General features: G+C 73.1%; 57 protein-coding genes and 1 tRNA gene (2 of these 58 only partly in view). 23 read left to right on the top strand and 35 right to left on the bottom strand.

The window, feature by feature from the left end; genetic code table 11:
• The 3 genes in view from O7622_RS04685 to O7622_RS04675 are tightly spaced (at most 5 nt apart) and all read left to right on the top strand, a layout consistent with a single transcriptional unit that may run on beyond the window.
• Positions 1-1,445, top strand: the 3' portion of a protein-coding gene (locus O7622_RS04685) for a class E sortase (RefSeq protein ID WP_282312016.1). The gene continues 259 nt to the left of window position 1, outside the view; only the last 1,445 of its 1,704 coding nucleotides appear in the window; its start codon lies beyond the left edge, outside the window; it ends in the stop codon at positions 1,443-1,445.
• A 3-nt stretch (positions 1,446-1,448) separates the two neighbouring features.
• The gene (locus O7622_RS04680; RefSeq protein ID WP_282312015.1) at positions 1,449-1,721 is read left to right on the top strand and encodes a hypothetical protein; all 273 of its coding nucleotides are present in this window, start codon (positions 1,449-1,451) and stop codon (positions 1,719-1,721) included.
• 5 nt (positions 1,722-1,726) lie between these two features.
• The gene (locus tag O7622_RS04675) at positions 1,727-2,377 is read left to right on the top strand and encodes an aminodeoxychorismate/anthranilate synthase component II (RefSeq protein ID WP_282312014.1); all 651 of its coding nucleotides are present in this window, start codon (positions 1,727-1,729) and stop codon (positions 2,375-2,377) included.
• Positions 2,378-2,418: 41 nt separating this feature from the next.
• Here the strand turns inward: O7622_RS04675 and pknB are convergent, their stop codons facing one another.
• The 7 genes from pknB to O7622_RS04640 form a co-directional block, all read right to left on the bottom strand.
• Positions 2,419-4,257 (bottom strand): Stk1 family PASTA domain-containing Ser/Thr kinase, encoded by a 1,839-nt coding sequence (pknB, locus tag O7622_RS04670; RefSeq protein ID WP_282312013.1) that lies wholly within the window; start codon positions 4,255-4,257, stop codon positions 2,419-2,421.
• Positions 4,254-5,639 (bottom strand): serine/threonine protein kinase, encoded by a 1,386-nt coding sequence (locus O7622_RS04665; protein ID WP_282312012.1) that lies wholly within the window; start codon positions 5,637-5,639, stop codon positions 4,254-4,256. Before O7622_RS04665 ends, pknB begins: the two co-directional genes overlap by 4 nt.
• A 1-nt stretch (position 5,640) precedes the next feature.
• Positions 5,641-7,149, bottom strand: coding sequence for a penicillin-binding transpeptidase domain-containing protein (locus O7622_RS04660; protein WP_282312011.1), 1,509 nt, complete (start codon positions 7,147-7,149; stop codon positions 5,641-5,643).
• Complete coding sequence (locus O7622_RS04655; protein WP_282314038.1) at positions 7,146-8,525, bottom strand: FtsW/RodA/SpoVE family cell cycle protein; 1,380 nt, start codon at positions 8,523-8,525, stop codon at positions 7,146-7,148. Before O7622_RS04655 ends, O7622_RS04660 begins: the two co-directional genes overlap by 4 nt.
• A gap of 139 nt (positions 8,526-8,664) precedes the next feature.
• Entirely contained in the window at positions 8,665-10,107 is a 1,443-nt protein-coding gene (locus O7622_RS04650; RefSeq protein WP_282312010.1) for a protein phosphatase 2C domain-containing protein, read from the bottom strand.
• Positions 10,104-10,589, bottom strand: a complete 486-nt coding sequence (locus tag O7622_RS04645) for an FHA domain-containing protein (protein ID WP_013283305.1) — start codon at positions 10,587-10,589, stop codon at positions 10,104-10,106. The genes O7622_RS04650 and O7622_RS04645 overlap by 4 nt, the downstream gene beginning before the upstream one ends.
• A gap of 6 nt (positions 10,590-10,595) precedes the next feature.
• Positions 10,596-11,384 (bottom strand): DUF3662 and FHA domain-containing protein, encoded by a 789-nt coding sequence (locus O7622_RS04640; RefSeq protein ID WP_026267912.1) that lies wholly within the window; start codon positions 11,382-11,384, stop codon positions 10,596-10,598.
• Between the two features lie 209 nt (positions 11,385-11,593).
• On the opposite strand from O7622_RS04640, the gene O7622_RS04635 reads away from it, so the two are divergent.
• The 4 genes from O7622_RS04635 (at position 11,594) to O7622_RS04620 (ending at position 14,352) form a co-directional block, all read left to right on the top strand.
• Positions 11,594-11,679, top strand: a tRNA-Leu gene (locus O7622_RS04635).
• A gap of 71 nt (positions 11,680-11,750) precedes the next feature.
• The gene (locus tag O7622_RS04630; protein WP_282312009.1) at positions 11,751-12,860 is read left to right on the top strand and encodes an NAD-dependent epimerase/dehydratase family protein; all 1,110 of its coding nucleotides are present in this window, start codon (positions 11,751-11,753) and stop codon (positions 12,858-12,860) included.
• A complete protein-coding gene (locus O7622_RS04625; RefSeq protein WP_282312008.1) occupies positions 12,857-13,663 on the top strand; it encodes a WecB/TagA/CpsF family glycosyltransferase in 807 nt (268 codons plus the stop codon). The genes O7622_RS04630 and O7622_RS04625 overlap by 4 nt, the downstream gene beginning before the upstream one ends.
• 86 nt (positions 13,664-13,749) lie before the next feature.
• Positions 13,750-14,352 (top strand): hypothetical protein, encoded by a 603-nt coding sequence (locus O7622_RS04620; protein ID WP_282312007.1) that lies wholly within the window; start codon positions 13,750-13,752, stop codon positions 14,350-14,352.
• Here the strand turns inward: O7622_RS04620 and O7622_RS04615 are convergent.
• From O7622_RS04615 to O7622_RS04605, 3 genes are all read right to left on the bottom strand, one after another.
• On the bottom strand, positions 14,320-14,718 hold the full coding sequence (locus O7622_RS04615) for a hypothetical protein (RefSeq protein WP_282312006.1): 399 nt from the start codon (positions 14,716-14,718) through the stop codon (positions 14,320-14,322). The two genes, O7622_RS04620 and O7622_RS04615, sit on opposite strands and share 33 nt — an antisense overlap.
• A gap of 149 nt (positions 14,719-14,867) precedes the next feature.
• Positions 14,868-15,089 (bottom strand): DUF397 domain-containing protein, encoded by a 222-nt coding sequence (locus O7622_RS04610; RefSeq protein ID WP_013283299.1) that lies wholly within the window; start codon positions 15,087-15,089, stop codon positions 14,868-14,870.
• Positions 15,059-15,940 (bottom strand): helix-turn-helix transcriptional regulator, encoded by an 882-nt coding sequence (locus tag O7622_RS04605; RefSeq protein ID WP_282312005.1) that lies wholly within the window; start codon positions 15,938-15,940, stop codon positions 15,059-15,061. The genes O7622_RS04610 and O7622_RS04605 overlap by 31 nt, the downstream gene beginning before the upstream one ends.
• Before the next feature lie 708 nt (positions 15,941-16,648).
• Here O7622_RS04605 and O7622_RS04600 point away from each other — a divergent pair.
• Positions 16,649-16,936, top strand: coding sequence for a hypothetical protein (locus O7622_RS04600; RefSeq protein WP_018785581.1), 288 nt, complete (start codon positions 16,649-16,651; stop codon positions 16,934-16,936).
• A 98-nt stretch (positions 16,937-17,034) separates the two neighbouring features.
• Complete coding sequence (locus O7622_RS04595) at positions 17,035-17,487, top strand: hypothetical protein (RefSeq protein WP_282314037.1); 453 nt, start codon at positions 17,035-17,037, stop codon at positions 17,485-17,487.
• A 34-nt stretch (positions 17,488-17,521) separates the two neighbouring features.
• Here O7622_RS04595 and O7622_RS04590 read toward each other — a convergent pair whose 3' ends face one another.
• Positions 17,522-18,343, bottom strand: a complete 822-nt coding sequence (locus O7622_RS04590; RefSeq protein WP_282312004.1) for a PASTA domain-containing protein — start codon at positions 18,341-18,343, stop codon at positions 17,522-17,524.
• Positions 18,344-18,440: 97 nt separating this feature from the next.
• Complete coding sequence (locus O7622_RS04585) at positions 18,441-19,112, bottom strand: PASTA domain-containing protein (RefSeq protein ID WP_282312003.1); 672 nt, start codon at positions 19,110-19,112, stop codon at positions 18,441-18,443.
• A gap of 104 nt (positions 19,113-19,216) precedes the next feature.
• On the opposite strand from O7622_RS04585, the gene O7622_RS04580 reads away from it, so the two are divergent.
• Positions 19,217-20,536, top strand: a complete 1,320-nt coding sequence (locus tag O7622_RS04580; protein ID WP_282312002.1) for a hypothetical protein — start codon at positions 19,217-19,219, stop codon at positions 20,534-20,536.
• Positions 20,537-20,660: 124 nt separating this feature from the next.
• On the opposite strand, the gene O7622_RS04575 is transcribed toward O7622_RS04580, so the two are convergent.
• Together O7622_RS04575 and O7622_RS04570 are read right to left on the bottom strand one after the other, a co-directional pair.
• Positions 20,661-22,139 (bottom strand): glutamate--cysteine ligase, encoded by a 1,479-nt coding sequence (locus O7622_RS04575; RefSeq protein ID WP_282312001.1) that lies wholly within the window; start codon positions 22,137-22,139, stop codon positions 20,661-20,663.
• Between the two features lie 258 nt (positions 22,140-22,397).
• Positions 22,398-22,979, bottom strand: coding sequence for a YceI family protein (locus O7622_RS04570; RefSeq protein WP_282312000.1), 582 nt, complete (start codon positions 22,977-22,979; stop codon positions 22,398-22,400).
• A 99-nt stretch (positions 22,980-23,078) separates the two neighbouring features.
• On the opposite strand from O7622_RS04570, the gene O7622_RS04565 reads away from it, so the two are divergent.
• Positions 23,079-23,570: a MarR family transcriptional regulator gene (locus O7622_RS04565; RefSeq protein ID WP_282311999.1), complete on the top strand. Its 492-nt coding sequence runs from the start codon at positions 23,079-23,081 to the stop codon at positions 23,568-23,570.
• 281 nt (positions 23,571-23,851) lie between these two features.
• On the opposite strand, the gene O7622_RS04560 is transcribed toward O7622_RS04565, so the two are convergent.
• The 8 genes from O7622_RS04560 to O7622_RS04525 form a co-directional block, all read right to left on the bottom strand.
• Positions 23,852-26,383: a helix-turn-helix domain-containing protein gene (locus tag O7622_RS04560; protein WP_282311998.1), complete on the bottom strand. Its 2,532-nt coding sequence runs from the start codon at positions 26,381-26,383 to the stop codon at positions 23,852-23,854.
• 100 nt (positions 26,384-26,483) lie between these two features.
• A complete protein-coding gene (locus tag O7622_RS04555) occupies positions 26,484-27,632 on the bottom strand; it encodes an acyl-CoA dehydrogenase family protein (protein ID WP_282311997.1) in 1,149 nt (382 codons plus the stop codon).
• 66 nt (positions 27,633-27,698) lie between these two features.
• Complete coding sequence (locus O7622_RS04550; RefSeq protein ID WP_282311996.1) at positions 27,699-29,231, bottom strand: acyl-CoA carboxylase subunit beta; 1,533 nt, start codon at positions 29,229-29,231, stop codon at positions 27,699-27,701.
• A 190-nt stretch (positions 29,232-29,421) separates the two neighbouring features.
• Complete coding sequence (locus O7622_RS04545) at positions 29,422-30,342, bottom strand: hydroxymethylglutaryl-CoA lyase (RefSeq protein WP_282311995.1); 921 nt, start codon at positions 30,340-30,342, stop codon at positions 29,422-29,424.
• A gap of 41 nt (positions 30,343-30,383) precedes the next feature.
• A complete protein-coding gene (locus tag O7622_RS04540) occupies positions 30,384-31,721 on the bottom strand; it encodes a biotin carboxylase N-terminal domain-containing protein (RefSeq protein ID WP_282314036.1) in 1,338 nt (445 codons plus the stop codon).
• Positions 31,722-31,798: 77 nt separating this feature from the next.
• Positions 31,799-32,413 (bottom strand): TetR/AcrR family transcriptional regulator, encoded by a 615-nt coding sequence (locus O7622_RS04535; protein WP_282311994.1) that lies wholly within the window; start codon positions 32,411-32,413, stop codon positions 31,799-31,801.
• A 71-nt stretch (positions 32,414-32,484) separates the two neighbouring features.
• Positions 32,485-35,328, bottom strand: coding sequence for a hypothetical protein (locus tag O7622_RS04530; protein ID WP_282311993.1), 2,844 nt, complete (start codon positions 35,326-35,328; stop codon positions 32,485-32,487).
• A complete protein-coding gene (locus O7622_RS04525) occupies positions 35,321-37,114 on the bottom strand; it encodes an HSP90 family protein (protein ID WP_282311992.1) in 1,794 nt (597 codons plus the stop codon). The genes O7622_RS04530 and O7622_RS04525 overlap by 8 nt, the downstream gene beginning before the upstream one ends.
• Positions 37,115-37,232: 118 nt before the next feature.
• On the opposite strand from O7622_RS04525, the gene O7622_RS04520 reads away from it, so the two are divergent.
• Positions 37,233-38,504, top strand: a complete 1,272-nt coding sequence (locus tag O7622_RS04520) for an MFS transporter (protein ID WP_282311991.1) — start codon at positions 37,233-37,235, stop codon at positions 38,502-38,504.
• On the opposite strand, the gene O7622_RS04515 is transcribed toward O7622_RS04520, so the two are convergent.
• Positions 38,505-39,650 carry an FAD-dependent monooxygenase gene (locus O7622_RS04515; protein ID WP_282311990.1) on the bottom strand — a complete coding sequence of 382 codons (1,146 nt, stop codon included), beginning with the start codon at positions 39,648-39,650 and terminating at the stop codon, positions 38,505-38,507.
• A 98-nt stretch (positions 39,651-39,748) separates the two neighbouring features.
• On the opposite strand from O7622_RS04515, the gene O7622_RS04510 reads away from it, so the two are divergent.
• The 3 genes from O7622_RS04510 to O7622_RS04500 are packed head-to-tail and all read left to right on the top strand — an operon-like array spanning position 39,749 to position 42,079.
• Positions 39,749-40,342, top strand: coding sequence for a TetR family transcriptional regulator (locus O7622_RS04510; RefSeq protein ID WP_282311989.1), 594 nt, complete (start codon positions 39,749-39,751; stop codon positions 40,340-40,342).
• 16 nt (positions 40,343-40,358) lie between these two features.
• Entirely contained in the window at positions 40,359-40,889 is a 531-nt protein-coding gene (locus O7622_RS04505) for a SigE family RNA polymerase sigma factor (RefSeq protein WP_282311988.1), read from the top strand.
• The gene (locus tag O7622_RS04500; RefSeq protein ID WP_282311987.1) at positions 40,886-42,079 is read left to right on the top strand and encodes a hypothetical protein; all 1,194 of its coding nucleotides are present in this window, start codon (positions 40,886-40,888) and stop codon (positions 42,077-42,079) included. The genes O7622_RS04505 and O7622_RS04500 overlap by 4 nt, the downstream gene beginning before the upstream one ends.
• Before the next feature lie 13 nt (positions 42,080-42,092).
• Here the strand turns inward: O7622_RS04500 and O7622_RS04495 are convergent, their stop codons facing one another.
• Together O7622_RS04495 and O7622_RS04490 are read right to left on the bottom strand one after the other, a co-directional pair.
• Positions 42,093-42,995 carry a sulfurtransferase gene (locus tag O7622_RS04495; RefSeq protein WP_282311986.1) on the bottom strand — a complete coding sequence of 301 codons (903 nt, stop codon included), beginning with the start codon at positions 42,993-42,995 and terminating at the stop codon, positions 42,093-42,095.
• Between the two features lie 150 nt (positions 42,996-43,145).
• Positions 43,146-43,916 (bottom strand): SGNH/GDSL hydrolase family protein, encoded by a 771-nt coding sequence (locus tag O7622_RS04490; RefSeq protein WP_282311985.1) that lies wholly within the window; start codon positions 43,914-43,916, stop codon positions 43,146-43,148.
• A 254-nt stretch (positions 43,917-44,170) separates the two neighbouring features.
• Here O7622_RS04490 and O7622_RS04485 point away from each other — a divergent pair, with 254 nt between their 5' ends.
• Complete coding sequence (locus O7622_RS04485) at positions 44,171-45,652, top strand: hypothetical protein (RefSeq protein WP_282311984.1); 1,482 nt, start codon at positions 44,171-44,173, stop codon at positions 45,650-45,652.
• 19 nt (positions 45,653-45,671) lie between these two features.
• A complete protein-coding gene (locus O7622_RS04480; protein WP_282311983.1) occupies positions 45,672-47,072 on the top strand; it encodes a PQQ-like beta-propeller repeat protein in 1,401 nt (466 codons plus the stop codon).
• 14 nt (positions 47,073-47,086) lie between these two features.
• Here O7622_RS04480 and O7622_RS04475 read toward each other — a convergent pair whose 3' ends face one another.
• The 3 genes from O7622_RS04475 to O7622_RS04465 are packed head-to-tail and all read right to left on the bottom strand — an operon-like array spanning position 47,087 to position 48,497.
• A complete protein-coding gene (locus O7622_RS04475; protein ID WP_282311982.1) occupies positions 47,087-47,602 on the bottom strand; it encodes a putative immunity protein in 516 nt (171 codons plus the stop codon).
• Positions 47,599-48,156, bottom strand: a complete 558-nt coding sequence (locus O7622_RS04470) for a putative immunity protein (protein ID WP_282311981.1) — start codon at positions 48,154-48,156, stop codon at positions 47,599-47,601. The genes O7622_RS04475 and O7622_RS04470 overlap by 4 nt, the downstream gene beginning before the upstream one ends.
• Positions 48,153-48,497 (bottom strand): hypothetical protein, encoded by a 345-nt coding sequence (locus tag O7622_RS04465; protein WP_282311980.1) that lies wholly within the window; start codon positions 48,495-48,497, stop codon positions 48,153-48,155. The genes O7622_RS04470 and O7622_RS04465 overlap by 4 nt, the downstream gene beginning before the upstream one ends.
• Positions 48,498-48,583: 86 nt before the next feature.
• Here O7622_RS04465 and O7622_RS04460 point away from each other — a divergent pair, with 86 nt between their 5' ends.
• Positions 48,584-49,387: a helix-turn-helix transcriptional regulator gene (locus tag O7622_RS04460; protein ID WP_282311979.1), complete on the top strand. Its 804-nt coding sequence runs from the start codon at positions 48,584-48,586 to the stop codon at positions 49,385-49,387.
• Positions 49,378-49,569: a DUF397 domain-containing protein gene (locus O7622_RS04455; protein WP_282311978.1), complete on the top strand. Its 192-nt coding sequence runs from the start codon at positions 49,378-49,380 to the stop codon at positions 49,567-49,569. The genes O7622_RS04460 and O7622_RS04455 overlap by 10 nt, the downstream gene beginning before the upstream one ends.
• Here the strand turns inward: O7622_RS04455 and O7622_RS04450 are convergent.
• Genes O7622_RS04450 through O7622_RS04440 form a run of 3 tightly spaced genes read right to left on the bottom strand, consistent with a single transcriptional unit; the run spans position 49,544 to position 50,477 of the window.
• Positions 49,544-49,747, bottom strand: coding sequence for a hypothetical protein (locus O7622_RS04450; RefSeq protein WP_282311977.1), 204 nt, complete (start codon positions 49,745-49,747; stop codon positions 49,544-49,546). The two genes, O7622_RS04455 and O7622_RS04450, sit on opposite strands and share 26 nt — an antisense overlap.
• On the bottom strand, positions 49,744-50,103 hold the full coding sequence (locus O7622_RS04445) for a class I SAM-dependent methyltransferase (protein WP_282311976.1): 360 nt from the start codon (positions 50,101-50,103) through the stop codon (positions 49,744-49,746). The genes O7622_RS04450 and O7622_RS04445 overlap by 4 nt, the downstream gene beginning before the upstream one ends.
• Positions 50,100-50,477 (bottom strand): VOC family protein, encoded by a 378-nt coding sequence (locus O7622_RS04440; protein WP_282311975.1) that lies wholly within the window; start codon positions 50,475-50,477, stop codon positions 50,100-50,102. The genes O7622_RS04445 and O7622_RS04440 overlap by 4 nt, the downstream gene beginning before the upstream one ends.
• A gap of 94 nt (positions 50,478-50,571) precedes the next feature.
• On the opposite strand from O7622_RS04440, the gene O7622_RS04435 reads away from it, so the two are divergent.
• The 4 genes from O7622_RS04435 (at position 50,572) to O7622_RS04420 (ending at position 53,972) form a co-directional block, all read left to right on the top strand.
• Positions 50,572-52,341 (top strand): proline--tRNA ligase, encoded by a 1,770-nt coding sequence (locus O7622_RS04435; RefSeq protein ID WP_282311974.1) that lies wholly within the window; start codon positions 50,572-50,574, stop codon positions 52,339-52,341.
• A 54-nt stretch (positions 52,342-52,395) separates the two neighbouring features.
• Positions 52,396-52,815 (top strand): CBS domain-containing protein, encoded by a 420-nt coding sequence (locus O7622_RS04430; protein WP_282311973.1) that lies wholly within the window; start codon positions 52,396-52,398, stop codon positions 52,813-52,815.
• 78 nt (positions 52,816-52,893) lie between these two features.
• Positions 52,894-53,319, top strand: a complete 426-nt coding sequence (locus tag O7622_RS04425; protein WP_013283255.1) for a SufE family protein — start codon at positions 52,894-52,896, stop codon at positions 53,317-53,319.
• A gap of 20 nt (positions 53,320-53,339) precedes the next feature.
• A complete protein-coding gene (locus O7622_RS04420; protein ID WP_282311972.1) occupies positions 53,340-53,972 on the top strand; it encodes a DsbA family oxidoreductase in 633 nt (210 codons plus the stop codon).
• A 36-nt stretch (positions 53,973-54,008) separates the two neighbouring features.
• Here O7622_RS04420 and O7622_RS04415 read toward each other — a convergent pair whose 3' ends face one another.
• From O7622_RS04415 to O7622_RS04400, 4 genes are all read right to left on the bottom strand, one after another.
• Entirely contained in the window at positions 54,009-54,557 is a 549-nt protein-coding gene (locus tag O7622_RS04415; RefSeq protein WP_282314035.1) for a YbaK/EbsC family protein, read from the bottom strand.
• Positions 54,558-54,616: 59 nt separating this feature from the next.
• Positions 54,617-54,814: a hypothetical protein gene (locus O7622_RS04410; RefSeq protein WP_013283252.1), complete on the bottom strand. Its 198-nt coding sequence runs from the start codon at positions 54,812-54,814 to the stop codon at positions 54,617-54,619.
• A 36-nt stretch (positions 54,815-54,850) separates the two neighbouring features.
• Positions 54,851-55,630 carry an NAD(P)H-binding protein gene (locus O7622_RS04405; protein ID WP_282311971.1) on the bottom strand — a complete coding sequence of 260 codons (780 nt, stop codon included), beginning with the start codon at positions 55,628-55,630 and terminating at the stop codon, positions 54,851-54,853.
• Between the two features lie 245 nt (positions 55,631-55,875).
• A protein-coding gene (locus O7622_RS04400) for an MFS transporter (protein WP_282311970.1) crosses the window boundary here: on the bottom strand, positions 55,876-55,901 show its 3' portion. 1,351 nt of this gene lie beyond the right edge of the window; the window shows 26 of its 1,377 coding nt (coding positions 1,352-1,377); the start codon falls outside the window, past its right edge; the stop codon is at positions 55,876-55,878.

The following is a 55,901-nucleotide window of genomic DNA, read 5'->3' as shown; positions in this document are numbered from 1 at the left end:
GCAGTCAGGCGCACCAGCCGTCGAGCGCCTCCCGCGCCGAGGCCGACTCCCGGTTCCGCCCTCCGGCGAGCGAGCTTCCCCCGAGGGGTACGCCCCACCCGGCCGGCCCGGCACATCACGGCCCCGCGCACCACGGCCCTACGCAGAACGGCCCCGCGCCCGCGCCCCACGGGCCGGCGCAGAACGGCCCTGCGCCCCACGGAGCGGCGCCCCGGGGTGGTTCCGCCCCCGGGATGCGCCCGGCCGCGCCCGGCGACGTCGCACACCGGCCGGGCGAGCGCCTCTCGCGACCGGAGGGGTACGGAACGGCGGGGCAGCAGAACGCCGTCCGCCACTCCACAGGTGGGGCGATCCCGCCCGAGCGTGGTGGACGTGGTGGACAGCCACCGCAGAACGGCACCCGCCCGTGGGAGGCCGGCGGACGCCCGCCGGAGGACGGTCGCCGCCCGGCGGGGAGTGGTGAACGGTCGCCCGGCGTACCCCCGCTCGGTGGGCCGACCGGCGCGGACCGGAACCCTCCGGCCGACCCCGGGGCGACGACTGTGCTGCCCGCCGTCACCCGCCCACCCGCGAACCCCCACCTGGACGCCACCGGGCTGATGGGCGCGGTGCCCCCGCCACCCGACGACGGGGACGGCGGTGGCGGTGGCGCGGAGCCGCCCGCCGAGCCGCCCCGCCCCCGGCGCGGCGAGCGGGTGGTGCAACTGCGGCCCGAGCAGACCGGCGACGGGTACCGCAGCGTCTACTCCGAGCTGACCCGCCCGACAGTCGGCTCCCGGCTGCGCACCCTCGTGCGGGGCACCGGCGAGCTGCTGATCACCTTCGGGCTGGTGGTGCTTCTCTTCGCCGGGTACGAGATCTGGGGCAAGGCGGTCATCGTCGAGGCCCACCAGAACGACCTGAACAGCCAGCTCGCCCAGGAGTGGGGCGCCACCGCGGACCCGACCGTCGGCCCGACCGCCGGGCCCACTGTGAAGCCGAAGCCGCCGGCCAAGGGGAAGCCGGTCGCCGGCCTGTACATCCCCAGGTTCGACAAGCACTGGGTCGTGGTCGAGGGGGTCAGCCCGGAGGACATCCGGTACGCCCCGGGCCGCTACCCGGACAGCGCCATGCCCGGCGAGGTGGGCAACTTCTCCGTCGCCGGCCACCGCATCCGCTCCACGTTCTGGCGGCTGGACGAGTTGAAGACCGGCGACGCGATAGTGGTCGAAACCAAGACGGAGTGGCTCGTCTACCGGGTCTACCAGCAGCGGATCGTCAAGCCGTCCCAGGTGGAGGTGGTCGCGCCGGTACCTGGTAAACCGGGTCAGAAGCCCACCGAGAAGTTGTTGACGCTCACCACCTGCAACCCGAAGTTCGACAACTACCAGCGGTTGATCATCCACGCCCGGCTGGACCACACGCAGGCCAAGTCGGCGGGCCGCCCGGCCGAGTTGGAGGCGTGAGCCGTGTACTCGTGGATCTGGCGCAAACTGCCGTTCGGGCTGCCCGGCAAGCTGTTCGGCTCGCTGGTGCTGGCCACCGCCACCGTCGCGCTGCTCTGGTTCGTGGTCTTCCCGTGGGCCGAGCCGCTGCTGCCCTTCGACGACGTGCAGGTCACTCAGGACTCCGGCGTACCGGGTGACGGTGGGATCACCGAACCGACCGGGCTGCCCGGCGAGGAGGATCTGCCGTACAGCACCGAGACGAACAACGCCCCACCCTCCACCCCGAACAGGTGACAGCGATGCGCGTACTGGTGATCGACAACTACGACTCGTTCGTCTTCAACCTCGTGCAGTACCTCGGCCAGCTCGGCGCCGACTGCGAGGTGCGGCGCAACGACGAGATCGACGTCGCCGAGGTGGGCCGCGCCGGCGCCGCCGGTGTCCTGCTGTCGCCCGGGCCGGGCAGCCCGGACCGGGCCGGCATCTGCCTGGACGTGATCCGCGAGTACGCCGGCAAGCTCCCGATCTTCGGCGTCTGCCTCGGTCACCAGGCGATCGGCGAGGCGTTCGGCGCGACTGTGGCCCGCGCGCCGGAACTGCTGCACGGCAAGACCTCGGAGGTACGCCACGACGGCGTCGGCGTGCTCGCCGGGCTGCCCGACCCGTTCACCGCCACCCGGTACCACTCGCTGGCCGTCCTGCCCGAGACGCTTCCCGACGAGCTGGAGGTCACCGGCCGGACCGCCTCCGGCGTGGTGATGGCGATGCGGCACCGCACGCTGCCGATCGAGGGCGTGCAGTTCCACCCGGAGTCGGTGCTGACCGAGGGCGGTCACCTGATGCTGGCGAACTGGCTGGCCGCGTGCGGCTTCCCGGAGGCGCTGGAGCGCGCCCCGGAGCTGGCCGCCGAGGTCGACGCCCGCCGCCGGGCCGCCTTCTCCCCAGCCTGACGCCCCGCCCGCTGCCGCCGCGTCGGTCGGTCAGGTGGTGGTCAGCGGTCGGTACGGGTCGGGGCCACTGGCGGGAACGGGAAGCCACTGCCGCTGCCGCCACCGCCACCGCCGTTGCCCGGCGTGGTCGGCGTCGTGCTGGGGGTGCCGCTCGGCGTCGGACTTGTGGTCTCCTCCTCGCGCGGCACGTCGACCCTGATCGTCACCCGCTCGCCCTTGGCCAGGCTGGTCCCGGCGCGGGGTGACTGGCTGCTGACCTTGCCCGCCTCGGCCGGGTCGACCTCGTCGCCGTCCTCTACCCGGACCTCGTAGCCGGCCTCCTTGAGGCGCTGCTTCGCCTGGTCCTCGGTGTAGCCGCGGACGTTCGGCACCTCGCTGACGTTGCCACGGGAGACCTTGAGCGTCACCTTGCTGTCCTCGGCGACCGTGCTGCCTTCCTTCGGCGAGACGTCGACGACCTGGTCCTTCGGCGCGCTGTCGTTCACCAGCTCCACTACGGGAACAAGGTTCTGCTCGCGCAGACGCGTCTCCGCGGCGTCCTTGGTGCTGCCCTTCAGGTTGGTCGGGATGGTCACCTGGCCCGGTCCGGCGCAGACGTTGACGGTGACCTCGGTGTCCTTCTCCACCCGCTGGCCGAACGACGGGCTCTGGTCGACCACCGAGCCTCTCTCGCACGTGGTGTTCTGCACCGGGTCGCCCGCGGTGAACCGCAGCCCGGCCTGGGTGAGCGCCGCCTGCGCCTCGGCCTGCGTACGGCCCACCAACTGCGGCACCGACACCTTCTCGTTGCCCGCCTGGTTGAGCCAGAGCGCGGTGCCGAGCGCGATCACCGCGAGCACGCCGAGAGCGGCGAACGCGGCGATGACCCAGGACGAGCTCTTGCGCTTGCCCGGGTCACCGACCCGCGCCACCGGCTGCTGTCGGGTCTGCGGGCCCATCATCTGGGTCTGCTGCGCCTGGTGGTAGCCGCCGCCCGCGGCGGCACCCATCGGCATGGTCTCGTCGGCCGGCATCACCGGGGTGGCGAGCACCGGCCGGCCGGCGGCGGCGCGGAGCAGGTCCGCCCGCATCTCGCCGGCGCTCTGGTAGCGGTTGAGCGGGTTCTTCGACAGCGCCTTGAGCACGATGGCGTCGACAGCGGGGTTGACGTCCGGGTTGATCGTGCTCGGCGTCGGCGGCTGCTCCCGTACGTGCTGGTACGCGACGCTGACCGGGCTGTCCCCGACGAACGGCGGGTGGCCGCAGAGCAGTTCGAACAGCACGCAGCCGGCCGCGTAGACGTCGGAGCGGGCGTCGACCGCCTCGCCGCGCGCCTGCTCGGGGGAGAGGTATTGCGCGGTGCCGATGACCGCGCTGGTCTGCGTCATCGTGGTGGCGCCGCTGGCCAGCGCCCGGGCGATGCCGAAGTCCATCACCTTGACCTGGCCGGTCTGGGTGAGCATCACGTTTCCGGGCTTGATGTCCCGGTGGATGATCCCGTGCCGGTGGCTGAACTCCAGCGCGGCGCACATGTCGGCGCAGATCTCCAGCGCCCGGCGCGGCTGGAGCCGCCCCTCGACGCCGAGGACCTCCTTGAGGGTCCGGCCGTTGACGAACTCCATCACGATGAACGGCAGGGTCTCGCCCGTGGGCGCGGTCTCCTCGCCGGTGTCGTAGACGGCGACGATGGCCGGGTGATTGAGCGAGGCGGCGTTCTGCGCCTCGCGGCGGAAACGCATCTGGAAGGTGGCATCCCGGGCCAGGTCGGCACGGAGCATCTTGATCGCGACATCCCGCCCGAGCCGGAGGTCACGGCCGCGGTGCACCTCGGCCATGCCGCCGTACCCCAGCAGCTCGCCGACCTGGTACCTGCCACCGAGCAGGCGGGCCTGCGCTGTCATCGCGTCTCTCGTCCTTCGCTCGTCGTCGTACCGCCGCCGGCCGGCAGGAGGCGTACCTCACGACGGTACGACGTGCGGACCGGATAGTCGCCTCCGTACGGCTGCACCGCGCCGGAGGTCACGCTCACACTCGCCGGAGCGGATGCGGTAGCACCGTATTTCCGGTACAGGAACGAAATCACGCCCGAGCAGAGGATGACCAGTACGGCCACCACGATCGCAGTCGTCCACAGCCCGGACCGGGAGCGCCGGGGCGGAGCGGCGGCGGGCGGTCGCGCGTACCCCAGGGGGTTGTGCTGGGGCACGGGGCGTGGCTGCGGGATGGGGGCCGCGCCGCGCGGCGCCACCGGCGGGCGGGGCTGCGGGGCGGGGTGCGCGATCACGGCCGGGCGCGGCGCGGCGAGCGGCGGACGGGCCGGGGACACGGGCGGGCGGGGCTGCGGGCGCGGGGCGGCGGCCGGCGGCTGCGGACGCGGAACGGCGGTCGGCACCTGCGCCCGCGCGACCGGCGCGGCGGGCGAGGCGGGTACGCCGGAGATCGGCTGCCCGGAGCGGGCCGCCTGGGAGAGCGCGAGCTTGGCCTGCCGGGAGATGCTCGCCAGCGCGGCGGCGCTCGGCCAGCGCGCGGCCGGGTCCTTCGCCATGGCCCGCTCGACGATCGCCCGGACCTGGGGCGGGATGTCGGCCGGAAGCGCCCGAGGGGTGTCCCGTACGTGCTTCATGGCGATTTCGAGGGGGTTGTCCCCCTCGAACGGGCGGCGGCCGGCCAGGCACTGGTACGCGACCACGCCCAGCGCGTAGACGTCCGAGGCGGGGGTGGCGACAGCGCCGGTGGCCTGCTCCGGTGAGATGTACGAGGCGGTGCCGAGCACCGACCCGGCGGCGGTGAGCTGGCCGACCAGGTCCGAGCGGGCGATGCCGAAGTCGGTGAGCACGAGCGTGCCGTTCGGCCGGACCAGCAGGTTGCCGGGCTTCACGTCGCGGTGCACGATGCCCTTCTCGTGCGCCGCGTGCAACGCGTCGGCGGCCTGCGCCAGCAGCGCCATCGTGCGCGCCGGGGTCAGCCGGCCGACGCGGCTGAGCGTGGCGGAGAGCGCGTCGCCCTCGACGTACTCCATCACCAGGAACGCGATGTGCTGGTCGCTGCCGAAGTCGTAGACGTCGACCACGCCGGGGTGGTTGATGGTGGCCATCGTCCGGGCCTCGCCGCGGAACCGCTCGGCGAAGCCGGGTTCGTCCAGCAGCGCCGGGAGCAGGCTCTTGACCGCGACGGTGCGGCCCAGCACCTGGTCGGTGCCGCGCCACACGTCGCCCATGCCACCGCTGGCGATCCGCTCGTCGAGGCGGTAGCGGTTGCCGAGCTTCACTCCCGGACCGAGCACGTCAGCGCCTCCCGGAGTCGGCGATCGCCGCCGCCATGATCCGGCCGGCGATGCGGGCCGCCTCGGCGCTGCCGCCGCTGCCCGCCTGCTCCAGCTCGACGCAGACCGCGGAGAGCGGCGTGCCGTCCTTGTCCAGGGCGAAGCCGATGAACCAGCCGTGGTCCGGGGTGTTCGGGCCGGACTGGGCGGTACCGGTCTTGCCGCCGACCAGGAAGCCGTCGATGGCGGCCCGGCGGCCGGTGCCCTCCTTCACCACGTTCTGCATCATGTCGCGCAGGTCGGCGGCGACCTGGCCGCTGATCGGGCGGCGCAACTCGCGCGGCTGGGCGGCGTCGTAGACGGTGGTGCGGTCCGGCCCGAGCAGCTGCTTGACGAGGTGGGGACGCATCTGCTTGCCGTCCTTGTTGGCCACCGCGGCGGCGATCATCGCGCCCTGCAACGGGGTCATCCGCACGTTGTTCTGGCCGATCGACGACTGCGCCAGAGCGGCCTGGTCGGTGCTGCCGTCCGGGTTCTGCATGTCGCCGGTGCGGCTGGCCGCCACCGGCAGGCCGCCCTCACCGAGCTGACCGACTGTGAGGTCCTCCTGTTCGAAGCCGAACTGCTTGGCCTTCTCCTTGACCTTGTCCGAGCCGAGGCGTACGCCGAGCTGGGCGAAGCCGGTGTTGCAGGACTCGGTCACCGCCTCCCGCAGCGTCACCTGCGACTCGGGGCAGATCGACGGCGCGGCGTTGCGGATCGGCTGACCGGCGCCGGGCGCTGTGTAGCTGGAACCGGCCGGGATGCGGGTCTGCTGCCCGACGCCGTTCTCCAGCGCCGCCGCCGCCATGATGATCTTGAAGGTGGAGCCCGGCGGCAGCGTCTCGGACAGCGCCCGGTTCGCCAGCGGCCGGTCCTTGTCCTTCTCCAGCGTGTTGTACGCCCGGTCCGCCTCGGTGCTGTCGTGACTCGCCAGCGGGTTCGGGTCGAAGCTCGGCATGGAGACCAGCGCCTGCACCGCGCCGGTACGCGGGTCGATCGCGATGGCCGCGCCCTTGGTCGCGCCGACCTGGTTGTCGTTGAGCTGCTTGTACGCCGTCTGCTGGGCCCCCTTGGAGAGCGTCAGCAGCACGTTCCCGCCGCCGGTCTCGTCACCGGTGAACATGTCCTTGATCCGGCTGGCGATGAGCGCGTCGCTGGTGCCGGCGAGGAAGTCGTTCTCCACCCGCTCGATTCCGCTCGCGCTGCCGTTGACCGGCTTCCAGCCGAGCACGTGCGCGTACATCGCCCCGCCCGGATAGGTGCGCTGGTACTTCAGCTCACCGCCGGTCTCCTTGCTGAGCGCGTACGCGGTGCCGCCGACCTCGATGTTCCCGCGCTTGCGGTCGTACTCGGCGACCTGGACCCGGCCGTTGTAGTCGCTGTTGCGGTACTCGTCGGCCTTGTAGGCCTGGATCCAGTTCAGGTTCGCGAACAGGAGCCCGAACAGGACCATCACGACCACGCCGACGCGGCGCAGGGGGGCGTTCACGGCCGGATCACCTCCGTCGGGGCGCCGTGCAACTGCTCGGGCGGGCCGCCTGCGGGCCGGGCGGCCGGGCCACCCGCGCCGGTCACCGGGCGGCGGGCGCCGTCCGAGACCCGCAGCAGCAGGGCGATCAGCAGCCAGTTCGCCATCAGCGAGGAGCCACCGGCGGACAGGAACGGGGTGGTCTGACCGGTCAGCGGGATGAGCTTGCTGATGCCGCCGACGATGACGAAGACCTGCAGGCCGAGCGTGAACGCCAGACCACCGGCGAGCAGCTTGCCGAACGAGTCCCGCACCGCCAGCGCGGCACGCAGGCCACGCTCGACGATCAGCAGGTAGATCACCAGCAGCGCGGAGAGACCGAACAGGCCGATCTCCTCACCGATGCCGGCGAAGATGAAGTCGGTCTGCACCTCGGGCAGCAGCGCCGGCTGGCCGCCGCCCGGCCCGGCCCCGAACAGGCCGCCGGTGCCGAGCGTGAGCAGGCCCTGCACCAGCTGGTAACCCCTGTCGTACGGCTCGGCGAACGGGTCCAGCCAGATCTGCGCCCGGTCGTAGAAGTTCGCGAACGGGCCGCCCACGGTGCTGCCCAGCACGTACGCCAGGTAGGCGCCGCCGAAGAACAGGATCAGGCCGATGAGCAGCCAGCTGACCCGCTCGGTGGCGATGTAGAGCGTCACCACGAACATGCCGAAGTAGAGCAGCGAGGTGCCCAGGTCCTTCTCGAAGATCAGGACCAGGAGGCTGACCAGCCAGACCACGAGCACCGGGCCGAGGTCTCGCCCGCGCGGGAAGTCGATGCCCAGCACCCGCCGGCTGGCGAGCGAGAGCACCTCGCGCTTGCGCACCAGGTAGTAGGCGAAGAACGTGAGCAGCGCCAGCTTGGCGAACTCACCCGGCTGGATGGAGAACCCGCCGAACTTGATCCACAGCTTGGCACCGTTGATCTCGGAGAACCGGCTGGGCAACACCGCCGGGATCATCACCAGCACGATGCCGGCCAGGCCCAGCGTGTACGCGTACCGGGACAGCGAACGGTGGTCGCGCAGGATCGCCAGCAGAGCGGCGGCGAGCACCACCGCGGCGAGCGTCCAGGCGAGCTGACGGCCGCCGGTGCCGGCGAAGACGGCCAGGTCCTCCCGCTCGGCGGGCGTGGCCTTGGCCAGGTCGTAGCGGCGCAGGAAGCCGACCCCGATGCCGTTGAGCAGCGCCACCGCCGGCAGCAGCGCCGGATCGGCGTACGGCGCCAGCCAGCGGATCACCAGGTGCAGACCGAGGAAGACCAGCCCCAGCGCGGCGGCCGGGATCCAGAAGTCGGGCGTGATCGTGTCCAGCGCCTTCGCCTCGATCATCGCCGCGTACGCCGCGACGAGCACCATGGCGAGCAGGAGCAGGGACAGCTCGGCGTTGCGCCGGGACCGGGCCAGGCGTACGCCGGACTCCTCGCCCGTCGAAGCGGGCGAGGCGGCCGGTACGGCGGCTGCGGTCACGGATACGTCCTCGGGATCGAGCCGGCACTCACTCCGGCGACCGGCAACCCGCCGGGTCGGCCGGCGGAACGGTGTCGGAGGGTACGGCGTCGGGCGTGATGGTCGACGACGGCGTCGGCGCGCCGGGGGTCGGTGAGCCGGCGGGCGGCGCGGACGGTGCCGGACTGCCGCTGGCCTGCGGGTTCAGCGCGCCCGTCGTCGTCACCGGGGTCGGGCTGGTCACACCGGGCGACGGGTCGGGCGGGCAGAGCGGCTTGAGGTTCGGGTTCGCCGGGTCCTCGCTCGTCAGCTCCGCCAGCCGGCGCTCCGCGTCCGGCTCGTTGCGGGCCTGGATGCCCTGCTTCACCCGCTCCTGGGCGGCGAGGGTGAGGTCGTCGAGCCGGGCCTCGCTGCGCGCGTGCACGTTCGACAGGTCCAGCCCGGCGACCTGGCCGGGCACCCCGCGGAAGACCGCGAGCTGGCCGTCGTCGGTGGCGCCGACGTAGTACTGCCGCTGGGTGTACGTCCACCCGCCGAACGCGCCACCGCCGACGATCACCGCGAGCGCCAGCACCATCGCGACGGTGCGCAGCGGCCGGCGGCGACGCCGTTCCGGCTCGTCGTCGCGGTTGTCCACCGGCTCCTCCGGCGCGGGCGGCCGGGGGGCGGACAGCGCCGACGCGCGGGCCGCCGGGGTGGAGTCGTCGGCCGAGGTCGCCATGCCCCGGTCGCGGGCGGCGGCGCCGCCGACGATCGGGGACGCCTCGACGATGTCCTGGTCGGTGGCGTCGGCGATGATCACCGTGATGTTGTCCGGGCCGCCGCCGCGCAGCGCGAGCTGCACCAGGCGTTCCACGCACCGCTGCGGGTCGGGGTACTCCCGCATGGTGTCCGCGATGGTCTCCGCGCTGACCACGCCGGAGAGCCCGTCGGAGCAGATCAGGTAGCGGTCGCCGGGCAGCACCTGGCGGACGCTGTACTCCGGGTCGATGTCGCGGCCGTCGAGCGCCCGGGTGAGCAGCGAGCGCTGGGGGTGGCTGCTCGCCTCCTCCGCGCTGATCCGGCCCTCGTCGACGAGCATCTGGACGTACGTGTCGTCCTTGGTGATCTGCGCGAACTCGCCGTTGCGCAGGAGATAGGCCCGGGAGTCACCGATGTGGACCATGCCGAGCTTGCTGCCGGAGAAGAGGGTCGCGGTGAGCGTCGTGCCCATCCCCTCCAGCTGCGGGTTGGCGTCCACGGTGTCGCGGAGCTGCTGGTTGGCGGTGCCCACGGCGGAGCGGAGCGCGTCGACCAGGGCGTCACCGGGGACGTCCTCGTCGAGGGGCGCCATGGCACCGATGACGATGTTGCTGGCGACGTCACCGGCGGCCATGCCGCCCATGCCGTCGGCCACGGCGAGCAGCCGCGGTCCGGCGTAGACGGAATCTTGATTACCGTCTCGGATCAGACCGCGGTCGCTGTGGGCCGCGTAGCGCAGGGTCAGAGTCATGGCCGTAATTCGAGGGAAGTGCGGCCGATCCGGATCGGCACGCCGAGGGGGACGGGGGTTGGTCCGGTGACCTTAGCGCGATCGAGATAGGTGCCGTTAGTCGATCCGAGGTCCTCGACGTACCACTGCCCGTCGCGGGGCACCAGCCGGGCGTGTCGCGCCGAGGCGTAGTCGTCGGTGATCACCAGGGTCGAGTCCTCGGCGCGGCCGATGGTGATCTGGGCCTCCCCGAGCGTGATCCGGGTGCCGGCGAGCTGACCGGCGGTGACCACCAACTGGTGGGCGGCCCGGCCGCGCTTGGCCTTCGCCGGCTTTCCCGGCTGCCCGGTAGACGCGCCGATCCCCCGCGGCGCGGCCACGAGCCGACCCGACCGGGCACCGGCGAAGAGGTCCCGGCGGATCACGCCGACCACGGTGAACACGAAGATCCACAGCAGGATGAGGAACCCGAACCGGGCGACGGTGATGACGAGTTCCGGCAACGCGGATCAGCCGTCCACGCGGAAGGTCAGCGTCGTGGTGCCGAGCTGGATCATGTCGCCGGGGTTGAGGGCGACCGCCGAGACCCGCTGGCCGTTGACCATCGTGCCGTTGGTGGAGCCCAGGTCGGTCAGCACCACCTGGCCGCCGTCGAAGTCCAGCCGGGCGTGGCGCCGGGAGATGCCGACGTCGGGCAGGCGCAGGTTGGCCTGGTCGCCGCGGCCGATCACGGTCGAGCCCATCTGGAGGGGGTAGGTGCGGCCGTCGCCGGAGACCAGGCGGACGTTGCGGCCGCCGCCGTGACCGGGCGGAGGGCCGTAGCCGCCACCCTGGTCGTACGCCGGGTACGCCGGGCCGGCGTCGTAGCCGCCGGGCGCGGAGACCGGGGCGACGTCCCCGCCGGTGTAGACCTCGGCGGTGACCCGGAACATGCCGGTGTCCAGGCCCTCACCGCGCTCGACCTCGACGATCACGTCGCCGTAGACCGTCCACGCCTGCTCGCCGATGAACTCGGCCTGCGACTGCGCCAGCTCCTGGGCCAGCGCGGCAGCGTACGGCGCCAGCCGACTGTGGTCGTAGGGCGAGAGATCGATCACGTAGCGGTTGGGCACAAGGGTGCGCCCACCGGCCAGGATCGCCTTGTGCGCCTCGGCCTCCCGCTGCATGGCGTTGAGGATCTCCACGGGGTGGACCACCCCTTTGAAGACCTTGGCGAAGGCCCCCTCGACCAGGCCTTCCAGACGCTTCTCGAAGCGTTGCAGCACGCTCACCGGCTCCTCCTCGGGTCCCGAGGCAATGATGGTATCCGGACACCGCCTCCGCAGCTCACACGCCGCTCGGCCGGCTGCCGTCGGCCCGTTCGTGACCAGGCCCGCGGACGTGCTAAAGTTTCGCCCGCCACGAGCGGTGATCGTTCGTGGCGTGGCCAGTGGACAGCGTAATATGGCCCGGCACCCGCCGCAGATGGCGGGCGCGGGATGCGATATGGTGTTCCGGGTCGTGCCACGGGGATGTGGCGGAATGGCAGACGCGCACGGTTCAGGTCCGTGTGTCCGAAAGGACGTGGGGGTTCAACTCCCCCCATCCCCACCAGAACAAGGGCTCCGCACACAGCGGGGCCCTTGCTTCGTATCGGGGCGTTCCGGACGTCACGCTATGCTCCGATGGTTTCCCTGCCTCCCACGGACCAGGAGTGGCGTGTGACTGTCGCGTTGGTGACCGGTTCCGGCGGTCTGATCGGCTCCGAGGCGGCCCGGCACTTCGCCGGACTCGGTCTCGACGTGGTCGGCATCGACAACGACATGCGGCGGTACTTCTTCGGCGAGGACGGCTCGACCGCCTGGAGCCTGGACCGGCTCGCCGCCGACCTCGGCTCCGCGTACACCCACCACGCCGCGGACATCCGCGACCGGGACGGGCTGGAGCAGGTCTTCAAGCGGTACGGCAAGGACATCGCCGTGGTGATCCACAGCGCCGCCCAGCCGAGCCACGACTGGGCCGCCAAGGAGCCGTTCACCGACTTCGACGTGAACGCCGGCGGCACGCTCAACGTGCTGGAGAACACCCGGCGGCACGCGATCGACGCGCCGTTCATCCACTGCTCCACCAACAAGGTGTACGGCGACCGGCCGAACTCGCTCCCGCTGATCGAGCTGGAGACCCGCTACGAGCTGCCCGAGGACCACCGCTGGTACGACGGCATCACCGAGGACATGTCGATCGACGAGTCGCTGCACTCGATCTTCGGCGCCTCGAAGGTCGCCTCCGACGTGATGGTGCAGGAGTACGGCCGCTACTTCGACATGAGGACCGCCTGCTTCCGGGGCGGCACGCTGACCGGCCCGGCGCACTCCGCCGCCGAGCTGCACGGCTTCCTGGCGTACCTGATGCGGTGCGTGATGGAGGGCCGGACGTACAACCTCTTCGGTTACAAGGGGAAGATGGTCCGGGACGCCATCCACTCGCACGACGTGCTCACCGCGTTCGAGGCGTTCTTCCGCGAGCCGCGCTCGGCCCAGGTCTACAACCTCGGCGGCGGCCGGCACTCCAACACCTCGCACATCGAGGCGTTCCGGATCGCCCAGGAGATCACCGGCCGCGAGGCCCGGATCAACTACGTCGAGCAGGCCCGCACCGGCGACCACCAGTGGTACGTCAGCAGCATGGCCCGGTTCGAGGAGCACTACCCGTCCTGGAAGATCACGTACGACGTGCCGATGATCCTCCGCGAGATCTACGAGGCGAACGTCGACAAGTGGGTGCCGAAGGCATGACCACCGGGACCAAGCGCAACGTGCTCGGCGTCGGGGTCGACGCCACCGACTACGCCCGGGCCACCGAGGCCGTGGTGGAGGCCGCGCACGAACGCCGCCCGCTGGCGCTCACCGCGCTCGCCGTGCACGGCGTGATGACCGGTGTGCTCGACCCGGCGCACAACGCCCGGCTCAACTCGTTCGACGTGGTCACCCCGGACGGGCAGCCGGTGCGCTGGGCGCTCAACCTGCTGCACGGCGCCGGGCTCACCGACCGCGTCTACGGGCCGGAGCTGACCCTGCGGGTGCTCGCCCGGTTCGCCGCGGAAGGGCTGCCCGTCTACCTCTACGGCTCCACCGAGGAGACGCTGTCCCGGCTGGTCCCGGCGCTGGAGCGCAAGTTCCCCGCGCTGAAGATCGCCGGGGTCGAGCCGTCCAAGTTCCGCGCCGTCGCGCCGGGTGAGGACGCCGAGATCGCCGACCGGATCCGGGCCAGCGGCGCCCGCCTCGTCCTGGTCGGGCTGGGGTGCCCGCGCCAGGAGGTCTTCGCGTACGCGATGCGCCCGCTGCTGGACATGCCACTGATGGCAGTCGGCGCGGCCTTCGACTACCACGCCGGCCTGCTGCGCAACCCGCCACCGTGGATGCAGCGCGCCGGGCTGGAGTGGTTCTGGCGGCTCGGCCTGGAACCCAAGCGCCTGTGGCGCCGGTACGTCATCCTCAACCCGGCCTACCTGGCCCGGCTCGCCGCCCAGAAGACCGGGCTGTGGAAGGCCACCCCACCGGCACCGGCCACCGGGCGTCCCGCTACGTTCGACGTCTGAGCCGTACCCCTACGGGCCCGGGTACGGGACGAACCGGGGTGCCGTCCCGGATTCGGCGGACGTCGAAACGGGCAAGGCTAGGGGCCATGGATGACCGTCTCGCCCTGCTGCTTCCCGTCGCCGCCGTCTGGCTCGCCGCCGGACTGGTCGCGGAGGGCCTGCCCGGGCTGGACCGCGCCCGCGCGCTGCGCCGGCGTACCGGATGGTTGTCGGTCCTGGTGCTGACCGGCCTCGCGCTCACCGCGGCGGTCCTCGCCGCGGGCCTGCAGAGCGCCGGTGACACCACTGTGGACCGGGCCGCCGCCGCGCTCGGCGTCGCCGCGGTGCCGGCGGCCGTCGTGGCGGTCTGCACGGTACGGCGGGTCCGGCGGCTGCGGTCCGGCGCGGGCGCGTTCGCGGCGGCGCCGGAAACGCCCGCCCCGCACGGGCTGCGCGCGGCGGCAGCGCACCCGCTGATCGCGCTGCCGCTCCAGGCGACGGCGATCGCGGTGCTGGTGGCGGTGCTGCCGGCGGTCGGCGTCGACCTGTTCACCGCGCCGGGCGTCGCCGGACCGGTGATCACCGTCGGGGTGCTCGGCGTGTGCACGATCGGAGTACGCCACGCGCTCCGGCACAACCGGCTCGCCGAGCGGGCGATGCCGGCCGCCGAGGCGGTGTCAGCGCGACCGGCTCGCGCCCTGCACGTATAGCAGTTCCAGGATCGCGCGGGTCGCCTCGAACCAGCGGTCCAGCCAGCCGGGCGGGGGCACGCTGCCCTTCGGGGGCAGTTCCATCAGCAGGCCGCGCAGCAGCGGGTGGTCCACCAGGGACTCCTGCTGCTCGACCGGCCAGCCGCTCGGCGGGAAGGACGGCTCGGTCAGCGGGTTGGGGTCCAGCGACGGCAGGGACAGCGGCGCCGCGGCCTGCTCGGGGACGCCACTCTCGCGGGCGTCCTCGCCGTCACCGGAGACCACCTCGGTGAGGACGGTGTCCCGGCGGGCACCCCGGTACTTGCCACCGAACCGCTCGGGCTTGCCCGGGCCGCTGGTGAGGTTCTCTGAACCGATCGTCGTCATCCGTCTCGCCTGCCTTGTTCGGTTGCCGATCCGTGCGGTTCAACGAGGCGGATCGGAACTGGCGACGGGTGCCCGCCGCCGCACGGGCACGCGGACACGAATGGTCCCGCCCGGCGGCGCTGCCGGGCGGGACCACATCTCGGTGCCGGTCAGCTCCGGCCGAACACGCCGTTCCGGGCGCGGGCGACGAAGGCGTGCCAGTCGCCCGGAGCGAAGACCAGAGCCGGGCCGGTCTTGTCCTTCGAGTCCCGCACCCCGACCGCCCCGGTCACGTACGCGACCTCGACGCAGTTGTCGCAGTTCGGCCCGCTCTTCGAGCTCTTGAACCACGTCGCCTGCGTCAGGTCCACGGGGAACTCCTTGGTCGCCATTTCCACAGTGGCTCCTCTGCCAGTTTCGCGATGTGTGCGATGGACTCCTCCGGGCGCATGGCCGCTGCTCGAATATGATCGAAGATGAAGCTGTACTTCTGCAGTTCGTCACTCTTCTCCAGGAAGAGCCCACCCGTGGCGTTCTCCGCGTACACGACATCGGGATCACTCGGTTCGGGGAAGCTGAGGATCGTGAAGGTGCCGTCCATGCCTGCGTGCGCACCCACCTCGAAGGGCAGGACCTGCACTGTCACGTTCGGCAGTTCAGCCACCTCCACAAGCCGTCTGAGCTGACCACGCATCACCGCGTCGCCGCCAACCGGCCTGCTCAGCACCGCCTCATCGAGCACCACCCACAGATCGACCGGATCGTCCTGCGTCAACAACGACTGACGGCCCAGACGGACACGCACCCGCTGGTCGACCTGTTCGGCGGTGAAGTCCGGTCGTGCCGCCCGGATCATCGCGCCCGCGTACTCCTCGGTCTCCAGCAGTCCCGGCACGACCTGCTGCTCGTACGCCCGGATGGAGCTGGCCGCCGCCTCCAGGCCGACGTAGGCCCCGACCAGCACCGTGCTGTACGGGTGCCACCAGCCCTTCTGCCGGGCCTCGCGGGCGATCTGCACCAGCTCGTCGCTCTCCGCGCCGACCACCCCGTAGATCCGGAGCATGTCGCGTACGTCGCGCGGGGTCGCCGTGGTGTGGCCGGTCTCGATCCGGGAGATCTTGGAGGCCGAGCACTCCAGCTGCTCGGCGACGACTTCGATGGTGATGCCCGCCGCCTCCCGCTGCCGGCGGAGTTCCGCCCCCAGCCGGCGCCGCCGGATGGTGGGGCTGCGCCGTTCGCTCACGGAGTCTCCTCAGCTCGTGACTGCGCGCTCACGGGCGTCCCCTCAGCTCGCGACTGCGGGGCTCGCAGAACCGGCTCACTCCTCGCGCTCACGGTGCCGTCCATCGGCTTGCGGGACCACACTTCACAGTCACCCGGCTACCTCCGGTCGGTCGCGCCCCGGTTCGGCTCCCACCGCGGGCGCGACCGGCGGGCGGCGGGTGTGCGTTCGCGGCAGGGGTGGTGCCGGTCGTCGACCGGCCGCGACGGGCGAAACCGGCGTCCAGTGTGCCGCTCCGATACCTGACGCTTCAAGTTGCGGCGTTCACGTGTCCGACTCACCTATCAGCAAAACTCTACGTGCAACTTGCATGTCGCACGTCCCTGATGCAGTCTGTCTGCATGGCACGGGTTACTCACAGTCTTCGCTTGATCTCCGGACGTGGTGGCACCACGGTCCGCGGGACGGCCGGAGGGGAGCCGTCCCGCGCCCTGCGACCTGCCCCGGAATGAAGACCCCGTCGCTGTACGCCAGCTTGGCTGCGGCGGCGGGAGCGGTAACCGGGAGCAGCCGGGTGATGGTCGGGTGGCGGTCCGCCACCGCGGGTACGGCCCGACCAGCACCGATCCACCGACCGCCGGTCCACGAGGCAGACCCCCCGTCACCGGACCGCACCTGACCACCGTTCAGCCTCGCCGGTCCCGCCGGCCGACCTTCCCAGGAGCCCATGTGCTTCCCCGCTCCGGTGACGTACTGCACGTGACTCGCGCGGCGAGTGTCCAGTTCCTCCGACCGATCATGTTCCGGGTGATCCGGGTGCTCGACTGGCCGACCTACGACGGTTGGCTCTGGCTCGACGGCTACGAGTTGAACGCGGCGGGGGACGCGGTCAACCGGAGGTCGATCTTCGTACTCCAGGAGGGGTTGCGGCAGCTCCAAGCCGCGCCGGCTCCGCGTCAGCACACCGTGCGAACGGCCCGCCGACCGGTGGTCCGGACCCCGGTCCGGGTCGGCTGACCTGACGATTCCCGGTCGGGAGGGCGTGCCGTCGCCATAGAATCGGTACGCCCACCCCGGCACGTTCCACCCCGCGCGTCATGGACCCTGAACCTGGGATGGTCATGGTCAACTTGCCCGCCGCGCGGCGGCACCACCGGTCCCGTATCGGCTATGCCCTCGGGCTCTTCCTCTTCCTCGTCACCGCGACCGCGCTCGCGCTCGCGGTACGTCATCCCGCCTTCTCCGCCACCCAGCAGCTCACCGAGCCCGTACCGGCCCCGGAGATCACCGTTGCGGGTGAGAACGGCCGGACGGAGTCCGGCACGGCCGGCTCCGATGCCGCCCACTCCGACGCGTCGGACGACGATGACGGATGGGCCGCCACCGACACGGCGGAGGACGAGGACGAACCGGCCGCGGGTACCGGGGGCGGCGAGGGCGCGCTCGCCGAGCGGCCGACCGGCGCCACCGACGACCTCAGCCGGTCGCTGTTCTACTCCGGGCTGCTCGGGCTCGCCATCTCCTTGGCCGGGCTGGGCCTGGTCGGCACCCGCAGACGCCAGTGGTGATCGTGGCTGTGGTCAGCCGGCATCTCGGTGATCGTCAGGGTGTCGTGGTCGTCGCCGGGGCGGAGCCCGGAGTGCTCGGCCCGCTCGTCGGCGCGGGTACGGCCACCACGATCGTGACCCGGTCGTCCTCGCCCACCGGGTAACCGGCCTCGGGATCGGTGGAGATCACCGTGCCGGCCGGGCGGTCCGACGCCCGCCGCTGCACCCGGTAGTCCAGGTCCAGCCGGTCGAGCGCCGCCCGGGCAGCCGCCTCCGGCAGCCCCACCAGCGGCGGCATCGGCACCTCCACCGGGGCGGTCGTGGCCGGCGTACTCGGCGGTGAACTGCTCGGCGCGGCACTGGTCGGTGCGGCGGTCGTCGGGGCGGCGCTCGTCTGTGCCGAGACGCTCGGCACCGGCGGTCCCGGATCGGAGTTCCGGTCGGCGGCGCGCAGCGCCAGCCACACGCCCGCCCCGATCAACCCGAGCAGGAGCAGCGCCAGGATGCCGAGCAGGATCGGCATCCACCAGCGGCGCCCGGCCTGCTCGTCGCCGTACCACTCGCTACCGGGCTCGGGATAGCCCGCCGGACGTGGTGGCGGCACCCCGGCCCGGCCGGACCAGGCACCCACCGGTTCCTGCGGGGTGGTCGCGTCGACCGGACGGCGCGACCCGCCCTGTCCTGCCGGTCCGCCGGGCAACGGACAGGTGGCGTCGCCCGCGTCGCTCGGCAGGGCGCGGGTCGCCTCCACGTCCTCCTCGGCGGCGTTTCGCGGCATCGCCCGCGTGGCGTCGGCGTCGTGCCCGGCCGCGTCGCGCGGCAGCGCCCGGGTCGCGTCCGCGTCACCGGCGGGTGGTTCCTGACGGTCGTCGCTCATGGCACGTCCTTTCCCCACCGGGACGGGGCGCGCGGCCCTCGATCGTCCACCGTAGCGGTCCCCGGCGACACCGGCTGGGATCAGCGCGCCGCGCTCGTCACGGAGTCGGCGGCGGGGAGACCGTCGGCGGCGTGGACGCCTTGTCGCCGCAGGTGAGCGTCACCTGGTCGTTCCATCGGGCGGTACTGCCGGCCACCGGCTCCTGTGCCGTGACCGGACCCTGGCGCCCGGTGGCGTACCGGGGATAGAGCCCTGCCTCCACCAGGTCGTCGGCCGCGTCGGAGCAGGACAACGTGCCCACGTCGGGCACGGTGACGGCCGGCGCCGGCCCGGAGACCCACATGGTGACGGTGGTGCCACGCTTCACCGGGGTGCCGGGAGCCGGTGAGGTGCGCTCGACCGTGCGTCCGGTGCCCGTACCGAAGACGAGTCGCCAGCCGAGGCGGCGCTCGCGCAGATCCCGGCGGGCCTGCTCGAAGTCGGCGCCCACCACCCCGGGCACAGCGAGCCCGGCCGGGGCGCTGGTGCGCGTGCCGGTCGGCCGGGCGGCGGTGGTCGGCGGCGCGCTTGTCGCGGAGGCCGATGTGGACGCGGCGGCGGGCGGAGCGGAGTCGCCGGGCGCGGCCGAGCGCTCCGGCTCACCGGCCAGGATCCACCCGACGCTGGCGCCGATCACGGCCAGCAGGACCACCGCCATACCACCACCGAGGAGCAGCCTGCCCCGTCCCGGTCCGGTGCCGTCGCCTGCCGGTTGCCGCTCGTCCGTCATGCTCCCTCGTCCTGATCATCGACGACCGTATCCGTTGCTTACTGACAGTCACGGTCCGTCGTTACGACTCGCCGCGCCGACCACGGGACGTTACGCTCCCCGGCATGGTCAGACGGGGCTGGGGAGGATCGACAGCCGCCGCGCTCGGCGTCGCCGCCGGCGCGGGTGCCGCGCAGCTCGGTTTCGGGTACGGGCTGGGCATCATCAACTGGGCGCCGGCCGGCGCGGTACGGGCCGAGGCGGCGTGGGTGGCGAGCCTCGCCTGGGCGACCTGGATCGCGGCGACATCAGTCATCGTCGGTGCGGTCTGCGCCCAGCGCCTGCGCGGTAGCGACGACGAGCCGCGGGGCGCGCTACCCCGGCTCGGCCTGGCGCTCGCCGCGGGTGTCGGTGCGATCGTCACCGTCCTGCTGGTGGCGGTTCCGGCGCGGGCGGCCCGGGTGCCGGACGTCTCCGCGCCGCAGGCCGTCGCCGCCGCGTACGCGGGCGCGGGGCTGCTGCTCGGCGTACTGCTCGCCGTCTGGGCGCTGCACACCCGTGCCGCCGCCACCAACCTGATCGCCACCACCGGCTGGCTCTGGCTGCTCGCCGTGGTGTCGGTGGTCGACGGGGTGATCGCCGGTCGTGGCCTGACCACCGCCCAGCTCGGCATCTGGCAGATCAGCGCGGACCGTGGTGCGTTCTGGATCCGCGACTACTTCTACTGGCCCGGCGCGCTGCTGTCTGTTCTCTCCGCCCTGGTGATCGGCCTGACGGCGGCCCGCCGAGCCGCCCGCACACCGGAGATCCGGGTCGGCGCGGCGGCCTCCGGGGCGGCCGGACCGCTGCTCGTCGCGCTGGCGTACCTGCTGGCCGTGCCGCGCCTGGCCGGGATCGCGGCGGAACAGTTGTCGGCCCACCTGATCGCCCCGTACGCGGTGATCGCCGGCGTCGGCGGCTCGATGGTGATGGCCGCGCTGGCCCAGCGCGCCGAGCGCCGGAGCGCCGAGCGGGTGACAGTGCCCCGCCAGCGCACCGGCGAGCCGGACCCCGCCGACGGGGAGCCCGCGTCGACCGGCGGGAACACGGCCGAGCCGGACGGAGGGCCGACGTCGGGCGACGAAGCGACCCGGCCGACGGGGTCGGCGTCGGCGATCTCGGGTCTCGCGACCGGACCGGACAAGGCGCCGGACCCGTTGGCCGGTTCGTCCCGGGACGCGGTGTCGGAGGGCGAACCAGGAGCGGCATCGGGTCGGACGGAGACGGAGCGGGGTCGTACCACCCGGTCCACCACCGGCCGCCGGGGCCGGGCCGCGCCACCGCAACGGCAGCCCGAGGCATCCGAACAGGTCGTCCCCGCAGGGCCCCGCGACAAGATGACCGACGAGACGAAACCGCAGGCCGACCCGCCCCCGACCGCCGAGAGCACCCGCCGGGGCCGCTGAGCTGACTCGCACCCGCCCCGCTACTTGATCTTGCAGTGGTGGCCCCTCGAATGTGCCGAATGCGAGATTTGCGAGGGCCGCAAGTGCAAGATCGACGAGCCGGGGCGGGGAGGCAGGGGACGGGTCAGTCGACGGGCCAGGTGTGAACGGGTTCGTTGCCGCGCTGGAGCTCGGCGTACCGCTGGACCATGTGGTGCAGCGCGGCCTCCCGGTCCAGGCCCCGGCTCCGCTCGGCCGTCCACACCGTCTCGGTCTGCCAGACCGCACCGTTGCGGCCGGTACGGCAGCGGCCCTCGATCACGCCGAGCAGGCGGTCCCGCTCGGCCGGGGCGACGCCGAACCGGTCCAGCCCCTGCGCGGCCACCGGCAGCAGCGTGTCGAGCACGAGCGTGGTGACCGGTACGTCCCCGAGCCGGGGCCAGTGCAGGACCGCCTCCATGCCGCGCCGGGCGGCGGCGTGGAAGTTCTCCTCCGCCGAGCTGAACGTCAACTGGCTCCAGATCGGGCGGTCCGACTCGGCGAGTCCGCGGGCCAGCCCGAAGTAGAACGCCGCATTGGCGAGCATGTCCACCACTGTCGGGCCGGCGGGCAGCACCCGGTTCTCCACCCGCAGGTGCGGGCGGTCGTTCATGATGTCGTAGACCGGCCGGTTCCAGCGGTAGACGGTGCCGTTGTGCAGCCGCAGCTCACCGAGTTGGGGTACGCCACCGGCGTGCAGCACCTCGACCGGGTCCTCCTCCTCGCAGATGGGCAGCAGCGGCGGGAAGTAGCGGACGTTCTCCTCGAACAGGTCGAAGATCGAGGTGATCCAGCGTTCGCCGAACCACACCCGGGGCCGTACGCCCTGGGCCTTCAGCTCGTCCGGGCGGGTGTCGGTGGCCTGCTGGAACAGCGCGATCCGGGTCTCCGCCCAGAGCTGCCGGCCGTAGAGGAACGGCGAGTTGGCGCCGACGGCGACCTGCACGCCGGCGATGGCCTGGGAGGCGTTCCAGTAGTCGGCGAAGCTGTCCGGCGCGACCTGGAGGTGGAACTGGAGGCTGGTGCAGGCGGCCTCCGGCGCGATCGAGTCGGTGTGCGTACGCAGCCGCTCGACACCGTTGATGTCCAGCTCGATGTCCTCGCCGCGGGCGCCGACGATCTGGTCGTTGAGGACGCGGTACCGCTCGTTGGTGGAGAGGTTGTCGGCGACCAGGTGGCGTTCGGTGAGCGTGGGCAGGATGCCGACCATCATGATCGTCGCGTCGGACTTGGCGGCCCGCTCGTCGGCGCGGCTGAGACTGCTGCGCAGGTCCTGCTCGTAGTCGGCGAAGCCGCTGCCCTCGATCAGCCGGGGCGAGGCGTTCAGTTCGAGGTTGAACTGCCCCAGTTCGGTCTGGAACAGCGGGTCGGCGATGTCGGCGAGAATCTGGTCGTTGCGCATGGCCGGTTCGGCGGCGGCGTCGATCAGGTTCAGCTCGATCTCCAGCCCGGTCATCGGGCGGTCGGCGTCGAAGCCGAAGTCGTCGAGCATCAGCGCGAAGACGTCCAGACACCGCCGGACCTTCTGCCGGTAGCGGACCCGATCCTCGCGGGAGAAGGCGCCCTGCTCGACGTCTCTGCCCATGTGTGTCCTCCCGGCGCCGGTGCGACGGAACCGTACCGTTCCGCAACGCATTGTGAACCATTCACATGGTGGGCGTAAGTGCGCCCGCCCCACCACCCGGCTGGACGGGCGACAGGTCTGCACCTGTACCCCGTCACCGCCGTCACCAGCGCGTCCGTGCGGAGAACTTCACGTGACGATTCGCACCGCCGGGGCGTACGCGAGAGCAGGGCCCGCACCGTCGGCGGACGGTGCGGGCCCTGCGGGCCTGTGCCGGGCTCAGCCCTGGCGGATGGCCTCACCCTCGATCTCGATCTTGACCTTGCGGCCGACCAGGACGCCGCCGGTCTCCAGCGCCACGTTCCAGGTCAGACCGAAGTCCTCCCGGTCGATCTCGGTGGAGGCGGAGAAGCCGAAGATGTCCTGCCCGAACGGGCTGCGGCCGACGCCCTCGAACTCCACCTCGAGCTCGACCTGACGGGTCACGCCCTTGATGGTCAGCTCGCCGACGAGCACGAACTCGTTGCCCTCGCGGGACTTCACCTCGGTGCTGCGGAACTCCAGCGTCGGGAACTGCTCCGCGTCGAGGAACTCCGGGCTGCGCAGGTGCGCGTCGCGGTCCGCCTGGGCGGTGTTGATGCTGGCCGCCTGGATGCTGGCGGTGACCGAGGACTGCATCGGGTCGTCGGCGACGGTGATGGTGGCGGTGGCGTCCGCGAACTCACCGCGTACCTTGCTGACCATCATGTGCCGCGCGACGAAGCCGACACGCTTGTGCGCGGCGTCCAGCACGTAGGTGCCGGGGGTGGGGATGGTGAGACCCTCCCAGTCGCGGGTAGTCGCCTCGGTGCTGCTGGTCATGATGCTCTCCTCCGGAAAAATGTTTAGGAGCCCAACGACTGACTGAGCAACTATAGTTGAGACAATATTCCCCGTGTCAAGTGTTGCTAGGATGGTGGCGTGGACCAGAACGTGTTCGACGACCCCAAGATCACTGCCGTCGGCCTGCTCGTCGAGGCGCACGCCGGGCTCGCCGCCCGGTTCGCCGCCCAGTTCGAGGAGCACGACCTCTCCCCGGTCGAGTTCGAGGTGCTGACCCGGCTCGCCCGCTCACCCAACAACCAACTGCGGATGACCGACCTGGCCGCGCAGACCTCGCTCTCCACCAGCGGCGTGACCCGCGTGGTCGACCGGATGGAGCGGGACGGGCTGATCTGCCGGCGAGCCTGCCCGTCCGACCGGCGCAGTTCCTTCGCTGTGGTGACCACCGCCGGGCTCAGCCGGCTGGACGACGTCCTTCCCGGCCATCTGCGGATCATCGAGCAGTGGTTCACCGGCCAGCTCGACCCGGCACAGCTCGACGGGCTGCTGGACGGGCTGCGCCGGGTACGCGACGCGGTCCATCCGGGCGCCACCGCCGGCAGCACCGAGCCGGCCGAGAACGCCGCCTGACGGTCCGCGACCTGCCGGGCACTACCTGCCGGGCACCGGCAGAATGACCGGCAGAACCGCCCAAACGGCCGGACAAAGCGGTCCACATATACGCGAATCGGTCGTCCGACCTCGGTAGTCTTCCGGCTGCGGGGGGCACCGGGGGGTGCTGGCGCGAGCGTGGAGCGAGGGGCAGCACCAGGGGGCTACTTCGCTCGCGCCACCCCCGCGCCCTCCGTCCCGTCCGTGCCCGGCCGACGCGCAGTGCGGCCACCGCGACCCCCCGGGTGACGACAGGACGCTCATCGCCCCCGTCGGGCCGTCAGGGAGAACAGCAACTCCTCCTCCTGCGGCAACAGGCTGACGCCGGTGACCTGTCGCGCCACGTCCAGCCGATCCAGCACGGCCGGATCAGCGGTGCTGACCGCCAACCCCACCAGCGCCTCGACCAGATCCCGCCGGTCGGCGACACCCTCGGCCGCGTCGGCAGCAGCGGCGAACCACTCCGCCGCCAGCTCCCGGTCTCCCCGGTGCAGCGCCACGTGCCCCTCGATCAACCCGCGCAGCGCGTCCTCGGTGCGCACGTCCCCACCCGGGCCGGGCGGATCGAGCATCTCCACGGCCGGCGGACGGCGCCGGCCCGGCACCACTCCCGGCGGCCACAGCTCGGCGATCGTGGCCAGCGCCTCGTCGGTGCGCCCGGCGTGGGCGAGCGCCAGCCCGACCGCGCCGACCGTCCGTCCCCGCCGCCCGGGATCACCCAGCTCCGCGAGCGCGGCCGCCACCCGGCGCCCCTGCTCGGCCGCCTCGGCGTATCGGCCCTCCAGGCGGGTCAGCTCGGCCTGATCGGCCCGCGCCAGCACACGCAGGCGCTGGTCACCGCACTGTGCCGCCAGGCGGTCGACAGCCGCCAGCCGCCGCCGGGCACCGGCCAGCCGACCTTCGCGTACGTCGTGCCAGGTCAGGTGGGCCTGGGCGACTGCCATCTCGCGTACCCGGTGGTGCCGGGTGGCCGACGCCAGCGCGGCCTCGGCCTGCTCGCGGGCCTCGTCGTGCGCGCCGAGCCCGAGCAGCAGCGCGCAGAGCACGGACCGGGCGGACAGTTCGCCTGTCACGTCGCCCGCCTCGGCGAAGACGACAAGGGCGGCCCGGGCCGCCGGCAGCTCCTCCGCACCCGCGCCGTGCTCGGCGGCCAGCCGGGCCGCGCCGAGCATGGCCCAGGCCCGCAGCGTGGGCCGGGCACCAGCGGTACGCGGATCGGCGAGCAGCCGCCGCAGCCGGCGCCGGCCGGACACGTCCCGCCCGCGCAGCCGCCACCATCGGGGCAGTGAGGCGGCGAGCAGGAGCGCGGTCTCCGGCGCGTGCTCGGCGGCGTACGCCAGCGCGGCGGTGATGTCGCTCGTCGCCTCGTCGAGCACGTGCACCGCGCCGGACATCTGTGCACCCACCAGCCCCGGCGCGGTGCGGCGGACCAGACCGGCGATCACCGCGGCGTGCCGCATCCGGATCCGGGCGGTCTCGCCCTCCACGTCGGCCTGTTCCGCGGCGAAGTCACGGACCGCGTCCAGCAGGCGGAACCGGAACGGACCGGTGCCTCGGACACTCAGCAGGCCCAGCTCGCGCAGCCGGTCCAGCATCGGCGCGGCGTCCCACCGCCGGCCGCCGTCGGCGAGCAGATCCTCGGCCAGCTCGACCGACCAGCGGTTACGGAACGCTGACAGCCGCCGCAGCGCCGCCCGGTCGGCGGTGGCGAGCAGGTGATAGCTGGTCGCCACGGCGTCGCGCAGCGTCACAGTGCCGGCGGACGGGTCGGCGGGCTCCCAGCCGGGGCGTACGCCGGTCAGGTCCAGGACGCGGTCGCCGTAGCGGTCGAGCAGCTCGGTGACGTCGAGGATGCGTCCCCGTGCGGCCATCAGCTCGATGGCGAGCGGCAGTCCGCCGAGCCGGCGCACGAGCGCGGCGAGCGCCGGCAACTCGGCCGGGGCCGGTGGTTCCCGGCGGGCCTGGGCGAAGCGGGCGGCGAACAGCGCCGCCGCCGGCCAGCGGTCCAGGCCGGCCCGGTCGGCGGGTTCGGTGCCGGGCGGCGGTACGTCCAGCGGCGCGACCGGCCGGACCATCTCACCGGCCAGGCCGACCGGGCGGCGGCCGGTCACCAGCACCCGCAGCGTCGGCACGGCGGCGGTCAGGACGCGGAGCGCCTCGGCCACCGGCTCCGGCGCCCGGTCGACGGCGTCGACGAGCAGCAGCGCCCGCCGGTCGCCGATCCGGCAGGACAGGTCGGCCAGCCGGTTCACACCGAACATCGACGCCGACGCGGCGAGCACGTCGGCGGCGTCCGAGCCCTCGCCCACGAGCACGCCTGCCACGCCCGCCGGGTGGCGGGCCGCCACCGCGTGCGCGACTGTGACGGCCAGCGCCGTCTTGCCCACCCCGGCAAGCCCCACGAGGCTCACCACCGGGTACGCGTCGAGCAGGCCGGACACCTCCGCCACGTCCCGTTCCCGGCCGAGCAGCGGTACGGGCTGGGGCAGCGCCACCGGCGGATCGTCGTCGGCGGCACCGGCTGGGCGGGATGCCGCGGGCCGGGCGGTGTCGACGAACTCCCGCCGCTCGTCACCGCTCAGGCCGAGCGCGTCGGCCAGCAGGTCGACTGTGGTGCGCTGGGGCCGGGTGGCCCGCCCCCGTTCCAGATCGCGGACCGTCCGTACGCCCACGCCGGCCCGTCCGGCCAGCTCGGCCTGGGTCAGGCCGACGGCGAGCCGGTGCCCGCGCAGCAGGCCGGACAGACCGGTACGACCGCTTGGGCCTCGCGCACGGTCATGATCCGGAGTCATGGGCACGAAGATTACGGATGGACTCCGACGCTCCACAGCCCATCGTCAACCACCCGACCGTCCACCGCCGATATCCGACAGGGCGCGGTTCCGGGCGTCCTCACATGCCGAGGTCGCGCGCGATGATCATGCGCTGCACCTCGCTGGTGCCCTCGCCGATCTCCAGGATCTTGGAGTCGCGCCAGAAGCGGGCCACCGGGTACTCGTTCATGAAGCCGTACCCGCCGTGGATCTGCGTCGCCTCGCGGGCGTTGTCCACAGCCACCGTGCTGGCGTGCAGCTTGGCGATCGCCGCCTGACGCTTGAACGGCTCACCGGCGAGCATCCGGGCGGCCGCGTCGTAGTAGGCCAGCCGGGCCGTGTGCGCCTTCATCTCCATGTCCGCGATCTTGAACTGGATGGCCTGGTAGTTGCCGATCGGCTGGCCGAACGCCTGACGCTCCCTGGCGTACTTGATCGACTCGTCCACGCAGCCCTGGGCCAGGCCGACGGCGAGCGCCGCGATGGCGATCCGGCCCTCGTCCAGGATGCGCAGGAACTGGGCGAAGCCCCGGCCGCGCTCACCGAGCAGGTTGGCCGCCGGTACCCGGCAGTCGTCGAACGTCAGCTCATGCGTGTCCGACGCGGTCCAGCCGACCTTCGAGTAGCCGGGCGCGACTGTGAAGCCGGGCGTACCCGACGGCACGATGATCGTGGACAGCTCCTTGCCGCCGTCCGGCCGCGTACCGGTGACGGCGGTGACGGTGACCAGCGCGGTGATGTCGGTGCCGGAGTTGGTGATGAACGCCTTCGATCCGTTGATCACCCACTCGTCGCCGTCCAGGACCGCCCGCGTCCGGGTGCCGGCCGCGTCCGACCCGGTGCCCGGCTCGGTGAGCCCGAACCCGGCCAGCGCCTCACCGCTGAGCAGCTTCGGCAGCCACTGCGCCTTCTGCTCCTCGGTGCCGAACCGGTAGATCGGCATCGCGCCGAGCGACACCGCCGCCTCCAGCGTGATCGCCACGCTGGAGTCGACCCGGGCCAGCTCCTCCAGCGCCAGGCAGAGCGCGAAGTAGTCGCCGCCCATGCCGCCGTGCTCCTCCGCGAAGGGCAGCCCGAACAGGCCCATCTTGCCCATCTGACGGACGATCTCGTACGGGAAGGTGTGCTGCTCGTAGTGCTCGGCGATGGTGGGCGCGACCACCTCGCGGGCGAACTCCCGCACGCTGGAGCGCAGCGCCTCCTGTTCGTCGCTGAGCCGGAAGTCCATCTGATCCTCCTGGTGGGACGGCGGTACGGACGGGCCGGGCGCTCGTGACGCCGGGGCGGGGGTGGGTCAGACGGGAGTGACGCCGTGCCGGCGCCGGGAGAAGTGCCGCTCCTTGCCGCGCGCGGCGGTGAACCGGCGTACCAGCTCGGCGCGCAGCTCGTGCGGCTCGACGATCGCGTCCACCACCAGCTCGCTGGCGAGGCGGACGACGTCGATGTCGCGCTCGTACTCCTCGCGCTTCGCGGCCACGAACGCGGCCCGCTCGGTCTCGTCCTCGATGGCGGCGATCTTGTTGGCGTAGACCGCGTTGACAGCGGCCTCCGCGCCCATCACCGCGATCTTCGCGGTGGGCAGCGCGATCGTGGCGTCCGGCTCGAAGCCGGGACCGGCCATCGCGTACAGACCCGCGCCGTACGCCTTGCGGACCACCACACAGATCTTGGGTACGGTCGCCTCGGAGATCGCCGTGATCATCTTGGCGCCGTGCCGGATGATGCCCTGCTTCTCCACCGCGCTGCCGACCATGAACCCCGGTACGTCGCTGAGGAACAGCAGCGGCACGTTGAACGCGTCGCAGAGCTGCACGAACCGGGTCGCCTTGTCGGCCGAGTCGACGAAGAGCACGCCGCCCTTGAACATCGAGTTGTTGCCGACCACGCCGACGACCTCGCCGTTCAGCCGGCCGAACCCGATGGTCAGCTCCTTGGCCCACAGCGCCTGGATCTCGAAGAAGCTGCCCTCGTCGAGCAGGCCCTTGACGTACCGGCGCATGTCGAACGCCTGCCGCTCGCTGGCCGGGACCAGCGCGGCCAGGTCGGCCTTCTCCGGCGCGGCCACCGCCTCGGCGGCCGGCGGGTCCTGCTTCCAGTTCGACGGCAGGTAGGACAGGTAGGTCCGCACCACGTCGAGCGCGTCGTTCTCGGTCTTGCAGAGGAAGTGACCCACGCCGGACTCGGCGCAGTGCACCTTCGCGCCGCCCATCGCCTCCAGCGTGGTCTTCTCGCCGGTGACCATCTCGACCATCCGGTCGGAGCCGAGGTACATGCTGGCGTTGCCGTCCACCATGGCGACCACGTCGCAGAACGCCGGGATGTACGCACCGCCCGCCGCGCTCGGCCCGAACAGCGCGCAGACCTGCGGGATCGAGCCGGAGGCGCGGACCTGGTTCCAGAAGATCTTTCCGGCGCCGCGGCGGCCCGGGAACAGGTCGACCTGGTCGGTGATCCGGGCGCCGGCCGAGTCGACCAGGTAGACCATCGGGACGCCGGTCGCGTAGGCCCGCTCGATGATCCGGATGATCTTCTCGACGGTACGCGCACCCCAGCTGCCGGCCTTGACAGTGGAGTCGTTGGCCATCAGGCAGACCTGGCGGCCGTCGATCGTCGCGGTGCCGGTGACCACGCCGTCGGCGGGCAGCCCGTCGGCCATCGCGTTGGCGTAGAGCCCGTCCTCGACGAAGGAGCCCTCGTCGACCAGGTACGCCACACGCTCGCGGGCGAACAGCTTCCCCTTCGCGGCGTTCGCCGCGTGGTACTTGTCCGCACCGCCGGCGCGGGCGCGCTTGCGTAGCTGCTCCAGAGCCTCACCGTCGAGCGTCACGCCGACTCCCGTTGCCACGGCCCCCGCACAGGGCACCCACCGACCTGAACGATCGTTAGGCTACCCCACCCGCCCCGTCCCCGGCACCCCACCACACCCCCGCACCCCGTCCACCCCCGTGATCAAGGAGTTCGTGTCCTCATCCGGGCCCCCGAAGGACACGAACTCCTCGATCAACGGGGGAACAGGGTCAGGCGGGGAGGGGGGTCAGGCGGGTTCGGGGGCCGGCTCGGAGGACCCCGGACGGGAGCTTCTTGCCCACCAGGTCTTCGGCCAGCCCGGCGGCCTCGATCAGGGCGTCCAGGTCGATGCCGGTGTCGATACCCATGTCGTGCAGCATGTGCACCGCCTCCTCGGTGGCCAGGTTGCCGGTGGCACCGGGGGCGTACGGGCAGCCGCCGAGGCCGCCGACGCTGGCGTCGAACTCGGTGATCCCCAGTTCCATCGCGGTGAGCATGTTCGCCAGCGCGGTGCCACGGGTGTTGTGGAAGTGCAGCAGCACCGGCAGGTGGGCGTTTCGGTCCCGGACCGCCGTCACCAGTTCGCGGACGCGCCGGGGCGTACCCATGCCCGTGGTGTCGCCGAAGGCGACGCGGTCCGCGCCGTCGCGGGCGACGCGGTCGACGATCGCGGCGACCCGGCGGGGATCCACGTCGCCCTCGTAGGGGCAGCCGAAGCTGGTCGCCACGATCACCTCGGCGGTCGCGCCCGCGCCGTGCAGCAGGTCGATCAGCTCGGCGATGTCGTCGAGCGACTCGTCCGTGGAGCGGTTGACGTTGCGGCGGTTGTGCGTGTCGCTGGCCGATACCACCACCTCGATCTCGGTGAAGCCGGCCGCCAGCGCCCGCTGCGCGCCACGGGTGTTCGGCACCAGGGCGGAGTAGCGCACGCCGCCGACCTTCTCCGCCCGCTGCCACACCTCGTCGGCGTCGGCCATCTGCGGAATCGCCTTCGGGTGGACGAAGGAGACGGCCTCGATGCGCCGCACCCCGGTGCGGGACAGCGCGTCGAGCAGCCGCACCTTCGCGTCGGTGGGGATGGGCTCCTCGTTCTGGAGGCCGTCGCGGGGACCGACCTCACGGATGCTCACGGATTCCGGAAGTTGCGCCATCAGGTTCACCTCACTTGAGTCGAGCATGACACCGGGTGGCGTCAGCGCATCCGGGAGACGATGCCGGTGTCGTAGTCGCCGGAGAGGAACTCCGGGTTCTCCAGCAGCTCGGCGAAGAACGGCAGGTTGCACTTCGGGCCGACGATCTCGAACTGGGCGACAGCCGCCCGCGCCCGCTCGACCGCCTCCTCGCGGGTCGCCCCGGTGAGGATCAGCTTGGCCATCAGGCTGTCGTAGAACGGCGTGACGGTGTTGCCGGCGACGTAGCCGGAGTCGACCCGGACGCCGGTGCCGGACGGCTCGTTCCAGGTGGTGATCGCGCCCGGGCCGGGCAGGAACCGCCTCGGGTCCTCGGCGTTGATCCGCAGCTCGACGGCGTGACCGCGCGGGGTGAGCGCGTCCGGGTCGAACGTCGGCGCCAGGCCGGACGCCACCCGCAACTGCTCCTCGACCAGGTCGACGCCGTAGACGTACTCGGTGACCGGGTGCTCGACCTGCAGCCGCGTGTTCATCTCCAGGAAGAAGAACTCCTGCGTCGAAGGATCGAGCAGGCATTCCACAGTGCCCGCGTTGCGGTAACTGACCGCCTCGCCGGCCCGTACCGCCGCGGCCAGGAACCGCTCGCGCAGTTCGGGCGACACCGCCGGGGACGGCGACTCCTCGACCAGCTTCTGGTTGCGCCGCTGCACCGAGCACTCCCGCTCGCCGAGCGCCACCACCCGGCCGTCCGCCAGGCCGAGGATCTGCACCTCGACGTGGCGCACCCGGGGGAAGTACCGCTCGATCAGCACCGACCCGTCGCCGAACATCCGCTCGGCGAACGCGCGGACCTTGTCGTACTCGGTGCGCAGCGCCGCCTCGTCGGCTGCGACGCCCATGCCCATGCCGCCGCCACCGGCGGCGGCCTTGACCATCACCGGGTAGCCGATCTCCGCGGCGGCGGCGACCGCCGCGTCCAGGTCGCTCGCCGGTTCGGTGGTGCCGGGCGCGACCGGCACCCCTGCGGCCGCCATCAGGTTCCGGGCGTTGATCTTGTCGCCCATCGCGCTGATCGCGTCGGCGCCGGGCCCGACCCAGATCAGGCCGGCCCCTTCGACGGTACGGGCGAAGTCCGCGTTCTCGGACAGGAAGCCGTAGCCGGGGTGGATCGCCTGCGCGCCGGTGCTACGGGCGGCGTCGAGGATCGCCTCGACGTTCCGGTAGCTCTGCGCCGGGTTCGCCGGGCCGACGCAGACCGCCTCGTCGGCCTCGGTCACGAACGGCAGCGCGCCGTCGGCCTCCGAGTGCACCGCGATCGTCCGGATCCCGAGCCGCCTACCGGTGCGGATGATCCGCCGCGCGATCTCCCCCCGATTCGCGACCAACAACGATTCGATCATCTTCTGCACGGACGTGACCCCTTCTCGACGCAAAGCCGGGGTCTCTTCTTAACATGCGTTAAGGTACGCGCGGCGTGTCAGGTCGGGTCGGTGGGCGCGAGCAGGGCCGCGAGGGTCGCGCCGCGCAGCAGTTCGGCCCGGCGCCGGCGGTCCACCTCGCCGCCGAGGAACGGTGTCGAGTTCATCAGGCCGAACGCCGCGTGGGCGAGCACCCGGGCCGCGCCGTCGGGCAGGCCGGGGTGCAGCGCGGTCAGCACGGTGACCCATTCCTCGACGTACATCCGCTGGAGCCGGCGGATCCGGCGGCGCGGCTCGTCCGGGAGGCGGTCCAGCTCGTGCAGGTGCAACGCGATAACCGCCGGGTTCGCCAGCGCGAAGTCGACGTGGAAGTCGATCAGCGACTCCAGCGCCGCACGCGGGTCGCCCGGGTGACCGGCGGCCCGTTCCCGCCCGCCCGTGAGCAACCCCTCACTCACCGGGATCAGAGCGGCGACGAGCATCGCCTCCTTGCCGGCGAAGTGGTGGTAGAGCGCGGGACCGGTGACACCGGCCGCCGCGCCGATGTCGTCCATCGACACACCGTGGTAGCCGCGCGCCGCGAAGAGGCCGACCGCGATCTCCAGGATCTCGTCCCGCCGGGACCGGCGCCGGGCCGCACCCGCCGCACCCCGTGCCTGCTGTTCCACCGCCACCGGACCAGCCTAGACCTCGCGATCGAACTGGGGCAGCCGCGGTTACCCAACGGTTGCCCCAGCCCGTCTTGTCAGTCCTCCTCGATGCCGTGGTCGGCGCGGACCTTCGACGCCTCGGCCTCCCGGCCCTGCTCGTCGAGCGCGCGGGCGAGCAGCCAGGCGGCCTGCGTGGCGGGACGGGAGCCGGTGGGCAGCCCGCCCAGAACCGGGCGCAGCAGTCCTTCGGCCTGCTCCGGCCGCCCGTCGCGCAGCAGCAGCTCGCCGGTCAGCACCTCGACCTGCGCCGCCTCGCCGAACGCCTCGATCGACCGGAGGCGCTCCGGCACCCCGTCCACCCGGTCCAGCGCGGCGGTGAGACGGTCCTCGCCGATCAGCACCCGGGCCACCGCGTCGGCGGCCATCGCCCGCTCGTACGTGACCACCGGCGCCTCGTCTGCCTCGGCCGGGAGCGCGGTCGCCGCCTCGTCCACCCGCTCGATCGCTGCCACAGCGGCCGGCAGGTCGCCGGACCAGTGCAGGGCGAGCAGTTCCCGCCGCCGGGCCCGCAGCTCGTCCACCTGGAAGCCGGCCAGCCGCCAGGCGGTCGCCGCCGCCGCGAACCGCTGCGCGGCCAGGGCGTCCCGGTCGGCGTCGTAGAGCAGGCCACCGGATTCCTCCAGCACCTGCGCCCGGTGGGGGAGATTGTCCGGCCCGTCCAGGTTCTCGGCCAGCGTGTCGAGCACCGTAAGCGCCAGATCCGTCTCACCGAGGCCGGAGTAGATGCCCGCCAGCGTGTGCCGGCACCGGTCCGCCTCGGCCTGCGCACCGGCCCGGTCGAGCCCGAGCACCGCCTCCTCGGCCACCTCGGCGGCCTCGGCCAGCCGCCCGGCCACCCGGTACGCCTCGGCCAGCTCCCAGCGCAGCAGCGCGTCACCGTCCAGCCCCTGCTCGACGCAGAGAGTGACAGCCTCGGCCAGATCCTCCACCGCCTCGCCCGCCCGGTCGGCGGCCATCAGCGCCCGGCCCCGGGTGACCCGCAGCGGCAGGTGGGCGCCGGACGGGGCGACCGACAGCGCCTCCTCGCACGCGGCCACCGCGTCGGCCGGGTCGTCGGTGGCGCGGGCGTACGCCAGGCAGGCGCCGGTGAGCATCTCCGCGTCGCCCAGCTCGCCCGCCAGCCGGCGGGACCGTGCCGCCGCGTCCCGGAACTCCTCGGCCCGCTCCAACTGCTCCAGCACATGCGTGCGGTGCAGCGCGACCCGACCGGCCAGCCACGGATCGGCGTCCGCCTCCGCCTCGGCCCGGTCGAGCGCGTCGAGCGCCTCCGCCCACTGCTCGCGGTGCACGTGGGCCAGGGCGAGCCGGTCCCAGCCGGCGGCCCGGTCACGCGGCCCGCCGTGCTCGGTCAGGTAGCCGGCCGACTCCCGGGCCAGGGCCAGGCCCTCGTCCGCGCTCTCCTCGACCATGCTGAGCAGCACACCGAGCCGCCCGGCGACCACCTGGGCGCGCAGCGGGTCCGGCACCTCCCGCCACGCGGCGAGCGCCTCGCGGTTGACCTCGATCGCCACCGGCACGCCGTCGTCGTCCTGGGACAGCTCACCGGCCCGCAGCTCCAGCCGCCAGGCGCGGGTGGTCGCCGGCACGTCGGCGTCGCCGAACCGCTCGTCGTACGCGTGCAACGCGGCGACCAGGCCGCCCCGGCGGTTGGTGCGCCAGCACTCCTCGGCCAACGCGAGCAGCTCGTCGGCACCGGCGTCGGCGGGCACCGTCACCGGCTGCGGAGAGGCCACCGGCGCGTCCGAGCCGGTACCCGGCGCGGGAACCGCCGGGCGGCGCAGGCTCGCGGAGAGCGGCAGGTGCTCGCCGACCGGCCCGGCCGCCACCTTGCGGGCGATCAGGCCGGACTGGTGCGTGGTGCCGTTGCGCGCGTCGAAGCGCTCGGCCAGCGCGGTCGCCGTACCGGCCAGCTCGTCGGCGAGCACACCCGCCGGCACGCCGGCGGCCGGCCGCTCGCCGGAGGCGCGGCGGTGCACAGTCAGCTCGGCCGGCACCTGACGCAGCGCGGCCGAGGCGGCGGCCGCGAAGTGCATCGCGGCAGCAGGGGTGGGCGCCCGGTCCAGCCAGTCCAGGTGGCGCTCGACCAGTTCCAGGGCGCGGGCCTCGTTGCCGGTCACGGTGCAGAACTCGACGTGGTCGGCGATGTCCCACAGGTCGGCGAGGTGGCCGCGCACCCGCCGGTACGCCTCCCGGTGCGCGTCCCGCGCGGCATCGGTGCGGCCGGTCTCGCGGTAGGGCGTGAGCAGCGCGGTGAGGATCCCCTGCGGCTGCTCGCTACAGGTGAGGCGCCCGGCGAGCACCGGCTCGGCCAGCGCCACCGCCTCCCCGTGCCGGCCGTGCCGCACCAGGTGCGCGACCTGCGTGGTCGGGTCGCAGCCGGCGCAGTCGGAGAGCGTGTCGCGGGGCGCGGTCATCCACTTGCGGTACCACTGCTCCGCCGCCTCGTCGTCGCCCAGGTGCGCGGCCACCAGGTAGCGGTGCTTGTAGACCGCCTGGAGCGAGTGCCCGGAGTCGCGGTAACGCCGCTCCATGTCGTCGAGCACCGCGTACGTCCGGTCCAGCGGCAGCTCCGGGAACTTCACCATGGCGTTGACCATGTACTTGAAGAACCAGAGCAACTGGTGCGTGTAGCGCTGGTGGTAGGGCTGCGGGTCCTTGTCGTACTCGGCCAGGCACCAGGAGAACGTGACGAAGGACTTCGCCGGTTCGCCGCCGTAGACGTACGCGGTGGTGCCGGTGACCCGGGCCGCGAAGGCGAGGTGCCGGTCGTCACCCGCGTCGGCGCGGCGCAGCAGTTGTTCGAGCGCGGCGATCTGCCCCGGCCCGTACGGCATGGACTCGATCTCGTGGTGCATCCGCCAGAGGTCGTCGTCAGTCACGGGTCTCTCCCGGTACGGCCCGGCCGAGCAGGCCGAGGAAGGAACTGTTCAGCAGTGCGGCGTCGGCCGCCCGGATCGGGTGGTGCCCGAGCAGCAGAGCCTGCCCGTAGAGCGCCTCGACGGCCAGCCCGACCAGCTCCGGGTCGGCGAGCGTGGTGACCCGGCGGACCAGCGGGTTGCGGTGGTTGAGCACCAGTTGCGGGCGGTCCGGCGGGGCTGAGGCGGCGAGCGCGTCGAGCACGCCGCCCCACAGCTCGTCGGCCTTGTCCCGGCTGGCGGCGAGCTGGTCGTGGAACGCGGCCGACCGGGACACCAGGTAGAGCGCCGGCAGCGAGACCGGGTCGTACGCCCGGATCACGACCTCGCATCCGAGCCGTTCCAGGGCCCGCTGCGCGGCGGTGAGGAACGGCCGCAGGGCCAGTTCGGTCGCCGGGTCGAGGATCTCGAACCGGGTGGTGAGGTCGCTCGGCTCCAGTCGCTCGATCAGCACCGACCGGTCCACTGTGGGCAGCCGCTCGATCAGCTCGGTGTCGTACGTGTAGCCGCCGTTGACCACCGCCAGGCCCTGCGCGGCGGCCACGGCGGCGAGCTGGCGGAACTCGTCCAGGCTGGCGGCGTACCGGAGCACGCCGTGCCGCTGCCGGAACTCGGCGAGCGTGAGCGTGCCGACGTTGGTGTCCATCGGCCACCACTGGTCGACCAGCCGCAACATCTCGTCGTCGTGCATCGCGAGCGCCTTGACCCCGAGGTGGTGCACCTGGAGGAACTCGCCGAGCCGGCGCGGGTCGTGCTTGGCGAGCCGGACCAGCCAGCCGCGGATCTGGTCGCCGAGCGCCTCCCGGACGGAGGTGAGCAGCGCGTCCTCGTAGAGCGCCTCGCGGCTGGCGGTGGGCCGCAGCTCACTGGCGTCGACCACGCAGTGGGCGAAGAAGGCCCACTCGGGCAGCAGCCCGTCGGCGTGCTCGCTGAGCAGCATCCGCTTGAGGTAGACCCGGTGCCCGGCCCGGGCCGCCGGGTTCACCGCGGCGGGCAGGATGAAGGCCACGCCGGTCAGGCCGGCCTCGGGCACCGACAGCGGCACCACGTCGAACGGGACGAACCCGAGCAGCTCCTGCGCGTAGCGCTGGAGGGCGGCCCGGTCCACCGGCGCACCGGGCGTGGTCGGCCACGGCGGCGGGCCGGCGGTGGTCGGCGTGTCACCGACCCGCACGTCGACCGGCAGCAGGCCGCCGTAGAGGCGGGCCAGCTCGGTGACTGTGGGTACGCCGAGCCACTGGCCGGCGTCGCGCCGGGGCACCAGCGTGACTGTGGTGCCGGGCTCGTCGCGAGCCTGATCCGGCTCGGCGAGCCGCACCGCGTACCGCCCGTCGGACCAGCCGGTCCAGAGCACCGTGGGCTCGTCGGCGTGCCGGGTGACCACCCGGATCTCGTCCGCGACCAGGAAGCAGGAGAGCAGGCCGATGCCGAACTGGCCGAGGAACTCGTGCCGGGAGAAGCCCAGGTCGTCGCGTTTGGAGCTGCGGCCGATGGTGGCGAGCAGTTCGTGCACCTGCGCCTCGGTCAGGCCGACGCCGGTGTCGTGCACGCGCAGCGTCCCGTCGCCGGTCAGCTCCGGCGGCTCGATGCGGACCCGGGCCGGGGCTTTCGGCTCGGTGGACCGGCGCGCGGTGATCGCGTCGACGGCGTTCTGGAGCAGCTCGCGCACGTAGACCCGCGGACTGCCGTAGAGGTGATGACTGAGCAGGTCGACCACGCCACGGAGGTCCACCTGGAAGGTGCGGTCCAATCGCGCTCCCGGTTCGGATTTTCGGCGCTCACCGTACCGGTCAGCGCCGACAGTGTCCGTCCCGTTTCACACCGGCGGCTTGACCCTCCACCGGGTGCAGGGCACACCGTCTCCCGGCATGACGATCACCACCGCGCCGGGCCGCGACTACCGGCTGCTCTGGTCCGCCGCCGTCTGCTCGCAGGTGGGCGATTCCCTGCGTACGCCGGCTCTGGCCCTGCTGGCCGCCACGCTCACCCGCGACCCTCGCGCGGTAGCCGCGGTGACAGTGGCCGGGCTCCTTCCGCCGCTGCTGTTCGGCCTGCTCGGCGGCGTGTACGCGGACCGGTGGGACCGGCGGCGGACGATGGCGGTGGTGGACGGGGCGCGGGCCGTGGTGGTGGCGGCGCTGGCCTGGTCCGTGGCGACCGGGCACGCCGGGATCGTCACGCTGGTCGCCGTCGCCTCGCTGCTCGCCCTGCTGGGCACGCTCTTCGACGCGTCCGCGTACGCGCTGCTGCCCACCGTGGTGCCGCCCGAAGGGCTGGCGGGCGCCAACGCCCGCCTCCAGGCCGGAACGGCTGTGGCCGGCGGTTTCGTCGGCGCACCCCTGGCCGGTGTCCTCTTCGCCGTCTCCCCCGCACTCCCGTTCACCGCCGACGCCCTGACCTTCGCCCTGGCCGCCGTCCTCATCCTCGCCATCCCCGCCCCGGCTCCCCGCCGACCTTGCACTTTCCGCCCCGGCAAGCCCGCACAAAAGGGACAGTCCAGGGGCCACAACCGCAAGATCAACGAGAGCAGGGGCGGGGTTTGGGAGGGGGTTCGGTTTCTTCGACGGGATCGGGTTCTCCGGGCGCTGACGGTGGGGACAGCCGGGTCGAATCTGGCCGTCGGAGGGCTGGCCTCGGTGCTCGTGCTCTATGCGCTGGCCGTGCTACGGGTGCCGGAGGCGGCGTACGGGCTGTTCGCGGCCGGCGCTGTCGCGGGCGGGCTGGGCGGCGCGCTGTTCGCCGGACGGCTGGCCGCCCGCTTCGGCACGCTGCCCACGCTGCGTGTCGTGTTGCTCGGGCAGACGCTGGCGCTGGCCGGATTCGCCCTGGCCCGGCACCCGCTGACCGGCGGCCTCGCGATGGCCGGGTTCACCGCCGGCTCCACGATCTGGAACAGCCTGCGGGCGGCGTACGGGCAGCGGCACGTACCCCCGGATCTGCTCGGCCGGGTGGGCGCGGCACAGCGGGTTGCCGGGCTGGCCGCCGCCCCGGTCGGCGCGGTGCTGGCCGGTGTCGCCGCCGAGGCGTTCGGCCTGGCGCCTGTCCCCTGGGCGGCCGCCGCGGTCTTCGCCCTGGTCACGGCCGCCGTCTGGGTGACCTTCCGAGCGCGTACCGCCCTGTCCGTCGCGCCACCGCACTGATCACCTGCCCGGCCGCACGGGCTCGAAGCCGGCCAGGCGAACGGCGATCCGGTGACGGACCGGCGGGAGCGTGGAGACCGCCCGGAGCAGCAGATTCCGCAGCGGTCGCACGGCCGGCGGCGCGGCGGCGAGCCGGGTCAGCCCGGCGGCGAAGCCGAGCACCTCCTCGGCGCGGGGGCGGCGGTCGGCGGCGTACCGGTCGAGGGCCTGCGGACCGGCGGCGAGCGCGTCGCCGAGCGCGACCGCGTCCCGCAGGCCGAGGTTCATCCCCTGCCCACCGGCCGGGCTGTGCACGTGCGCGGCGTCCCCGGCGAGCAGCACCGGCCCGGACCGGTAGGTGCTCGCGATCCGGTGGTGGATCCGGAACCGGGACGACCACGCCATGCCGGTGACCCGGTCCGGCCGGCGCGCCGGACCGCGTTCGTCGAGCAGCGCCTGGAAGTGGTGCGCCTGCGGGTCGCGCGGCGCGTCGGCCACTGTGGCGACCAGCCGGACCGTGCCGTCGGGGAGCGGCGCCCAGACCAGCGGGCCCTGCCGGGACAGGAAGATGCTCACCTGGTCGCGCGGGAGCGCGCTGTCCACGCGGACGTCCGCGAGCAGGAACGACTCCCCGGGGTCGGCCGGGCCGCCGAAGCCGATGCCGGCCAGCTCGCGGACCCGGCTGTGCATCCCGTCCGCACCGACGACCCAGCGCGCCCGGACCGCGCGGCCGCCGTCGAAGCGCGCGACGGCGCCGTCGCCGTCGAGGTCCAGGCCGGTCATCTCGTACGGCCGCAGCACACGCCCGCCGAGCGCGGTGAGCCGGTCGGTGAGCACCGCCTCGCTCTCGGCCTGGGAGATCAGCAGCGCGTACGGGTGGCGCGACGGCAACCTGTCGAAGGGGACGGTGAGCAGCACCCGGTCCCGGTCGCGGACGCTGAACCGGGCCGAACGCAGCCCTCGGGCGGCCAGTGGCGCGGCGACCCCGATCCGCTCCAGCACTTCGAGGGTGCCGGCGTGCACGACCGCGGCACGTGAGGTGACCGGCGGCTCGGCGAGCCGGTCGACGACTGTCGCGGTCACGCCGTGCCCGGCCAGCGTGACCGCCACGGCCAGGCCGGTCGGCCCGGCTCCCACCACGAGGACGTCGGTGCGTTCGGGGAGCATCGCTTCCACCTCCGGGCTCAGGTCAACGAATGTTTGCCAACGCTTGTTGACTTCACTGTAGAACCGATGTCAACACGTGTTGGCATACAGTCGGGGACGTGACCGAACCCGCCACCCGCACCCGCCGCTCCGACGCCACCCGGGCGGCCATCCTGCGCGCCGCCCGGGAACGCTTCGCCGCCGACGGTTACGACCGGGCCACCATCCGGGCCATCGCCGCCGACGCCCGCATCGACCCCTCGATGGTGATGCGCTACTACGGCAGCAAGGAGGGGCTGTTCGCCGCGGCAGCCGAGTTCGACCTGCGCCTGCCCGACCTGATCAAGGTGCCGCCGGAACGGCTCGGCGAGACACTGACCCGGCACTTCGTGCGCCGCTGGGAGGCGGACGGGACACTCGTCGCCCTGCTCCGGGCGGCCGCCACCAACCCCGGCGCGGCCGAACGGATGCGCGGGATCTTCGCCGGCCAGCTCACCACCGCGGTGGCCCGGTCCGGTGCCGACCCGGCGACCGCCGCCCGCCGGGCCGGTCTGGTGGCCAGCCAGATCCTCGGTCTCGCGCTCACCCGGTACGTCGTCCGGCTGCCACCGGTGGTGGACCTCGACCCCGAGGAACTGGCCGACTGGGTCGGACCGACGATTCAGCGCTACCTGACCCAACCTTTGCCCCCGTCCCGCGCGTCTGGCGGGTGACGGAGGGAGGAGCCGGATGAGGCGTGACGCGGACGACGGGCGGGCGGACTACCTCGCCTTCGTCGAGTCGCACCAGCACCGGCTGCTGCGCGCCGCGTACCTGATCTGCGGGAACCGCCACCAGGCCGAGGACCTGCTTCAGGACGCGCTGCTCAAGCTGGCGCTGCGCTGGTCGACGGTACGCGACGGCGACCCGGCCGCGTACGTGCGCGCCATCCTCTACCGCGACGCCGTCTCCTGGTGGCGACGCCGGCGGCGGGAGTGGCTCAGCGCGTACCCACCCGACCGGCCGGGTGCCGACGCGGACGCCGCGCTGCGGCTCACCGTGCGCGCGGCTCTCGACCGGCTGCCGCCACGTCAACGGGCCGTCGTGGTGCTGCGCTACTTCGAGGACCTGACCGAGGTCGCCACCGCCGAGGCGCTCGGCGTCACCGTCGGCACCGTCAAGAGCCAGTGCCACGACGCGCTGCGCAAGCTGCGTGACGTCGTACCCGCCCCCGGCACGTCCGGAGACGTCCTGATGACCGGGATGGAGGCGAACCCGTGAGCGAACCCGAGCTGACCCGGCTGCTGACCCGGGCCGCCGAGGAGATCCGGCCGACCCGGCCGGCCGAGGCCGGATGGGAGCGGGCCGGACGGGTCCGCCGCGGCCGCCGGGCCGCCGGCGCCGCAGCCGTCGCCGTGGTCCTGCTCGGCGGCGGTACGACCGCGCTCCTGCACCGCTCCGGCCCACCACCTGCGGCACCGCCTCGCCCGACTGTGACGTCGGCGCCGAGCGCCCCTGTGGTGCAGCGGCCGCCGGACCGGCTCGGACAGGCGGGCGACCCGCTGGGCCGGCTCGGCGACCGGGTCGCCTTCGCCCTCTCCGACCGCCCGGTGAGCCGGGCGCTGGCGCTCTACCAGCCGGTCGACCCGGAGACCGGCGACGCCGGTCCGGTCCGGGTGCTGGGTGACGACGGCATGGTCCGGGAACTCGACGTGGTGACGCTCGCGCCCACCCGCGACGCCGGGGGCAACGAGGCCGCTCCGCTCAAGCCGGGCAGCCTGTCGCCGGACGGCCGGACCGCCGCGTTCGCCCAGACCGGCGAGGTCGTCGTGGTCGGCCTGACCGACGGCGCGGTCCGCCGCTATCCGCTCACCGGCTACCTGGAACACGTGGTCTGGGCCGGGGACCGGCTGCTGGTCGGGGACAACGACACCGCGTACGAGCTGGACCGGCGCACCGGGTCGGCGCGGAAGCTCCCGGTCGACCCGTGGACGCTCGTCGTACCCGAGCCGGCCCGGTCCGGTGACCTGTTCACAGTCGGCGGCTGGTCCGGGGACGGCGGCCTGGCCGTACGCCGGTTCCCCGCCTCCGGTGGCGCGCCGGAGCGGCGGCCGGTGACCGCCGGGGAGCTTCCTCCCGGCTACCAGCTGAACGAGGTCTACGGGCGGGGCTGGCAGCGCGGCGACCGGATCGGCCAGGCCGGGTGGACCACCACCGCGGGTGCCGCCGGCACGATGAGCGGCGCCGAGGGCGTGGCGGTGCTGGACGCCCGTACCGGGGCGGTGACCCGCCTGCTCGACCTGGGCCGCGAGGACCGGACCAAGGGGTGCTGCGAGGTGTACGGGTGGACCGCCGACGGCGCGGTGCTGCTCCGCTACGACGCCGGGCTGGCCCGGTGGCGGCCGGAGACCGGTGCTGTCGACTGGGTGGCGAGCAACGTCCCCGGCCGGCTGTCGATAGCCGGCCGCTGACCGGCCGGGACGCTCAGCGGGTCAGGCCGCCGGGCTGGTCGCCCTTCACGACGGGGGCCCGGACCAGGTTGCCCCACTCGGTCCACGAGCCGTCGTAGTTGCGCACCTGCGGGAACCCGAGCAGGTGGTGCAGCACGAACCAGGTGTGGCTGGACCGCTCGCCGATCCGGCAGTACGCCACCACGTCGTCGGACGGGCTCAGCCCAAGCTGGTCGCCGTAGATGGCGCGCAGGTCGTCGGCGGACTTGAACGTGCCGTCGTCGTTCGCGGCGGACTTCCACGGCTTGCTCACCGCGCCCGGGATGTGCCCGCCACGCAGCGCGCCCTCCTGCGGGTAGTCCGGCATGTGCAGCATCTCGCCGGTGTACTCGCCGGGCGACCGCACGTCCACCAGTGGCCGCCCGGCCGCCACGTGCGCCATGACCTGCTCCCGGTACGCGCGGATCGGCGCGTCGTTGCGCTCCGGCACCGGGTACGAGGCGCGGGGCCGGCTCACCTTGTCCCGGGTCAGCTCCCGCCCCTCGGCGATCCATTTCTGCCGGCCGCCGTCGAGCAGCCGTACGTCCTGGTGACCGAAGAGGGAGAAGACCCAGAGGGCGTACGCGGCCCACCAGTTGAAGTTGTCGCCGTAGAAGACGACCGTGTCGTCCCGCCCGATGCCCTTGGCCGCGCACAGCTCGGCGAAGCTCGCGGCGTCCAGGTAGTCGCGGGTGACCTGGTCGTTGAGTTCGGTGTGCCAGTCGACCTTGACGGCGCCGGGGATGTGGCCGGTGTCGTAGAGGAGCACGTCCTCGTCGGACTCGACCACCACGAGCCCTTCGTCGCCCAGGTGCTCGGCCAGCCACTCGGTGGTGACCAGGCGCTGCGGGTCGGCGTACGACTGGAGGTGGGGATGCGGATCGCTCGGCACAGGCATGATCCCCAAGGTACGCCGGATCGGCGGAACGCGGTGCCGGTCAGGCGCGGCGGTGCACCAGGCGGCCGGCGACCACGACCGCCAGCCCGGCGCGGGGTGGGTCGTCGGGTGTCAGCCGCAGCAGGTCGGCGGCGTGGACGGTTCGCACGCTCAGTCGCGCTCGACCGGCCTGAGCACCGGCCGCTTGGCGGTGACGAAGTCGCCGGAGGACCGCCCGGTCAGCCGGCGCCTGATCCACGGCGCCAGGTGCCGGCCGGCCCAGCGCAGGTCGGCGGCGCGCGCGGCGAGCCACGGGCTGGGTGCCGGATGCGGCGGCACCATCAGCCACTCCTCCTCGCAGCCGATGCCGAGCGCGGTGAGCACCTGGGCGGCGACCCGGCGGTGCCCGGCGGCCGACAGGTGCAGCCGGTCGGTGCTCCAGAGCAGCGGGTTGAGGTAGGTGTCGTCGGCGTACAGGTCGACCAGGATCGCGCCGTGCCGCTCGGCCACCTCGCCGACCGCCCGGTTGAGCAGCGCGACGCGGGGAGCCACCAGCCGCTGGCCGGGCAGCCGGGCCATCACGTCGGCGAACCGGAACAGCACCACGTCGCTGCCGCCGGACCGCAGCCGCTGCACGACCGAGTCGAAGCGGGGGACGAACGAGTCCGGGTCGAAGCTGCGGCGCAGCACGTCGTTGCCGCCGGCCGCGAAGCTGATCAGGTCGGGTTTCATGGCCAGCGCTGACGGCACCTGCTCGGCCACCACGTTGGGGAACAGCCGGCCGCGGATGGCCAGGTTGGCGTACCCGAAGTCGGGCCCGGCCTCGGCGGCGAGGCGGGTGGCGACCAGATCGGCCCAGCCCCGGTAGCTGCCGTCCGGATACGCGTCGTCCATGCCCTCGGTGAAGCTGTCGCCCACCGCCACGTAGCTGCGCCAGCGCACGGCGCCTCCCTCAGACGTCCCGGCAGAAGTGCGTCGCACAGTCTGTCACCGCGCGGACCGGTCCCGCTGACCCTGGACGCCGGACGTGGCGGATGTCTCGACGTCCTGCTCACGACAGCCACCCGAGGGGACAAATCCGTCCGACACGTCCGGCGGGGCAGAATCCGTCGTCCGGACCGGGGATGATGTCTGCCGTCATCCGGCCGGGCGAAACCGTCCGGCCGGTCCCGCACACGGCACGAGCGAGGAACCACATGACGCAGGGGCACCCACCGGCGGGCTGGCCACCGCCCGGTAACGCCGATCCCCGGTACGCCGCAGCACCGCCGCCCGCGCAGCCGGGACCGTGGGGGCCGCCGCCTGCGGCGCCGAAGTCCCGCCGGGGGCTCTGGATCGGGCTCGCGGCGGGTGCGCTCGCGCTGGCGGTCTGCGCCGGCACGGCGGTCGGCGTCGGGCTGGGCCTGCGCGGCGACGACGAGGACGGCCCGGCGCCGAAGGCCGCAGCCGGCGCGAACGGCGTCACAGTCACGAACGCCGAGCTGACCGCCCTGCTCGACCGGCACAGCAAGGCGCTCGCCGCGAAGGACCTGGACGGCTACCTGGCCGCGTTCGACCCGGCCCGCAAGGAGCTGATCGCCGGGCAGACCCAGCTGTTCCGCAACCTGGGGAAGCTGCCGCTGTCGGTGGCCCGCTACGAGACGATCGAGCGGCAGGGCCGGAGCGCCGACGCCTTCGGGCAGGGCGTCACGTTCCAGCTCGACGTCTCCTTCGTGCACCAGCTCGACGGCTTCGACCTGGCCCCGGTCACCGAGTGGTACCGCTGGACGATCGTCCGCACCGGCAAGGACGCGCCGATCCGGGTCACCGCTGTCACCGGCGCTCCGGCCGCCGGCAACGGTGGCTCGAAGAGCGTCCACTACCCCGGTCCGTGGGACAAGTGGCGGGAGATCCACGTCGAGCGGACTCCGCACGCCCTGCTCATCACCGACGCCGCCCGGGCCGACGTGGCGAAGCGGTACGCCCCGGCCGCCGATGTGGCGGTGACGAACGGCCTGGCCGTGTGGCGGGCCAGCGGGCCACCCGGCCCGGTGCCGAGCGGCTTCGTCATCACGCTCGCCGACGGCAAGGACGAGATGACCTCGCTCTACCGGATCGGCACCGAGAAGGCCACCGAGGCGGGCTTCTCGCTGGGCCTGGTCGCGGCCGAGCGCAAGGACGGCAAGGACACGATCGGCGGCACCCGCATCGTGGTGGACACCAGCGACCGTTACTTCACCCGTACCGGCGGCGACAACGACGCCCGCATGGTGTTGCGGCACGAGGTGGCGCACTCGCTGATGACGCCCCGCACCGACCTGACCGCTGTGGACGCGTTCAGCAAGCTCGACGAGTGGGTGGTCGAGGGCTTCGCCGAGTACATCGCGTTCCACGGCCGCCCGCTCGGTGCCAGCGAGCGCACCGCGCAGGCCCGGCGGCTGGTCCGCGACGGGTGGAACGGCACGCTGCCCGGCAACGGCGAGTGGGACGACCCCGACCGGCTGAGCTTCCACTACTGGCTCGGGCACGCCGCGATGAACCACCTCGCCGAGAAGCACGGCGAGGTGAAGCTGTTCCGCTTCGTCGAGGCGGTCTACGGCGGCACCCCGACCGACCGCGCCGCCCGGGACGTGCTGGGCGTGTCGCTCGACGAGTTCCAGGCCGGCTGGGCCGCCTACGTCCGCGCGCAGGCGCGCTGACCGGGAACGGAGACGACGGATGACGTATCAGCACCAGCAGCAGCCGCCCGCGTACCCACCGGCGGGCCGGCCGGGACCGGCCGGTGCGCCGCCGGCGGCGCCGAAGCGGCGCGGACGCGTGGCGTTGCTCGTCGCCGGTGGGCTGGCAGCAGCGCTCGCGGTCGCGGCCGGCACCGCCTACGGCGTGTCCCGGCTGGTCGGCGGCGCTGACGGCGACGGGAGGAAGCTGCGCACCGCGTGGGTGCTCGACTTCCCGGAGCGGCAGCGCAACGGGCTGAAGACGTACGACGGGCAGGACATGTTCGGCGCCTGGCTGGTCGGCGACGCGGTGGTCCGGGCCCAGCCGGACGGCGTCATCGCCTACCGGCTCGACGACGGCGCCCAGGCATGGGGCGTGCCCGCGCCGCAGGCGACGTCGCTGTGCGCGGCCGCGCAGACGCTGGCCGAGGGGCGCGGCGTGGTGGCGCTCGGTTCCGCCGACTCGTGCGACACGCTCGCCGGGTTCGACGCGGCCGCCGGCACGCAGACGTGGCGGGTGACGTTCCCCGTCGAGCGCCGGACGGGCCGGTCCGAGATCGTCGCCCCGGACCTGTCGGTGGCCGCCGGGCAGGTCGTCGTCCGCAGCGGCGAGAGCGTCCTCGGCTACGCGCTGGCCGACGGCAAGCGGCTGTGGCAGACCGACGCCGACCGGCTGCTGCCGGGCCGCGACTGCCGCCTGACCGACGCGCAGGCCGCCGGGGACCAGGCCGTTGTCACAGCGATCTGCGACGGGGACCGGGGCGCGCTGCTCGGTCTGGACCCGGCCACCGGCAAGCCGCGCTGGCAGCAGCAACTGCCGGCCGCGCAGCAGAGCGACGGGGTGCTGAGCGTCGACCCGCTGGTCAGCCTGCCCGGTCTGAGCACCGAGACGTTCGTCGCGCGCGACGCCGCCGGCAAGGCGCGGGCCACGTTCGGCAACCCCGTCGACGGTACGCGGTTCAGCGACCTGCCGGTCAACCGTTCCAACACGGTGAGCGGGCCGGGGATCCGGCCGTACCTGGCCGACGCGGACACGCTCTACCTGCCCACCGAGGCGGCTCCCGTCGGCGGCGGGATGCGCCAGGCCAACCAGGTGGTGGCGATCGACCTGGTTGCCGGGAAGCGGCGCTGGGTGTCGTCCGGGCACACCGGCAGCGAGGTGGAACTCGTCCGCCTCGACGAACAGGGCCTGCTGGCGTGGGAGGTGGGTGACCGGCGTGACCTCGCCCCGCGGCTGGTCCGGATCGACCCGGCCACCGGCGAGGTCACAGTGGTGGCCGAGGCACCGCTGTCGGCCGGCACCGAGGGCAGCGACGCGAAGGTGCTGGAGCGCGACGGCACAGTGGTGCTGGTGCCGTGGAAGCACGTCACGGCGGATGCGGCGATCACGGTCCTGCGCTGACCGGCGCAGCGGCGTCAGCAGTCGAAGACCGACCAGCAGATGTCGTTGCGCAGGCGCTGGTCGTCCAGGACCAGCTCGCGGATCTCGGCCGGGAGCCGGTCGCGCTGCCACCGGCACTCGTCGCGCCCGGCCGCCCCGGCGAGACCGGCGGGCGCCGCCGCGCGTACCGCCTTGATCGCGTACGCGGCGGCGCCGAGTTCGTGGGCGGCGACGTGGGCCACGACGGCGGCCTGACCGGCGGCGTACGCGGCGTTGCGGGCCGCGCCGCGCAGGTCCCGGGCCGCGCCCATGGCGTGACCCCCGGCCGCACGCGCCTCCATCATCCTGACCTCGCCCCGCACCCAGGCACGGGCGTGCTCGATCGCCTCGCGCGGGCGGCTGTCGTCCGGCCGGACCGCCTCGAACAGGCCGAGGACGTGCTCGGCGCAGGTGGCGGCCCAGAGCGCCAGCAGGTGATGGTGCTCGTCGGTGAGCGTCCCGCCCCGGCGGATCGTGATGAACCGGGGATCACGGACCTTCGGCAGGATCACGACGCGGCCTCCGGCTCGGCGGTGCCCTGGCGCAGGTCGTGGTCCAGCGTGCTCATCAGCCGGGCGACCCGGCTGCCGCCGCCGGTCAGCGGCGGATAGCGGCGCAGCACGTCCACCAGCACGGGCGTGGCGAGCCGCCGGGAGCGGTCCACCTGCGAATCCCCGACGTTCTCGTCGCCGCCGGCCTCCAGTTCGGCGACGCGCGCGGCGTTGGCGGCGGCCCGCAGGATGTGGCCGACCTGGGTGGCCTTCGCGATCGGGTGCAGGTACGCGGCCGCCGCGGCGTCACCGGCGGTCCGGGCGGCCAGGCGTGCGGCCTCGGTGGGCGCGGACCGGGCGGCCCGGTGCGCGTCGAGGGACGTGACCCGCTGGAGTCTCGTCCGGGCGGCACCGCGCACGAACATCCAGGCCGCGTCGACAGCCGCGCGGGGACGCGGGTCGCCGGGGACCGCCCGCTCGTAGACCGGGAGGACGTCCTCCGCGTGCCGGACCGCGTACCGCGCCACCTCGCGCAACTCGTCCGTCGTCAGGTCGAAGTCCCCGGGCGCAGTCATGTCCCGGGCATCGTATCGGTGATGCTCCGCCGGTACGGGCCCCAGCCGACGAACCGCTCGAACAGCTCGCGCGGGGTCGGCCCGTCCTGCGGGTTGAGGCGAAACAGGTCGTGGGTGGCCTCGTGGTAGAGCCCGGACAGGTAGACGGCCAGGTCGACAGGGTGGTCCGCGTACTCGACCTTGAGCAGCAGGCGGGCCTGGGCGCAGGGCCACGGCCCGCCGCAGGCGCGGCAGAGCCAGAGCGGCCGGATCGGCAGGTGGGCCGGGTGGTCCAGCGGGTAGGGGCGGGGCCGATCGGGGTACGGTCCGAGCCGCGGTACGGGAAGGTTCATGCGTGACATTCTGCTGAACGGACAACTACTCTCGGAAGTCGTCGCGGCCGGTCCGGGGAGAGGCCGGGAGACCGGCGGCCGACTGGGGAGGGCGTGTGGAGAACGAGCCGACCGCCGAGCTGATCCGTGCGCAACTGCGGCGGCTGCGGGTGCGGGCCGAGCTGAGCCAGGAGGAGTTCGGGAGGCTCGTGCACTTCTCCGGCTCCCAGGTGTCGGCGATCGAGCTGGGCCACCGGCCGCTCGACCGGTTCTTCCTCGCCCGGGCCGACGAGGTGCTCGGCACCGGCGGGCTGTTGATGTCGCTGCTCAAGCTCGCCGAGCGTGACGGCCAGCCGAGCTGGTTCCGCCCCTGGCTCGAAGCCGAACGCCAGGCGCAGCAGTTGCGCTGTTACCAGCCGAGCCTCATTCCGGGGCTGTTGCAGACGGAGAACTACGCCCGGGCGATGATCCGCACGGACGACATGCTCAGCGAGCAGGAAGCCGAACGGCGACTCACGGTTCGGCTCGACCGGCAGACGGTGCTCGCCAGTGCCGATCCACCCAAGTTCGTCGCCGTGATCGAGGAAGCCGTCCTGCGCCGCGCCGACGAAAGCTTTCGTGGGTTGATGAGCCAGCAGGTCGCACATCTGGTCGAGGCGAGCAGCCAACCTCACATCGCGGTACACGTCATCCCGGCCGACGTGGGCCTGCACATCGGACTGACCGGACCGTTCACCCTTGCTCGGAGCGGCGACGGAGGGTGGATCGGGTATCTGGAGAACCAACTCGGCGGAACAGTGATCGACAAAGACGAGGACGTGGCTATCCTGCTGTCCAGATGGGAGAGCGTCCGGAGCGAGGCACTTTCCCGCCGGCAGTCGATCGAGCTGATGAAGGAAGTGGTCGAGTCATGGAGCTGATCGGCGCGCTCTGGCGCAAGTCCAGTCGCAGCGGGCAGAGCGAGTGTGTCGAGGTGGCGGACAACCTGGCCGATGTGGTCGGGGTGCGGGACAGCAAGGACGCGGCCGGGCCGGTGCTCACCTTCACGCCCGACGCCTGGCGTGCCTTCGTCCGGCTCAGCGGGAGCCGTGCGTCGCGCTGATCAGCACCGTGTGCTTGCGTACCCGGAAGGTGCCTTCGGCGTCGATGCGGGCCTCGATCGCGGCGCGGGCCGACGCCTCCTGCGCGGCGGTCAGCGACCCGATCATGCTGGCGATGTACGCAAGGATCGGCTCGGCGGCGGGAACCACCGGCTCGTCCGGGTAGCGCTCGACCGTCACGTCGTCGAAGTGCTGTTGGCGATCACCGCGTCGGCGACGCCGGTGCGGAACGGCAGGTGCGTGGCGTCGCAGCGCAGCACCCGCGCGCCGGGCACCTCCCGCAGCCGCGCGCACATGGCGGGCGAGAAGTCGGTGAGGGTGAGCCGGGGCCGGTAGCCGATCCGGTGCCACAGCTCGCCGGTGCCGGCGCCCACCTCCAGCACGTCGCCGGACAGCGGCAGCCGCTCGCCCAGCCAGGCGAACCAGTCCTGCGGGTTGGTGCCGTACGAGTGCAGGGCCATGCGGGCGGTCAGGTTGCCCGTCGTCGTCGCGTACTGACTCGTGGCGCGAGCCGACGCGGTGGCGCCGCCGGTCACGAGAGGTAGAGGCAGAACGGGTGACCGGCCGGGTCGAGATGCACCCGGACGTCGTCCTGCGGCTGGAAGCCGGCCAGTGTCGCGCCCACCGACACCGCGTACGCCGAGGCGGCCTCCAGGTCGTCGACCTTGATGTCCAGGTGGGTCATCATCGGCGGGTCGCCGGGCCCGGCGGGCCACACCGGGCGCACGTAGGCCGGCTCGTCCTGGAAGGCCAGCCAGGTGCCGCCGCCCGGCGGCGCCAGCACCACCCAGTCGGACTCGTCCTCCCGCCGGTGCCAGCCGAGCAGCCGCTCGTAGAACGCGGCGAGGTCCTGTGCGGACGGTGCGTCGAGCACGAGACTGCTCAGCTCCAACGTCGGTCGATCCACCATGTCACCCTTCCTACCCCGCCCCTGCGACAACCTCACCCGACACGAGCGCGGAAAGGGATCGCCCGGTCGTCCGCTCGCGCCATAAGCTGCGCCAATGCTGCTGCGCATGTCGACCCTGCTGCTCCGGACCCTGCGCGAGGACCCGGCCGACGCGGAGGTGCCGAGCCACCGGCTGCTGCTGCGCGCCGGTTACGTCCGCCGGGCCGCGCCGGGTGGCTACACCTGGCTGCCACTGGGCAAACTCGTGCTGGACCGGATCACCGCGATCGTGCGCGACGAGATGGCCGCGATCGGCGACCAGGAGGTGCACTTCCCGGCGCTGCTCCCGGCCGAGCCGTACCGGACCAGCGGGCGGTGGACCGAGTACGGGGACGACATCTTCACGCTCGCCGACCGCAAGGGCGCCGAACACCTGCTCGCGCCGACCCACGAGGAACTGGCCGCGCTGCTGGTGAAGGACCTGTTCACCTCGTACCGGGACTTCCCGGTGACGCTGTTCCAGATCCAGACCAAGTTCCGCGACGAGGCCCGGCCCCGGGCCGGTCTGCTGCGCGGGCGCGAGTTCCTGATGAAGGACGCCTACTCGTTCGACCTGGACGAGGCGGGGCTCCAGGCGGCGTACGACCGGCACCGGGCCGCCTACGAACGCGTCTTCACCCGGCTCGGGCTGGACTTCACCACTGTCCACGCGATGTCCGGCGCGATGGGTGGGTCCGCGTCGGAGGAGTTCCTGGCCGCGACGCCGGTCGGCGAGGACACGTTCGTCGGCTGCACCGCATGCGACTACGCGGCGAACACCGAGGCGGTGGTGACCCGCGCCCCGACCCCCGGCGACCCCGACGCGCATCCGCCCGCCGAGGTGCACGACACCCCGGAGACGCCGACCATCACGGCCCTGGTCGAGCTGGCCGAGGCCCGGAAGCTAGGCGGGCGCACCGGCTGGACCGCCGCCGACACGTTGAAGAACGTGGTCCTCACCGTCCGACGGCCCGGCGCCGAGAAGGACGAACCGCTGGTCATCGGCCTGCCCGGCGACCGCGAGGTGGACCTCAAGCGGGTCGAGGCGGTGCTCGCCCCGGCCACAGTGGCGGTCTTCGAGGACTGGGACGCCCACCCCGGACTGGTCCGCGGCTACATCGGGCCGCAGATCCTGGCCAAGCACGGCATCCGCTACCTGGTCGACCCCCGCGTGGTGCCCGGCACCTCCTGGCTGACCGGGGCGAACGAGCCGGGCCGGCACGCCACCGACGTGGTGTGCGGGCGCGACTTCGTACCGGACGGCACGATCGAGGCGGCCGAGGTGCGGCCCGGCGACAGCTGCCCGGCCTGCGCCGACGGCGAGGTGACCATCCGGCGGGGCATCGAGGTCGGGCACATCTTCCAGCTCGGACGCCGGTACACCGCCGCGTTCGCGGTCGACGTCCTCGGCCCCGAGGGCAAGCCGGTCCGGCCCACGATGGGCTGCTACGGCATCGGCGTGTCCCGGGCGGTCGCCGCAGTGGCCGAACAGCACCACGACGACCGAGGGCTGGTCTGGCCCGCGGCGGTCGCGCCGTGCGACGTACACCTGGTCGCCGCCGGGAAGGGGCCGCAGCTCGACGCGGCGCTCGACCTCGGCGGGCGCCTCGCCGCCGCCGGCCTTCGCGTGCTGGTCGACGACCGCACGCACGTGTCCGCCGGTGTGAAGTTCACCGACGCCGAGCTGATCGGCATCCCGCGCGCCGTCGTGGTCGGCCGCCGCCTGGCCGACGGGTACGTGGAGCTGCGCGACCGGGCCACCGGCGAGCGCACCGAGTTGCCGGTGGAGGCCATCGTGGAGCGCCTGCGCGACGAGGTGGGCGCGACGCGCCGCGACGGGGTGTAGCGAGCGCGCCACCGGGTACCGCAGACGGATCGACCGAAGCGTTCGGAGGCTCTCATGTTCCGCGTCAGTGACGTGATGACCAGGCAGGTGGTCTACCTCCCGGCGGAGACCCCGTTGGACGAGGCGGCCCGGGTGATGAAGGAGTCGGACATCGGCGACGTGGTGGTGACCGACGGCGCCACGCTCGCCGGCATGCTGACCGACCGCGACATCGTGGTCCGGGCGGTGGCCGAGCGCGCCGACCCCGGCACCACCACTATCGGCTCGATCATCACCCGTGAGGTGGTGATGATCGAACAGCACTGCACGGCGAACGAGGCGGCGGCGCTGATGCGCGAACGCAACATCCGCCGGGTGCTGGTGTGCGACAGCGACCGCAAGCTCGTCGGCATCGTCTCCCTCGGTGACCTCGCCATGCAGCTCGACCCCCACTCGGCGCTCAGCGACATCAGCGAGGCCGCACCGAACGTGTGAGCGCGGGCCCCGCACGTGCGGCGGGGCCCCGCTCGGCACCGCCGGGTGGCGACGCGCGGCGGCGGATAGCCTCGACCCATGCCCGAGATGCCGACCAAGCTGGCCGAGATCGTCGACGAGTTCGCCGCCGCGCCCCGCGACGTCGTCCTGGAGATGCTGCTGGAGTTCGCCGACGTGATCCCGCCCCTGCCCGAGGGTGTGAACCGGGAGGAACTGGAGCAGGTCCCCGAGTGTCAGACCGCGTTCTTCCTGCGCGCCGAGGTCAACGCGGACAAGACCGTGAGCACCGTCTTCGACTGCCCGCCGGAGGCGCCCACCACCCGGGCGTTCGCCGGCATCCTCGCCGAAGGGCTGGCCGGGGCGAGCGCCGAGGAGGTGCTGGCCGTACCGGACGACCTCTACCAGCGGATGGGCCTGGCGCAGGCGATCAGCCCGCTGCGCGTACGCGGCGGCACCGCCATCCTGGCCCGGCTCAAGCGCCAGGTCCGGGAACAGATCTCCTGACCCGCGGGTTGTCGCTGGTCATGGACATCGAGATCTACGCCGACGTGGTCTGTCCCTGGTGCTGGATCGGCAAGCGCCGGCTGGAACAGGCCCTGGAGTCGTACGACGGCGAGGTGAACGTCCGGTTCCGGCCGTTCCAGCTGGACCCGACGCCGGTCACCGAGCCGAAGCCGCTGCTGGAGGCGCTCGGCGACAAGTTCGGCGGGCGGGACAAGGCCGACGGCATGGCCGCGCACGTGACGGGCGTCGCCGCGGGCGCGGGCCTGGACCTGCGGTTCGACCGGGCGGTGGCCGCGAACACGTTCGACGCGCACCGGCTGGTGCGCTTCGCCACCGAGCACGGGCGCTCCGCCGAGACGGTCGAGCGGCTCTACCGGGCGCACTTCCACGACGGCGTCGACGTCGGCTCGATCGACGCGCTCGTCACGCTGGCCGGCGAGGCCGGGCTGGACGAGACCGAGGCACGGCAGTACCTGGAGTCGAACCTGGGCCGCCGGGAGGTCGCCGCCGACCTGAGCACCGCCCACCAGCTCGGCGTCTCCAGCGTGCCGACGTTCGTGCTGGCCGGGAAGTACGCGGTCACCGGCGCCCAGGAGCCGGAGACGCTGCTCGCCGCGCTGCGCGAGGTGGCGCAGCGCGAAGCGGCAGCCTGATGTTTCACGTGGAACAAGATCGATGCGGATGAGGACCTAGGCCGGCCTGGCCAGGTCCTCCACCACCCTCGCCCCGGGCAGCGCGCCGAGCGCCGGCCCCGGCAGGGCGATCTTGCTGTGCCGTACGCCCGAGCCGATGATCACGTGCGGTGTGGCGATCACCCGGGAGTCGACGAGGATCGGCCAGTCCGCCGGCAGACCGATCGGCGTGATGCCGCCGTACTCCATGCCGCTCGACTCGACCGCCTCGGCCATCGGCGCGAAGCTCGCCTTGCGCACGTCGAGCAGCTTGCGGACCACGCCGTTGACGTCGGCGCGTGTGGTGGCGAGCACGACACAGGCCGCGTACCGGGTCTCACCGCCGCGCTTGCCGGCGACCACCACGCAGTTGGCCGACTCCTCCAGCCCCACCTCGTACGCCTCGCAGAAGGCAGCGGTGTCGGCCAGGCCGGCGTCGATCGGGGCGACCAGTACGTCGTCCACGTCCACCGGGGCCTCGGCCGGCCACTCCCGCAGCGCCGCGGCGACCGGCGGGGCCAGCAGGTCGAGCCGGGTCCGGGCCGGCTCCGTCTTCAGCGTCCCCATCATGCCGCGATCCTCGCACCCGGGCGGCGGGTCGACCGGCCGGACCCCGCCCCCGCCCTTCAGTTGGGATTGGTGAGGAACGCGTTCTCCTGCGCGAAGTCCCGGCTCTCGGTCGTGGTGAGCTGCCGGCGGCGGAGCACCTCGGGACGGTTCGCCTCGGCGTCCTCGATGCCGTGCCGGACGCCGACCCGGATCACGCCGTAGAGGAAGACGAAACCGAAGACGTACAGGACCACTGTGGCGACGAAGACCAGCATGCGGTCACCGTAGGCCGGCGCCTACCCGACTGGTTCTCATCTTCCGGCGGTTCCCCCGTACGTGTCAGCGAGGTGGTCGGCCCAGGTCCGGACGCCGGTCGGCGTGGCGGTCGTGGTGAGACCACCCGCGCGCAGTTCCCGCCCGAGGCGGCCGGGGATCCGGACCGGCAGCAGCGGACGGCGTATCCGTCGCGCCGCCAGCCAGGCGCGGGCCGCATCGTCGAAGCGCAGCACCTCCGGCCCGCCGAAGTCCTCGACCCGATTCGACGGCCCGGCCAGCAGCAGCACCGCCAGCCGGTCGGCCACCTCACCGGTGTCGACCGGCTGGGCGAGCACGGCACGGTCCCCGATCACCGGGCCGAGGCGGCTCACGACGCTGAGCAGGCCCTCCAGGAGCTCCGGGAACTGGGTAGCCCGCAGCACGCTCCACGGCACCGGCCCGGCGGCCACCACCTGCTCGGCCGCGAGCTTGTGCCGGTAGTACCCGAGCGGCACCCGGTCGATGCCGACGATCGACACGAAGACCAGATGACGCACCCCGGCGTGACCGGCCGCCAACGCGAGCCGGCGGGTGCCGAGCACGTCGATGTCGTGGGTGTGCCGCTGCGGCGACGAGGCCAGGTGCAGCACCGCGTCCACCCCGGCGACCGCCTCCGCCAGCCCGGCGCCAGTGGCCAGGTCGGCGGCGACCCACTCGACCCCGTCCCCGGTACGCGGCCGGCGGCTCATCGCGCGCAGCGTGAAGCCCTCGTCCCTCAGTCGCGGCACCGCCACCCGCCCGAGCCGCCCGGTCGCCCCGGTCACCAGCACCCGCATCGCCACTCCTCCCACCCACGCGTAGCCGCCACACCGCGGCTCCACGACGGGACGGGACGCCGACCCGGATCGTGACAGCCACCCGCCCCCGCCCTTTCATCCGATCCTGCGCCCCCGACGGCCACCCCGGCCCCGCTCTCCCGTTGTTGACCAAGGAGTTCGTGTCGGATGGAGGCTCGAAACCCGACCCGAACTCCTTGATCAACAACGGGAGAGGCGGAGCGGGGGTGGGGCAAGGGCGGGGGTCAGGGGGCGGGGCGGAGGACCACCC

It is taken from the genome of Micromonospora sp. WMMD1076 (genome assembly GCF_029581475.1).
Classification (GTDB): Bacteria; Actinomycetota; Actinomycetes; order Mycobacteriales; family Micromonosporaceae; genus Micromonospora; species Micromonospora aurantiaca.
Note: the sequence above shows the minus strand (reverse complement) of the source record. Positions and strands in the feature narration are given on the sequence as shown.

Coding starts and splice junctions, on each gene's coding strand:
- O7622_RS04675 (WP_282312014.1), top strand. CDS start 1,727: ATGCGCGTACTGGTGATCGACAACTACGACTCGTTCGTCTTCAACCTC.
- pknB (WP_282312013.1), bottom strand. CDS start 4,257: ATGACAGCGCAGGCCCGCCTGCTCGGTGGCAGGTACCAGGTCGGCGAG.
- O7622_RS04655 (WP_282314038.1), bottom strand. CDS start 8,525: ATGGTGCTCGTCGCGGCGTACGCGGCGATGATCGAGGCGAAGGCGCTG.
- O7622_RS04650 (WP_282312010.1), bottom strand. CDS start 10,107: ATGACTCTGACCCTGCGCTACGCGGCCCACAGCGACCGCGGTCTGATC.
- O7622_RS04630 (WP_282312009.1), top strand. CDS start 11,751: ATGGTTTCCCTGCCTCCCACGGACCAGGAGTGGCGTGTGACTGTCGCG.
- O7622_RS04625 (WP_282312008.1), top strand. CDS start 12,857: ATGACCACCGGGACCAAGCGCAACGTGCTCGGCGTCGGGGTCGACGCC.
- O7622_RS04620 (WP_282312007.1), top strand. CDS start 13,750: ATGGATGACCGTCTCGCCCTGCTGCTTCCCGTCGCCGCCGTCTGGCTC.
- O7622_RS04615 (WP_282312006.1), bottom strand. CDS start 14,718: ATGACGACGATCGGTTCAGAGAACCTCACCAGCGGCCCGGGCAAGCCC.
- O7622_RS04610 (WP_013283299.1), bottom strand. CDS start 15,089: ATGGCGACCAAGGAGTTCCCCGTGGACCTGACGCAGGCGACGTGGTTC.
- O7622_RS04595 (WP_282314037.1), top strand. CDS start 17,035: ATGGTCATGGTCAACTTGCCCGCCGCGCGGCGGCACCACCGGTCCCGT.
- O7622_RS04590 (WP_282312004.1), bottom strand. CDS start 18,343: ATGAGCGACGACCGTCAGGAACCACCCGCCGGTGACGCGGACGCGACC.
- O7622_RS04585 (WP_282312003.1), bottom strand. CDS start 19,112: ATGACGGACGAGCGGCAACCGGCAGGCGACGGCACCGGACCGGGACGG.
- O7622_RS04580 (WP_282312002.1), top strand. CDS start 19,217: ATGGTCAGACGGGGCTGGGGAGGATCGACAGCCGCCGCGCTCGGCGTC.
- O7622_RS04575 (WP_282312001.1), bottom strand. CDS start 22,139: ATGGGCAGAGACGTCGAGCAGGGCGCCTTCTCCCGCGAGGATCGGGTC.
- O7622_RS04570 (WP_282312000.1), bottom strand. CDS start 22,979: ATGACCAGCAGCACCGAGGCGACTACCCGCGACTGGGAGGGTCTCACC.
- O7622_RS04560 (WP_282311998.1), bottom strand. CDS start 26,383: ATGACTCCGGATCATGACCGTGCGCGAGGCCCAAGCGGTCGTACCGGT.
- O7622_RS04555 (WP_282311997.1), bottom strand. CDS start 27,632: ATGGACTTCCGGCTCAGCGACGAACAGGAGGCGCTGCGCTCCAGCGTG.
- O7622_RS04545 (WP_282311995.1), bottom strand. CDS start 30,342: ATGGCGCAACTTCCGGAATCCGTGAGCATCCGTGAGGTCGGTCCCCGC.
- O7622_RS04540 (WP_282314036.1), bottom strand. CDS start 31,721: ATGATCGAATCGTTGTTGGTCGCGAATCGGGGGGAGATCGCGCGGCGG.
- O7622_RS04520 (WP_282311991.1), top strand. CDS start 37,233: ATGACGATCACCACCGCGCCGGGCCGCGACTACCGGCTGCTCTGGTCC.
- O7622_RS04515 (WP_282311990.1), bottom strand. CDS start 39,650: ATGCTCCCCGAACGCACCGACGTCCTCGTGGTGGGAGCCGGGCCGACC.
- O7622_RS04505 (WP_282311988.1), top strand. CDS start 40,359: ATGAGGCGTGACGCGGACGACGGGCGGGCGGACTACCTCGCCTTCGTC.
- O7622_RS04495 (WP_282311986.1), bottom strand. CDS start 42,995: ATGCCTGTGCCGAGCGATCCGCATCCCCACCTCCAGTCGTACGCCGAC.
- O7622_RS04485 (WP_282311984.1), top strand. CDS start 44,171: ATGACGCAGGGGCACCCACCGGCGGGCTGGCCACCGCCCGGTAACGCC.
- O7622_RS04480 (WP_282311983.1), top strand. CDS start 45,672: ATGACGTATCAGCACCAGCAGCAGCCGCCCGCGTACCCACCGGCGGGC.
- O7622_RS04470 (WP_282311981.1), bottom strand. CDS start 48,156: ATGACTGCGCCCGGGGACTTCGACCTGACGACGGACGAGTTGCGCGAG.
- O7622_RS04465 (WP_282311980.1), bottom strand. CDS start 48,497: ATGTCACGCATGAACCTTCCCGTACCGCGGCTCGGACCGTACCCCGAT.
- O7622_RS04455 (WP_282311978.1), top strand. CDS start 49,378: ATGGAGCTGATCGGCGCGCTCTGGCGCAAGTCCAGTCGCAGCGGGCAG.
- O7622_RS04440 (WP_282311975.1), bottom strand. CDS start 50,477: ATGGTGGATCGACCGACGTTGGAGCTGAGCAGTCTCGTGCTCGACGCA.
- O7622_RS04435 (WP_282311974.1), top strand. CDS start 50,572: ATGCTGCTGCGCATGTCGACCCTGCTGCTCCGGACCCTGCGCGAGGAC.
- O7622_RS04430 (WP_282311973.1), top strand. CDS start 52,396: ATGTTCCGCGTCAGTGACGTGATGACCAGGCAGGTGGTCTACCTCCCG.
- O7622_RS04425 (WP_013283255.1), top strand. CDS start 52,894: ATGCCCGAGATGCCGACCAAGCTGGCCGAGATCGTCGACGAGTTCGCC.
- O7622_RS04420 (WP_282311972.1), top strand. CDS start 53,340: ATGGACATCGAGATCTACGCCGACGTGGTCTGTCCCTGGTGCTGGATC.
- O7622_RS04415 (WP_282314035.1), bottom strand. CDS start 54,557: ATGGGGACGCTGAAGACGGAGCCGGCCCGGACCCGGCTCGACCTGCTG.
- O7622_RS04410 (WP_013283252.1), bottom strand. CDS start 54,814: ATGCTGGTCTTCGTCGCCACAGTGGTCCTGTACGTCTTCGGTTTCGTC.
- O7622_RS04405 (WP_282311971.1), bottom strand. CDS start 55,630: ATGCGGGTGCTGGTGACCGGGGCGACCGGGCGGCTCGGGCGGGTGGCG.